46 protein-coding genes and 1 tRNA gene (2 of these 47 running past the window's edge) are annotated in these 57671 nt (G+C 42.8%); 22 read left to right on the top strand and 25 right to left on the bottom strand.

Features of this window, described 5'->3' with window-relative positions; all coding sequences use genetic code 11:
* From FSB76_RS12900 to recQ, 6 genes are all read right to left on the bottom strand, one after another.
* A protein-coding gene (locus FSB76_RS12900; RefSeq protein ID WP_147053968.1) for a hypothetical protein crosses the window boundary here: on the bottom strand, window positions 1–125 show its 5' portion. It extends 733 nt beyond the left edge of the window; the window shows 125 of its 858 coding nt (coding positions 1–125); its start codon is at window positions 123–125; its stop codon lies off the left edge, out of view.
* Between the two features lie 105 nt (window positions 126–230).
* Window positions 231–602: a VOC family protein gene (locus tag FSB76_RS12895; RefSeq protein ID WP_147053967.1), complete on the bottom strand. Its 372-nt coding sequence runs from the start codon at window positions 600–602 to the stop codon at window positions 231–233.
* A gap of 63 nt (window positions 603–665) precedes the next feature.
* Window positions 666–1052, bottom strand: coding sequence for a VOC family protein (locus FSB76_RS12890; RefSeq protein ID WP_147053966.1), 387 nt, complete (start codon window positions 1050–1052; stop codon window positions 666–668).
* Between the two features lie 15 nt (window positions 1053–1067).
* The gene (locus tag FSB76_RS12885) at window positions 1068–1268 is read right to left on the bottom strand and encodes a helix-turn-helix transcriptional regulator (RefSeq protein WP_147053965.1); all 201 of its coding nucleotides are present in this window, start codon (window positions 1266–1268) and stop codon (window positions 1068–1070) included.
* Between the two features lie 2 nt (window positions 1269–1270).
* The gene (locus tag FSB76_RS12880) at window positions 1271–1690 is read right to left on the bottom strand and encodes a hypothetical protein (protein WP_147053964.1); all 420 of its coding nucleotides are present in this window, start codon (window positions 1688–1690) and stop codon (window positions 1271–1273) included.
* A 525-nt stretch (window positions 1691–2215) separates the two neighbouring features.
* The gene (recQ, locus tag FSB76_RS12875; RefSeq protein ID WP_147053963.1) at window positions 2216–4387 is read right to left on the bottom strand and encodes a DNA helicase RecQ; all 2172 of its coding nucleotides are present in this window, start codon (window positions 4385–4387) and stop codon (window positions 2216–2218) included.
* A 293-nt stretch (window positions 4388–4680) separates the two neighbouring features.
* Here recQ and FSB76_RS12870 point away from each other — a divergent pair, with 293 nt between their 5' ends.
* A complete protein-coding gene (locus FSB76_RS12870) occupies window positions 4681–7176 on the top strand; it encodes a M14 metallopeptidase family protein (RefSeq protein WP_147053962.1) in 2496 nt (831 codons plus the stop codon).
* Between the two features lie 163 nt (window positions 7177–7339).
* Here the strand turns inward: FSB76_RS12870 and FSB76_RS12865 are convergent, their stop codons facing one another.
* From FSB76_RS12865 to FSB76_RS12850, 4 genes are all read right to left on the bottom strand, one after another.
* Window positions 7340–9793 carry an outer membrane beta-barrel family protein gene (locus tag FSB76_RS12865; RefSeq protein ID WP_147053961.1) on the bottom strand — a complete coding sequence of 818 codons (2454 nt, stop codon included), beginning with the start codon at window positions 9791–9793 and terminating at the stop codon, window positions 7340–7342.
* Window positions 9794–10036: 243 nt separating this feature from the next.
* On the bottom strand, window positions 10037–10258 hold the full coding sequence (locus FSB76_RS12860; RefSeq protein ID WP_147053960.1) for a hypothetical protein: 222 nt from the start codon (window positions 10256–10258) through the stop codon (window positions 10037–10039).
* A 24-nt stretch (window positions 10259–10282) separates the two neighbouring features.
* Window positions 10283–11953, bottom strand: coding sequence for a PspC domain-containing protein (locus FSB76_RS12855; RefSeq protein WP_147053959.1), 1671 nt, complete (start codon window positions 11951–11953; stop codon window positions 10283–10285).
* A 24-nt stretch (window positions 11954–11977) separates the two neighbouring features.
* On the bottom strand, window positions 11978–12310 hold the full coding sequence (locus tag FSB76_RS12850; RefSeq protein ID WP_090639171.1) for a PadR family transcriptional regulator: 333 nt from the start codon (window positions 12308–12310) through the stop codon (window positions 11978–11980).
* A gap of 183 nt (window positions 12311–12493) precedes the next feature.
* Here FSB76_RS12850 and FSB76_RS12845 point away from each other — a divergent pair, with 183 nt between their 5' ends.
* The 5 genes from FSB76_RS12845 (at window position 12494) to FSB76_RS12825 (ending at window position 20372) form a co-directional block, all read left to right on the top strand.
* On the top strand, window positions 12494–15709 hold the full coding sequence (locus FSB76_RS12845; protein WP_147053958.1) for a SusC/RagA family TonB-linked outer membrane protein: 3216 nt from the start codon (window positions 12494–12496) through the stop codon (window positions 15707–15709).
* Between the two features lie 20 nt (window positions 15710–15729).
* Window positions 15730–17301, top strand: coding sequence for a SusD/RagB family nutrient-binding outer membrane lipoprotein (locus tag FSB76_RS12840; RefSeq protein ID WP_147053957.1), 1572 nt, complete (start codon window positions 15730–15732; stop codon window positions 17299–17301).
* Window positions 17302–17343: 42 nt separating this feature from the next.
* Entirely contained in the window at window positions 17344–18264 is a 921-nt protein-coding gene (locus FSB76_RS12835; RefSeq protein WP_147053956.1) for a DUF1735 domain-containing protein, read from the top strand.
* 323 nt (window positions 18265–18587) lie between these two features.
* On the top strand, window positions 18588–19571 hold the full coding sequence (locus tag FSB76_RS12830) for a carboxypeptidase-like regulatory domain-containing protein (RefSeq protein WP_147053955.1): 984 nt from the start codon (window positions 18588–18590) through the stop codon (window positions 19569–19571).
* A 96-nt stretch (window positions 19572–19667) separates the two neighbouring features.
* On the top strand, window positions 19668–20372 hold the full coding sequence (locus tag FSB76_RS12825) for a hypothetical protein (RefSeq protein ID WP_147053954.1): 705 nt from the start codon (window positions 19668–19670) through the stop codon (window positions 20370–20372).
* A gap of 65 nt (window positions 20373–20437) precedes the next feature.
* Here FSB76_RS12825 and FSB76_RS12820 read toward each other — a convergent pair whose 3' ends face one another.
* From FSB76_RS12820 to FSB76_RS12810, 3 genes are all read right to left on the bottom strand, one after another.
* Window positions 20438–21325, bottom strand: coding sequence for a hypothetical protein (locus FSB76_RS12820; RefSeq protein ID WP_147053953.1), 888 nt, complete (start codon window positions 21323–21325; stop codon window positions 20438–20440).
* A gap of 78 nt (window positions 21326–21403) precedes the next feature.
* Window positions 21404–21811, bottom strand: coding sequence for a DoxX family protein (locus tag FSB76_RS12815; RefSeq protein ID WP_147053952.1), 408 nt, complete (start codon window positions 21809–21811; stop codon window positions 21404–21406).
* 66 nt (window positions 21812–21877) lie between these two features.
* On the bottom strand, window positions 21878–22840 hold the full coding sequence (locus FSB76_RS12810) for a S66 peptidase family protein (protein WP_147053951.1): 963 nt from the start codon (window positions 22838–22840) through the stop codon (window positions 21878–21880).
* Window positions 22841–22958: 118 nt separating this feature from the next.
* Here FSB76_RS12810 and metG point away from each other — a divergent pair, with 118 nt between their 5' ends.
* The 6 genes from metG to FSB76_RS12780 all read left to right on the top strand — a co-directional run bounded on the left by metG (window position 22959) and on the right by FSB76_RS12780 (window position 28553).
* Window positions 22959–25031, top strand: a complete 2073-nt coding sequence (gene metG / locus FSB76_RS12805; RefSeq protein ID WP_147053950.1) for a methionine--tRNA ligase — start codon at window positions 22959–22961, stop codon at window positions 25029–25031.
* A gap of 164 nt (window positions 25032–25195) precedes the next feature.
* Window positions 25196–25267: transfer RNA gene (locus FSB76_RS12800), tRNA-Arg, on the top strand.
* Between the two features lie 169 nt (window positions 25268–25436).
* On the top strand, window positions 25437–26045 hold the full coding sequence (locus FSB76_RS12795) for a hypothetical protein (protein WP_147053949.1): 609 nt from the start codon (window positions 25437–25439) through the stop codon (window positions 26043–26045).
* Between the two features lie 98 nt (window positions 26046–26143).
* Window positions 26144–27070 (top strand): Dyp-type peroxidase, encoded by a 927-nt coding sequence (locus FSB76_RS12790; RefSeq protein ID WP_147053948.1) that lies wholly within the window; start codon window positions 26144–26146, stop codon window positions 27068–27070.
* A 141-nt stretch (window positions 27071–27211) separates the two neighbouring features.
* The gene (locus tag FSB76_RS12785; RefSeq protein WP_147053947.1) at window positions 27212–28042 is read left to right on the top strand and encodes a helix-turn-helix domain-containing protein; all 831 of its coding nucleotides are present in this window, start codon (window positions 27212–27214) and stop codon (window positions 28040–28042) included.
* A 61-nt stretch (window positions 28043–28103) separates the two neighbouring features.
* Entirely contained in the window at window positions 28104–28553 is a 450-nt protein-coding gene (locus tag FSB76_RS12780; RefSeq protein ID WP_147053946.1) for an SRPBCC family protein, read from the top strand.
* A 129-nt stretch (window positions 28554–28682) separates the two neighbouring features.
* Here the strand turns inward: FSB76_RS12780 and FSB76_RS12775 are convergent, their stop codons facing one another.
* From FSB76_RS12775 to FSB76_RS12740, 8 genes are all read right to left on the bottom strand, one after another.
* Window positions 28683–29933 (bottom strand): DUF4998 domain-containing protein, encoded by a 1251-nt coding sequence (locus FSB76_RS12775; RefSeq protein WP_147053945.1) that lies wholly within the window; start codon window positions 29931–29933, stop codon window positions 28683–28685.
* Window positions 29934–29971: 38 nt separating this feature from the next.
* Complete coding sequence (locus tag FSB76_RS12770; protein WP_147053944.1) at window positions 29972–31177, bottom strand: DUF5000 domain-containing lipoprotein; 1206 nt, start codon at window positions 31175–31177, stop codon at window positions 29972–29974.
* Window positions 31178–31216: 39 nt separating this feature from the next.
* Window positions 31217–33193, bottom strand: coding sequence for a RagB/SusD family nutrient uptake outer membrane protein (locus FSB76_RS12765; protein WP_147053943.1), 1977 nt, complete (start codon window positions 33191–33193; stop codon window positions 31217–31219).
* A 19-nt stretch (window positions 33194–33212) separates the two neighbouring features.
* Window positions 33213–36716, bottom strand: a complete 3504-nt coding sequence (locus FSB76_RS12760) for a TonB-dependent receptor (RefSeq protein WP_147053942.1) — start codon at window positions 36714–36716, stop codon at window positions 33213–33215.
* 227 nt (window positions 36717–36943) lie between these two features.
* On the bottom strand, window positions 36944–38086 hold the full coding sequence (locus FSB76_RS32130) for a FecR family protein (RefSeq protein ID WP_158642895.1): 1143 nt from the start codon (window positions 38084–38086) through the stop codon (window positions 36944–36946).
* Window positions 38087–38121: 35 nt separating this feature from the next.
* On the bottom strand, window positions 38122–38655 hold the full coding sequence (locus FSB76_RS12750; protein ID WP_147053941.1) for a sigma-70 family RNA polymerase sigma factor: 534 nt from the start codon (window positions 38653–38655) through the stop codon (window positions 38122–38124).
* A 566-nt stretch (window positions 38656–39221) separates the two neighbouring features.
* Entirely contained in the window at window positions 39222–39932 is a 711-nt protein-coding gene (locus FSB76_RS12745) for a DUF4397 domain-containing protein (RefSeq protein WP_225976498.1), read from the bottom strand.
* A 41-nt stretch (window positions 39933–39973) separates the two neighbouring features.
* Window positions 39974–40417 carry a DUF2141 domain-containing protein gene (locus tag FSB76_RS12740; RefSeq protein ID WP_158642894.1) on the bottom strand — a complete coding sequence of 148 codons (444 nt, stop codon included), beginning with the start codon at window positions 40415–40417 and terminating at the stop codon, window positions 39974–39976.
* 352 nt (window positions 40418–40769) lie between these two features.
* On the opposite strand from FSB76_RS12740, the gene FSB76_RS12735 reads away from it, so the two are divergent.
* From FSB76_RS12735 to FSB76_RS12715, 5 genes are all read left to right on the top strand, one after another.
* Window positions 40770–41807 carry a sensor histidine kinase gene (locus FSB76_RS12735; RefSeq protein WP_147053939.1) on the top strand — a complete coding sequence of 346 codons (1038 nt, stop codon included), beginning with the start codon at window positions 40770–40772 and terminating at the stop codon, window positions 41805–41807.
* A complete protein-coding gene (locus FSB76_RS12730) occupies window positions 41788–42552 on the top strand; it encodes a LytR/AlgR family response regulator transcription factor (protein ID WP_147053938.1) in 765 nt (254 codons plus the stop codon). Before FSB76_RS12735 ends, FSB76_RS12730 begins: the two co-directional genes overlap by 20 nt.
* A 240-nt stretch (window positions 42553–42792) precedes the next feature.
* Window positions 42793–43002 (top strand): hypothetical protein, encoded by a 210-nt coding sequence (locus FSB76_RS12725; protein WP_147053937.1) that lies wholly within the window; start codon window positions 42793–42795, stop codon window positions 43000–43002.
* A gap of 280 nt (window positions 43003–43282) precedes the next feature.
* The gene (locus FSB76_RS12720) at window positions 43283–44068 is read left to right on the top strand and encodes a helix-turn-helix domain-containing protein (protein ID WP_225976497.1); all 786 of its coding nucleotides are present in this window, start codon (window positions 43283–43285) and stop codon (window positions 44066–44068) included.
* Between the two features lie 10 nt (window positions 44069–44078).
* On the top strand, window positions 44079–45344 hold the full coding sequence (locus FSB76_RS12715) for an FAD-dependent oxidoreductase (RefSeq protein ID WP_147053936.1): 1266 nt from the start codon (window positions 44079–44081) through the stop codon (window positions 45342–45344).
* A 162-nt stretch (window positions 45345–45506) separates the two neighbouring features.
* Here FSB76_RS12715 and FSB76_RS12710 read toward each other — a convergent pair whose 3' ends face one another.
* From FSB76_RS12710 to FSB76_RS12695, 4 genes are all read right to left on the bottom strand, one after another.
* Window positions 45507–46409: an NmrA family NAD(P)-binding protein gene (locus FSB76_RS12710; protein WP_147053935.1), complete on the bottom strand. Its 903-nt coding sequence runs from the start codon at window positions 46407–46409 to the stop codon at window positions 45507–45509.
* A gap of 244 nt (window positions 46410–46653) precedes the next feature.
* Window positions 46654–47574, bottom strand: coding sequence for a helix-turn-helix domain-containing protein (locus FSB76_RS12705; protein WP_147053934.1), 921 nt, complete (start codon window positions 47572–47574; stop codon window positions 46654–46656).
* Window positions 47575–47586: 12 nt separating this feature from the next.
* Window positions 47587–48516 carry an NAD(P)H-binding protein gene (locus FSB76_RS12700; RefSeq protein ID WP_147053933.1) on the bottom strand — a complete coding sequence of 310 codons (930 nt, stop codon included), beginning with the start codon at window positions 48514–48516 and terminating at the stop codon, window positions 47587–47589.
* 12 nt (window positions 48517–48528) lie between these two features.
* Complete coding sequence (locus FSB76_RS12695; RefSeq protein WP_147053932.1) at window positions 48529–49422, bottom strand: SDR family oxidoreductase; 894 nt, start codon at window positions 49420–49422, stop codon at window positions 48529–48531.
* Window positions 49423–50463: 1041 nt separating this feature from the next.
* Here FSB76_RS12695 and FSB76_RS12690 point away from each other — a divergent pair.
* The 5 genes in view from FSB76_RS12690 to FSB76_RS12670 are tightly spaced (at most 42 nt apart) and all read left to right on the top strand, a layout consistent with a single transcriptional unit that may run on beyond the window.
* Complete coding sequence (locus tag FSB76_RS12690) at window positions 50464–53349, top strand: SusC/RagA family TonB-linked outer membrane protein (protein ID WP_225976496.1); 2886 nt, start codon at window positions 50464–50466, stop codon at window positions 53347–53349.
* Window positions 53350–53371: 22 nt separating this feature from the next.
* Window positions 53372–54874: a RagB/SusD family nutrient uptake outer membrane protein gene (locus FSB76_RS12685; RefSeq protein ID WP_225976495.1), complete on the top strand. Its 1503-nt coding sequence runs from the start codon at window positions 53372–53374 to the stop codon at window positions 54872–54874.
* A gap of 11 nt (window positions 54875–54885) precedes the next feature.
* The gene (locus FSB76_RS12680) at window positions 54886–55995 is read left to right on the top strand and encodes a fasciclin domain-containing protein (RefSeq protein ID WP_147053930.1); all 1110 of its coding nucleotides are present in this window, start codon (window positions 54886–54888) and stop codon (window positions 55993–55995) included.
* A gap of 42 nt (window positions 55996–56037) precedes the next feature.
* Window positions 56038–57126 (top strand): DUF5007 domain-containing protein, encoded by a 1089-nt coding sequence (locus FSB76_RS12675; RefSeq protein ID WP_147053929.1) that lies wholly within the window; start codon window positions 56038–56040, stop codon window positions 57124–57126.
* A gap of 20 nt (window positions 57127–57146) precedes the next feature.
* Window positions 57147–57671, top strand: partial view of a SusC/RagA family TonB-linked outer membrane protein gene (locus tag FSB76_RS12670; protein ID WP_147053928.1) — the 5' portion only. Its footprint extends 2622 nt past the window's final position; the window shows 525 of its 3147 coding nt (coding positions 1–525); it begins with the start codon at window positions 57147–57149; its stop codon lies off the right edge, out of view.

Here is a 57671-nt window from a genome sequence, read left to right as displayed (position 1 = left end):
CCATAGCTTAGAAAAGGGATAACATAATGGCCAAACTGAAATAAAGTACCCAAAATGAAGCCAGGGATAGCCATTACAACCCCTATTATTTTAAAATAGTGTGGAAGCAATAAGGTTGGTTTCATGATGATTAGGTTTAATCTAATATACAAATAACGATGTAAACTTAAAAATCTTATTAACCAACCATGCTCTGTCTTGATTCCTGACTCTAATTTCTTGACTCTCCTCTACCCCCTGTGCTGATAAATGCTCCATAAATTACCGGCCGGGTCTGTAAATAGTGCCGTTATCTCCGGAAAATCTTTACCTATTGGTTGTACTATCGTGCCGCCATTGGTGGCAATTGCTTCTACGGTGGCTTCGGCATCATCAACCATAATAGATATGATAAGGCCCGGTTCTGCCTGGGGCTTGCGCCCGGTTACCCACATGCCGCTTACCTGGCCCACGCCGTCATCAAAAGAGGCGTTCCCCTGGTTATCCTGCCGGATATGCCAGTCAAATGTTTTTTGAAAAAAAGCCGCGGATACCGCGATATCATCTGCAGGGATCTCGATGTAACAGATTTTGCCATTACCAAAAGTGGGTTGGTTTGCCATGGTTATTTAATTTTAAGATCGTGAATGAGTTCTGTCTTGAATCTTGATTCTAATGTCTTGACGCTATATCGACTTCTGTATCTGCCACCGGTGTCCAAATGGATCTTCAATGCTGCCCTGGCGGTAGCCATAATCATAATCCTGCACGGGCGAGGTGATTTTTGCGCCGGCAGCAACAGCCTGCTCAATAACGGCATGCACATCGGCCACAAATAGCCCAATAACGACAGAATGCGTGCCGCCCGCAAGGCTATGAAGGCCCGAGTGTAACGTTTGTTCGTGCAGATGAAACATGGCTCCGTTGATGGATAATTCGGACACATGTATAGTTCCGTCATCGTTGCTGAAACGCCGGAGTTCTTCTGCGCCAAAAGCATCAATATAAAAGCTAATGTCTTTTAAGCCATTGGGTATGGCCAGTTCGGGGGCAAAAACAGGTTTGTCTTTCATCGTTATCAGGTTTAATTAATCTTCATCATCTAATATAAATATTGCCTCAACAGGCTTGCCAAATACCCGGGCTATTTTTAGGGCCAGCACAGTAGATGGTACGTAGCGGTTGCTTTCGATTGTATTAATAGTTTGCCGCGATACCCCGATTACCTGGGCCAAGTCGGCCTGGGTTATGTTTTTGATAGCGCGCTCAACTCGTATGTTGTTTTTCATAGCTATTCTTTAATTAAACGGTTATTCTGGAAAATCTTCCACCTGAAACGGATAATAAAGAATACAAGGGGCACCAGTAAATTTAAAAATAAAATATGTTCGGTATCTGTAGAAAAAATGAGGCTGACGATCAAAAACAAAAAGTTAACATAAACCGACCATTGTAGCGAATCGAGCCGGAGCCGCACTATCTGCTCGTCCTCAATTTTTTCTTTCGAGAAAGCGGCGATAAATAAGCCAATGGCCATCAATAAGGTTGTCGACATAAAAAACAGGTGCCTGCCATTAAAAATGCCATCGGCCGTGCCATCTCCATGCATTCCCATCAATTGTTTTTTATATAACACAATAGGAATATGCACAACTACTAGGAAATAGCCCAAATAACGCCCCCAGTAAGGAAATAAGAATAAAGGTTTCATTGCTGTAAAGTTTGATTTACCAAATGTAAAACAAACTTTACAAATGTCAAATTTATTTGACATTTTATTCCGGGCAAACACAGCTAAACAGTTAACCGCAATAAGCTTATTGTATGAGAAGATATAAACATCAACCGACACCCTGTTTTATTGCTGATCCTGGATAAATGATCCAGATACCCAAGGGGCTTGTATTGGCTAACACCAGGCACAAATATTTGAATGCCTGATTTGGGCGATCAATTTAGTGTTAACCATGATAAAATATAAAATGTTTATTATCAAATGTTTATAAATTTTTTATCGGAAATGTGTTAAGTTATGTTAACCATGTTTTTATGCGTTTGCCCTTACATTTTATTTAACAGGACGAAGACTCGCCCCGGCAAGAAAATAAATTGAGGCGCTTTCCTCCTGTTCCGCCTCGCCGCAAGAGTGGCAATACGCCGGTTGGCGGCTTGGCGAGTGCGTTTTAGCAGGGAGATAGGTCGACGCTATATTAATTATACAACAGGGAGAAGCCCGTTACACATTCCCCCTGTTCATCCAGCTTATCACCGCTTTAATTTCGCCGTAACTGTAGTCATCGCCGAGGACTTGTTTGAGGGGTGATAGCATTTGGGAGCCGTAGCTTTCAACAGCATCTTTAATGGCGGGGATTTTTTGGGCGGGTACCAGCGCTTCTACCTCCAGCTCGCCCGATTGTACAAAAAAGCTGAGGTGGCTTTCTATCGTCATGGGCGACAGGCTGCGCTCGGTGGCAATTTCGGCCACGGTTTTGCCGGTTTGGTAAAGCCGGAGCGACTCGGTACGGGTATCGTTTGTTTTGCGGGCCTTAATAGGTTGTACCGGACGGACGGACGCTGCCTTGCGTTCCTTCTTGGGCGATTTATAGGCAATTTTTGATTCGAGGCCTTTTTCTTTGGCGTAATCTTTCACGGGCTGCAACAGCTCGCGCCCGTAGCGGGCCAGTTTTACATCGCCAAAGCCCGAGATAAGGCGCAGCTCGTCGAGGCTTTGGGGCAGGTAGGTAGCCATCTCCACCAGGGTAGCATCAGATACAATGATGTAGGCCGGCACGTTTTCATGTTGGGCAATATCGTTACGTACGCGTTTAATGCGGCTTAGCAGTTCGGCTTCGTGCGGTGGTGCCTGTACGTGGGTGTGGGTTTCTTCAACGGTTTCGCTTTCGATAAACTCAACCTTTTGCAGGCCTTTGAGCACGGCGGCGCTTTGGTCTGTAAGTTTAACAATAGGGTATTCGTCGCCACCCATTTGCAGGTAGCCCATGGTAAGCAGTTCGCGAATGTAGCGCTGCCAGTCGGGCTTGCTGATATCGGCGCCTATGCCATAGGTTTTAAGCTGTTTATGTTCGTCGCGGATTTTTTCGGATTTCGACCCGCGTAAAAAATCAATCACATAGTTAATGCCGAAACGCTCGTTAAGCCGGGCCACGGCCGAGAGCGCCTTTTGGGCTATCAGCGTACCGTCAAAGCGTTTAAACTCGGTAAGGCAAACATCGCAGGAGCCGCAATTGGGCGGGAAAGCCTCATCAAAATAGTTCATCAAGTACTGGCGGCGGCAGCTTTGCAGCTGGCAGTAGCGCACCATATCGTTCAGCTTATTCAGCATAATGCGGCTTTGAGCCTCGTTGCCCTCGATCCTTGCAAAATGCTGTAGCTTACCGGCATCGCCCGGCGAATACAGTAGCAATGCCTCGGATGCCAGGCCGTCGCGCCCTGCACGGCCGGTTTCCTGGTAATAGCCCTCGATGTTTTTAGGCAGATCGATATGCACCACGTAGCGCACATTTGATTTATTGATGCCCATGCCAAAGGCAATGGTAGCCACGATGATCTTGACCTCGTCGCGCAAAAAAGCCTCCTGGTTGCGCACTTTGATTTCGCTGCTGAGGCCTGCGTTGTAGGCTTCGGCAGCAAAGCCGGCGGCTTTCAGGTCGTCGGCCAAATCTTCGGTAGATTTACGGGAAAGGCAGTAGATAATACCCGACTCGTCCTTCCGCTCATTTAAAAAGTTAACCAGTTGCTGAAAGCTGTTCCTTTTGGGGATAACCCGGTAGGTAATATTGGCCCTGTTGAAGGAGGATACAAATACTTTGGGCTTGTTAAGATTGAGTTTCTCGAGGATATCTTTTTGCGTCAGCTTATCAGCAGTAGCGGTAAGCGCGATGACCGGCACATTCGGGAACTCGGTTTTTAACTGGGCCAGCATCAAATACTCAGGACGAAAATCGTGCCCCCAGGACGAGATGCAGTGGGCTTCGTCTATGGCTATCTGTACTACATTCAGCGTTTTTAAAAACGGAACCAGCTTGTTTTCGGCACCAAACAAACGCTCGGGCGCAAGGTATAGCAGGCGGATTTGGTTGTTCCTTAGTTTTTCTACCAGTTGGCGCTGCTCATCCGGGTTTTGTGCCGAGTTTAGGAAGGCTGCCGGTATACCGCTTACATTCAAGCTATCAACCTGGTCTTTCATCAGGGCAATAAGCGGCGAGATAACAATGGTTAGCCCGTTTAACAATACCGCGGGTAGCTGGTAGCATAATGATTTGCCGCCGCCGGTAGGCATCAGCGCCATTACATCCTGCCCGTTTAATATATGTTGGATAATGGCCTCCTGCTGGTGCCTGAAAGCGCTATAACCAAAATATTTTTGCAGGGCCTGTAGAGAATTCATAGATATGCAGATGTGCAAATTTCAGATGTGCAGATAATTTTGCTTTTTCAGGGGCAAATTACAAATTATCAGCGAGATTGCTAATATTTTTAGATTTTTTGTCTGAACCTGAATTTATCGAATTTAAGAATTACCAGAATTTATAGAAGGGTGGCATTTTCAAATCTTCAAATTACCAAATTTTCAAATTGACTTTACCTAATGTAACAATCTACACATCTGCACATCTGAAATTTGCACATCTGCACATATTTTCTGCATATTTAGCTTTTACTACCATCTATATCAGTTTTATGATAAAAAAGCTACTTGTTGTTTTATTAGCTGTTGCTTCGGCAACGGTATCCTTCGCCCAAAAAATACAATCGCCCGATGAATTCCTGGGTTACAAGCTGGGTACTCAGTTTACCCCGCACTATCGCATTGTGGAGTATTTTAAATATGTTGCCCTGGCCTCAAAAAATGTAAAGCTGCAGCAGTTTGGCAGTACCAACGAAGGTAGGCCCCTGTTGGCGATGTTTATTGCATCGGATGAAAATATTGGCAGGTTGGAAGAGATTCGTCACAATAACCTGCGGGTAGCAGGGCTTGAAAGCGGGCCTGTTATTACCAATGTACCCGTAATTACGTGGTTAAGCTACAACGTACACGGCAACGAGCCCGCATCGAGCGAAGCTGCCATGTGGACTTTGTACGATTTGGTCGACCCATCAAACGCCCAAACTCAGGCCTGGCTTAAAAATACCCTGGTGGTTATTGACCCTTGCCTAAACCCGGACGGACGCGACAGGTATGTTAATTTTTATAACTCAGTACACGGCATTAGCCCCGAGGCCTACCCAACATCGCGCGAGCATGCCGAACCATGGCCGGGCGGCAGGGTAAATCATTATTACTTTGACCTTAACCGCGATTGGGCATGGCAACAGCAAAAAGAAACCCAGGCCCGTGTTGGCTTGTTTAACCAATGGCTGCCACAAATACATGTAGATTACCACGAGCAAGGCTACAACGCCCCATACTACTTTGCACCAGCTGCCGAACCTTATCATAAAGACCTTACCCAATGGCAGCGCGATGCACAGGTGATGATTGGTAAAAACAATGCCAAGTACTTTGACCAAAGTGGCTGGATGTACTTTACCAAGTACGAGTTTGATTTGCTTTATCCATCTTATGGCGATACCTATCCGTTATACAACGGATCGATAGGGATGACTTATGAGCAGGGCGGGATAAGCGGGGGCCTGGCGGTTACCACCCGCAGCGGCGATACGCTTACGTTGGTACAACGGGTGGCGCACCATCACTCTACCAGTTTAAGCACGGTTGAAACGGCATCGGCCAATGCGCAAAAATTTAAGGATGAATTTAAAAAGTTTTATGATAACAGCCGTACCAACCCGCCGGGCGAGTACAAAACCTATGTTATTAAAAACGATAACAACAATAAAATAAACGCTATGGCCAAACTGCTTGCCCGCAACGGTATTCAGTATGGTTTTGGTTTGGCCAATAAATCGGTTACGGGGTATGATTATATCAATGGCAAAACCGAAGCTTACGCTGTAGGGCCTAATGATCTGGTGGTAAACGCCTATCAGCCTAAAGCGGTATTGCTGCATGTACTGCTGGAGCCAAAAACTATTATCCCCGATTCAAATACGTATGATATTACGGCGTGGTCGCTCCCGTATGCATTTGGGTTGAAGGCTTATGGGGTAAAAGAGTCGTTAAAACCGGCAAGTGCAGAGTGGAGTATTACCGCGCCCAAGCCGCTGGTGAATACCCATGCTTATGCCTATGTATCATCATGGCAGTCTGTAGCGGATGTAAAATTCCTGGCAGCTTTGTTTAAAAAGAAAATAAAAGTGCGCTACGCCGAAAAATCATTCGATGCTGCCGGTAAAACTTTTGCGCCGGGCTCATTATTAATAACCCGCGCGGGTAATGATCGTGCCGATTTTGACCAGGTGGTTACCCAAACCGCTGCCGAACTTAACCAGGAGGTTACGCCGCTTTCGTCGGGCTTTGTGGATAAAGGATCGGATTTGGGATCAGATGCAGTTAAATACATCCGCCAGCCTAAAGTAATGCTGGTTGCCGGCGATGGCGTAAACTCCGAAGCCATGGGCGAAGTTTGGCATTTGTTTGAAGCACAGCTGGGCTACCCTATCACGCTGATCAGGTACCAGGATGTTCCACGCACCCGCCTGGCCGATTTTGATGTGGCTATTTTTCCGGACGGACGCTACGATGATTTTCCATCCGAAAGGTTGCAAAGCTGGGTGCGCGATGGCGGGCGTTTAATTGCTATTGATAATGCCGTGGCAACACTGGTTGATAAAAAAGGCATCCTGCTGAAAAAGAAAGAAGCTAAAAAGGATGATAAGGACAAAGATAAAACCGTTAAAATTTATGGTGAGCGCGATCGTGATGCCATCCGCGAGCAAATTCCGGGTGCTATCTTCAAGCTGAACCTGGACAATACCCATCCGCTTGGTTTCGGTTTACCAGACTATTACTACTCACTTAAACTGAACGACGATATCTACGAGCTGTTTGGCGATGGTGATGTCTGGAATGTGGGCACTATTAAAAAAGACAGTTATGTATCGGGCTTTGCCGGTGCTAAAGCCAAACAGAAAATCAATAACGGCCTGTTGCTTGGTGTACAATCCCTGGGCCGCGGCTCGGTTATATATATGGCAGACGATCCACTGTTCCGCAGTTTCTGGGAAAATGGTAAACTGCTGTTTAGCAACGCCGTGTTTATGGTGGGGCAGTAGGCCACAGATGTGCAAATGTGCAGATATCAGATGTGCAGATGAAAAAGAGGCCGATCGTACGTTTGTATGATCGGCCTCTTTTAATTAATGACTGATGTTTTTTGCAAATCGATTCATTTAAAAATCATTTGCATATCTGCACATCTGAAATCTGCATATCTGATTAATTGTTCCCTTTCACCCTGCCCTTTTCGTCGTCGGCGCCACTGCGGTGCTGGCGTACTTTGATGGAGTTGTTGCCAAAGTTATAGGTGAGGGTCAGCCTGCCTACCCGTGAGTCGTTTCGTTGTCTTATATCGAAGTTGTTGCCAAGTTCGTTGCTGCTTAAGTTATTACGACGAATGTTAAACACATCATCGCAGGCCACTTTAACATTCAGTTTTTTATCGAAGAAGGATTTGCTGATACCCAAATCAACAGAGTAACGTGGCCTTATTTTATAAATACCGTAGGTTAACTTCGATTGATAATCTCCCATAACCTCTAAACGGGCACCGGCAAACTTAAATGTTTGGGTTGTACGTGCCTGGTATGCCCATTGGCCATCGTTAAAGTTGAAGCCTGCAAGCGAATCGGATTTAAAGCCGAGGTAAAATGCGGTTACGTTGACATTTCCTTCCCACCATTTGGTAATGGTGAAGGGGGTGTTAATGTTGGCATTATAGCCTGTTTGTGTTTGCAGGTTTTTATTGGTTTGAAATGTTTTTTCGCCTTCGGTTAAAATCAGCTCGGTAATAGCATCGGTGGTGCGGCTGTAGCCCAGGCTAACATTAATGGTTTTATTATAGGTATAGTTAAATTCGAAATTTTGTGTGTACTGTGGATTAAGGAAGGCATTGCCTTTTTGAAAGGTATATGGGTCAAGATAAAATATGAAAGGATTAAGCGCGTCATAACCCGGGCGATCGATACGGCGGCTGTATGACAGGCTTACCTCGTTTTTATCATTGATGGTATGGTTAATAAACGCGCTTGGGAAAAAGTTAAGGTAGCTGCGATTTACCGGCGTGCTGCCAATCAGGTTGCCGTTTGATTGGGTGCACTCGGCACGCAGGCCCACCTGTATCGATGTTTTTTTGAACTGTTTGTTCAGGTTAAGGTAGCCGGCCTCAATTTTTTCGTCGTAAATAAAGTGGTTGCTGCGGCCTTTATCGTTAATATATACGCCGCTGCTGTCAATCTGGGCCCTTAAGTCATTATCAGTTTTAACGTTGCTGTATTTGGCGCCGGCTTCCAATTTTATGGTTTTGGTAAGCGGCTTGGTATAATCAACCTTGGCGGTATATATAGTAATAGTTGACGGACTTTGATTGCGCAATAACTGCGATGGGCGTTGCGTGCTGCCATCGGCTAAAAAATAATCGGTTGTGTATTGCGCGTTGTTGCCGTTGTTAAATTTAGAGTAGTCGAGGTCGAAGCTTAGCTCCTGGCCGTTGGTGTCTATTTTAAGCCTGTCGTTAAGGTTTACGGCTATGTTTTTGTAGGCTTGCTCAAAAACCGAATTGGTGCGCAGCGACGAATCGGCAACGCCATATTTGGTACCTATTATAGTAGATGTGCTGTTGTGGTTGTTTTCGGTATTTGAATAGCCGCTTACCACAAAGCCAATGGTATGCTTAGGCGTAAGGTCATAGTCGGCGCCAATGCGGTAATTATTATAATGATTGGCATCGGGCATATATGATTGCTGGTTAAAATAGTTGGTAACACCCTGGCCGTTACTCACCACCCTGTCAAGCAATAAATCATGCGCACGTTTGCTATCGCCCCGGCTAAATGTGCCAAACACATTTAGGTTACCATCTTTGTGGTTAAGGTTAAGGCTGCTATTATCCCTCCAATACCTGCCTTTTGCCACGCCGGCTGTAATACTGCCGTTGGTGCCCGACTGGGCATTCTTTTTTAATTTAATGTTGATGATGCCCGAATTACCCGCGGCATCATATTTAGCGGATGGGTTAGTAATAATTTCGATAGATTTAATGGTATTACCATCCGTTGAGCGTAACAACGTAGCCAGTTGCGCAGGGGTAAGATAAGTAAGCTTATCATTTATCATTACGGTTACGCCTTGTTTGCCCTTAAGGCTTATGTTATCGTCTTTATCCACGGTTACGCCGGGGGCCCTAGCCAAAATTTCCATGGCAGTATTACCGGCGGCAAGTACACTGCCTTCTACATTCATTACGGTGCGGTCAATTTTGCGTTCAACAAGCGGTTTGCTGGCAGTTACGGTAACCGTTTTTAAAGTGGTATTACCTGCCTGCATATTTATAACAGGCACTTCAATAGTACCCGAGCCTTCGGTAACGGTAAAAGGCTTGCTGATGGCTTTTGCGTAACCTACAACAGTGGCTTTTACCAGGTATTTACCGGCTGGTATTTTATCAAAAGAGTAAATGCCATTATCATTACTCAATGCCCCTTTAACTACGGTGGAGTCGGTTGCTTTTATAATACTTACGCTGGCGTAGTCAAGTGGTTTACCCTGGTCGTTTACCAACGATCCGGATACTTTGGCTGCGGCCGCCTTGCCAGTTTGAGCAAAGGACGCACTCCAACTGATAGCTACAAGCAGGAGTGTGTATATTATATGGTTGATTTTAGTTTTCATCATTGTGTTATTAAAGTGTTTGGGCAATACAATGCCATCAAGGAAAATGGTTCCTTTTAAAATTTAGTAAATAAGTTTTTAGCTGTTTTGGCGGTAGCCTTAAGTGTGTTTAGTAGTTATTTGATATAAGCTTTTTTATTCATAGTGTATGTCAGTTTAAGGCTGATGGGCGATAAGCGTCTTCGCCGGTGCCTGATCTGTAATTATTGTGTCTTTTGGTATAAGATGCACAATAGGGTGCATTGGTTACAGAGAAATTAAACTTTTTAACACAGGGAATAAATTTTGGGCAATATCCAGCATAATGGCCTGGCCTATGGGTTTGCCTGCGTTGGGTTGGGTTTGTGCTGAAATTAAGGGAGTTAGTTTAACAGCAATGGGTGGGCTCTGGGTAAACGTAACGTAATAAAAAGGAACAATAAGCCCGCTAAATAATAGCAGGCTTATGTATTTTATAACTGATCGCATTATATATTATATAACGATGTGGGTTTATTGCTGATTTGCATTTTTTAGGCTATCGGCTACCTCCTGCCTCCTCAGGCTGTCGATAGTTGCCTGTGGTACTGGTGGGATATCGCACTCAATGCCGTTTTCTTTCATGATAAATTTTGCGCCAAGCGGGTTAGCTGGTTTATTGCTTTGCTGACAATCATAGGGGTTAAAGCCTATGTTAACATCCAGCCTGGTATCTATAATTAATTTTGAATTTAATGGCACTTTTAAAGTAAGGTGTAAATTTTGACCGCGCCATAATGTACCGGCGGTCCTTTCCAGGTGTCGGTCAAATTTCAGTACCGAATCTTTTTGTATAAAACGGTAGGTTATGTTTTTTGTATTGGTAAGTGCATCCTCATAATCGCGGCCGCGTGCGGTAAATGATTCTACTAATACCGGTTGTTGTACATCGCTTTTTTCGATATCGATGCTTACGCGGTTCGGGCCGTCCATCTCATCGTTGCCGTTAAAGTCGTCGTCTAAAATAACCATGCCGTTAAAGCGCTCTTTTATGCGTAAACGGGTGCTATCCTCGTTGCTCAGGTATTTGGCATCGTTAAGCTGCAGGTAATAGGTATTGTTTGCCGGGGCTTTAAGATTGATGGTGGTGTTTAGCCTTGCGCCTTCCCTAAAATCAACAGATGCTCTTACGCCATAATATACTACCGCACCAAGCGCGGCCAGCCATACACACAATAAGGTGGTGCCAACCGACCTGTTGAATGAAGCATTGCGGAATAAGAAGCCAATAATGAGTAGAATGATGGCGGTTAAAGGGATAGCCAGTAATAAAAAGCCACCTGCTATAAATACAAGGTTGGTATTATGGTTAACTATGTTAAATGGAAATATATGGTAGATATCGGTTTTACCGAACGCTAAAAACATAATAACCACCACAATAAGCGCAATAGCAAGCCCAAAGCAGCCTAATAATATACCGCCTGCTATTATTTTACCAAGCAAACCGCCGGCACCCCGTAAAAATACACCAAGGTGATCAAAAAAATCGCCTATAAAATCGCGGGTCTTGTAAACAAAAGGCCTGGCCTCGTGCTGAAAGTTGTGCAGGTTTTCTTTAACCGAGCTCAGCTCTTCCTCGAAGCTCTTTTTAAAACCTTTCAGGTCTTGCTTCTCCCCTTTCATCGCCATCCTGTCGGCACGGCTAACGGCTTTCGGGATCACCATCCACAATATAACGTATAAAAAGAAACCGCTGCCTGCCACACATAGGAAAATTACAAAGGCCAGCCTGATCCAAACAGCCGGAATATCAAAGTAATTGGCAATGCCCGCTGCAACACCACTCACAAGGTGATCGTCCGGATCGCGAAAAAGCCGGCGACGCTCGGTATTATAAGCGTAAGAATTATTTCCGGGCGCTTTTGCATCGCTTTCGGCCGATTCAAAATCCTCAACCGAGCCCATTTGCTCAATTACAAGCTTTACGTCCTGCTCCACAATAACCTGTTTGCTTTGGCTTGCTAAAATTTCGTTAAACATCTCGGCAATGCGGTTTTCAATGTCGGTTGTTATCTCCAGGCTGTCGGCCGAGGTAGAAAAATGACGTTTTACATCTGTCATGTAAAGTTTAAGTACGTCATAAGCATCCTCTTCGATGTGAAAAACGATGCCATTTATATTGATGATGATAGTTTTGTTCATGATGGGTAATAATTTCAGGTTTTTTTATTTTCTGTCTCCAATAGCCGTTTGCACAGCATAAACTAATTCCTGCCAGGTTTTATCCAGCTGTTCCAGCACGTTCCGGCCCTCGTCTGATAGAACGTAATACTTTCGCGGCGGCCCTGAAATCGACTCGACCCAGTTGTAGGTGAGTAGTCCATTGTTCTTTAAACGGGTTAATAATGGGTACAGAGTACCCTCAACTACAAGCAGTTGGGCTTTCTTTAGCTCAGCAATTATATCTGAAGCATATGTTTCGCCCTTGGCTATGATGGATAGGATGCAGTACTCCAGTATGCCCTTCCTCATTTGGGTTTGTGTGTTTTCGACGATCATAATACAAAGATATATGTTTAAGATTGTATTATGCAATACATAGTACTAAAATTATTAATATTTGTTATAAAAGATGCTTTTTTTAAAAAAAAGTCATCTTTTTAAAGATTTTACTTGACTTTTTGACAACGTAACATTACTTTTAACATTAATTAACTATTAACTGATCTTATTATTAACAAAATGAAAAAACTTCTACTAGCAAGTTTGTGCTTTCTGTTGTTATGCCTAACACAGGTTTATGCGCAAAACCGTACAGTAACGGGTACGGTTACGGACAAAGGCGATGGCCTTCCGATTCCGGGGGTATCAGTAAAGGTAAAGGGAACCTCGAGCGGAACCCAAACCAATGCTTCCGGTAAATTCTCTCTTAGCGTGTCTCCGGGCGCTGTACTTACCTTCTCATTTATTGGTTACAATGCCCAGGATGTGGCAGTTGGCACAAAAAACACAATTGATGTTGTGCTTGCAAGTGCAAACAGCCAGTTGAATGAGGTTGTAGTTACTGCACTGGGTATCCAAAGGCAAGCCATTTCGGTAGGTTACTCTACTGCTAAAGTTTCTGGTAAAGAAATTACCCAGGCAAAACCAATCAGTGTTGTTAACGGTTTAACAGGTAAAGTATCTGGTTTGCAGGTTACCACTACCAACAATGGTTTGTTTGCCCCTACACGTGTTACACTACGTGGTAACAGATCGTTACTCGGTAATAACCAGCCTTTGTATGTTGTTGACGGAGCTATCTTCTATAGCGATATCAGCACACTTAACCCTGAGGACATTTTGGACATTAACACCCTGAAAGGCTCAAGCGCATCAGCTGTTTACGGTTCAGATGCATCAAATGGTGTTATCGTAATTACAACCAAACACGGTACAAAAGGTACTTCTGCATTAACTGTATCGTCAACCTACCAGATTGAGAAAGTTTCTTACATCCCTGAATACCAATCCCGTTTTGGTGCAAACGGTGGTGAGGGTGAAGTGTTTGACTTTACCAAATTTGGCGATGGTAATGGTAATTACTACTACTTTCCATATGAAAACCAAAGCTACGGTCCTGAGTTTAATGGTCAGTTGGTTCCTATTGGTCGCCCATTGGCAGACGGTTCATCAGAATTGGTTCCTTATGCTGCTGTTAAAAACCAGAAAAAAGATTTCTTCGATACAGGTATCACCACCCAGCATAACTTTAGCTTTAATTCAGGCGACGAAAACGGCAGCTTCTTCATGTCGGGCCAGGATCTGAAAAGTAAATCTATCATGCCTAAAGATGAAGGCCGTCGTGATATATTCCGTGTAGGTGGCGACAGGAAATACGGAGCTTTTTCAACTTCGTACTCTATGGCTTACACTTACAAAACTACCAATCAAACCAGCACAGGTGCTGTTTACAACGATTTGATCGAGTCGCCGGTTAATATTCCGATTGTTGATTTGAAAGATCCTAACAGCAAATACGGAGGTATTGATCAGTATTACAATGACTATTACATCAGCCCAGGTCAAATCATCAACGAAGTGAGGTACCTGAACGTTGAAAACCACATCCAAGCTAACTTACAGGCAAATTTAAAAGTAGCTAAGTTTTTAAGCTTATCATATCGTACAGCCCTGGATAACACCACCAGCAGATATGAGAACAAAGATTCGGGCCGCACTTACAGCGCCTTCACAAAAAGCGCAAATACTATGGTTTACCCTGACACTAATGGCGACGGGAAACTTGATGTGGTTCCTGGTGATGGAGCTGGCACAAAAGCTTCGGCCAACAATTTGCTTCCTTCATATGGCACCGGTAACTTTACCAACTTGTTGTTCAGCTCAGATTTCTTGGCCAACTTTAACTTTAAGCTTCCAAGTGATTTCAAAATCGACGGTACTTTAGGTGTTGCTTATCAGGACAACAAAATTACCTATACCAATATCGGCCAAACATCTTTGAACTTTTTGCCTTACAACGTATCTAACTTCACAGGTGCACCAGGCATAGGCCAGGCGCAATTCCAGGCCCGTAAATTAGGTTACTTTGGTACAGCAACCATCGGCTACAAAAGCTATGCATTTATCCATGGTTCATACCGTACAGATTTAGATTCAAGGTTATCTGAAAAAAATAAATATATCCCTTACTATGGTATCGACGGTACTGTTGTGTTAAGCGAGATTTTCAAAAGCATAGCGGAGAATGATTACGTTAACTTTGTAAAACTACGTTTTGCCCATTCATTAACAGGTAACGCTTCTCCGTTAGCCGGCGGGTCTCAATACATTGCCTACGGTGCTTATCAAACTATACCTACTGTAGGTGCTGCTGCTAACTTCCCTTACAGCGCCTCAGGTATATCTGGGTACGCATTAAATGGTACTATTGCCAATCCTGACATTAAACCAGAAAAAGTTACTGAAAATGAGATCGGTTTAGATTTAGGCTTCTTTAAGGATAGGTTAACATTAACTGCATCGGCTTACAAAGCGGTAACTAAAGATGGTATTGTGCCTGCGCAAATTTCTCGTGCATCCGGCTTTACTTCGGCTATATTGAATGCCGCTAATACTCAAAACAAAGGTTTGGAGTTAGATTTACACGGTACCGTTATCAAATCACAAGCGGTAACCTGGAATTTGGGCGTTAACTACACTAAACAACAAAGTAAAGTTAACAGTATTGCAGCGAGCCTGAAAGAATTAGCTATTGGTGGTAATACCTTTGCTATCCTGGACCTGCCCTATGCGCAATTAAAAGGATATGACTGGTCAAGGGATCCCGCATCCGGTAAAGTAATTGTTGATGCCAACACCGGTTTGCCGGTAAGAGCATCTGCCACAACAGCTTTAGGTAATGTAAACCCAACCGACATATTAGGTTTTACATCTTCGGTAAGCTACAAAGGCTTCACGTTGAATTTAACAGTTGATTATAGAGGCGGCTACAAAATCTTCAACCAAATTTCAAATACGCTTGACCACGCTGGTAACAGTATCACTTCTACCCTTGCCGGCCGTCAGCGTTTTGTATTCCCGAACTCGGTTTACAAAAATGCGCAAGGAAATTATGTTGATAATACAAACATACTTACGCAAGATGGTAACTACAACTTTTGGCCAACTACCTACTTAGGTGTTGATGCCAACTATGTAACCAGCGCGGCTGCCTGGAAATTACGCGAAGCTACTATCAACTATAACTTCCCTAAAGCCTGGTTACGCGATGTTAAGTTTATTAAAAACGTTAACGTTGCAGTTTCTGGCCGTAACCTGATCATGCTACGTCCGAAGACCAATAAATACACCGATCCTGAGTTTAACGATGATACCAGCAACGCTGTTGGTAGAACAACCCTAAACCAGGCTCCGCCAACCAGAATATTCAGCGGTACATTAGCTGTAACTTTTTAACAAAGAAATTGATAGAAAAAATGAAAACGAAAACAATATTTAAGCGAAAAGTTAACCTGAGTTTGCTTTTCTCTGCGCTGCTGTTAACGGGTATTGTAGGATGTCAGAAGGGAACATTTGATGTTAACAAAGTGAACCCTAACTCACCAACTTCTGCTCCGTCACAATACTTATTAAGCGCAGCATTGGCTTCTACCGCAAGTTTAATGCATGGCGGTAACTCTGATGTGTTGGATAACTGGATGGGTTACTGGACACAAAGCGGTGGTTTTACACCAAGTACTACTTACGTAATTTACCAGATAACCAGCAGTAACTATACAGGTAACTTTGATAGTGCCTACATTATTTTATCAAATTACAATCTGTTGTTAAAAAATGCCGGTAACGATCCAACACAGTCATACTACAAAGCGATGGCTACAATTATGGAAGCCTTTATGTATCAGCGACTTGTTGATTTATACAACAGCGTGCCATATTCTCAGGCGCTTAGTACAAATGCAACATTTTCATACAAGTATGATGATCCGGCTACTATTTACAAAAGCCTGGTTGCCAAGTGCGATTCGGCGGTTACAATTATTAACGCTGCCCCAAGCAATGCTTTAAATCCGGGCAACTATGATGTGGTATTTGGTGGAAATATGCCAAACTGGGTAAAGTTTGCCAAAACATTAAAACTTAAGCTTTTAATGCGTCAAACAGAAAATGGTTTAGGTAGTGCGGGTGTTAAATCCGCTTTATCAGGCATGACAACCGGCGACTTCTTAACTGTAGATGCATCTGTTAACCCAGGTTACTCTAACGCAACAAGCGGCCAGTTAAACCCGCTTTATTATGATTTGGTTGCCAATGCAACTGGCCAAAATGGATTAAATACTACCTACTACCGTGCCAACAGCTATGCAGTTAAATTTTACCAGGATCATAACGATCCACGTATAAATGCAATCTACGCACCATCGGGTCAGGAGGCCATCGCTTATACCACCCAATTAGATGGTACAATTGCTACAAACAGGGCTAAAGTAAAAGGCAGGGATTACGGCAGTACCAATGGTAATGGCGAGTCAAATTCTGTAATCTCGGCTATTCTTGGTACAGGTTTTACATCTGCCGGTAAACAAAAGGGCCCAACGCAATCGGCACCACTTATTACTGCATTTGAAAGCCTGTTTTTACAGGCGGAAGCTGTTCAGCGTGGGTATCTTGCGGGCGATGCCGGAGCCATTTACAATGCGGCAGTAGCGGCTGATTTTACATTCCTTGGCGCACCTGGTGCTGCCGACTATACAAACCAGCCAGATGCTTTAACCAACTATTCAGTTTCGTTAGATAAAATAACCACCATTATTACACAAAAATGGGCCGCCATGAACTCGGTTGACCCATTAGAGTCATATAGCGACTGGAGAAGATTAAATATCCCAAGCAACCTTCCTGTTTCTCATTATCCAGGTGTTACGGTAACACACATTCCTTATCGTTTCCCTTATACTATTAATGAAACTACCTTAAATGGGGCTAATGTGCCGTCGGGCGGTACAGGTACAGATTTATTCACATCTAAAATATTCTGGATGAAATAAGCATCTGTGCTTATATTTAAGAACAATTAAAAAACGAAAGAAATGAAAAAATTAATCATACTATTAGGAGTCCTTACCGTCTCGCTTACATCTTGTTTAAAGGATAAGCCAAACGTGGATTTTTCAAATATCGGCGCTTTCACGGAGCTGGTACACAGCGGTGCACCTTACTTTAACGAGGCTGCAATTACCGATGCTGCAGATACCATTGTAAAAACGCTGCAGGTAAACATTACCGGCCAATACCCGCCAACAAAAGATGTAACAGTAACAATAGGGGTAGATAATGCTTTGCTTACAGCCTACAACGCTGCAAACACGGCAATTGTTTATGAAGCACCTCCAGCAGGTTCGTTCAAAATTGGGGCAACATCTGTAACCATAAAAGCTGGTTCACGGTTAGCTAACATTCCTGTAACTTTTTACAAAAAGCAGCTTGATCCATCAAAAAGCTATATGTTACCTATCAAGATAGTTAGCTCAACTATAGCATTAAGTGGTAACTTCACAGTTAAATATTACCACTTTATTGGTAACGACTTTGCAGGAACATACAACCACTTTTACACCAGGTGGGAGCAGGCAGATACAACTGCAAGTGCCCCTTCAAGCAAACGTGTGAATAAAGGTACCTCGGTTTTTAACCCGATAAGTCCTACCGAGTTTACGGTAACAACCTCTTATTACACCGCGCCACGCTATGATGTAACCTTTGTTAAAACCGGTAACGGAGCTACAGCAACCTATTCGAAATTTGTAATTAAATTTTACGGAACGGATATAGCTGACTTATTTACACCTGGTGGTGTAGTATTAGCTACCGGTCCGTTCTTTTTACCGGCAGATTACCATACTAACCCATTTGATCCAAATGGCGTATATACTTACGCACAATCATTGAAGTTGTTCAGATTTTTCTTCACTACGGCTTCAAGAGGAATTATTGACGAGTACACTAAGTAATCTTAAAAGAAAATATAGCGTATTTAATGGCCGGTTCATTCATTTGAACCGGCCATTTTTCTTATTTTTTTTTTAACTTGATAAGCAATCGTTTTAACAGGCCGGCGCTATTATCATCATAAAATTTAATTAAAAGCAGGTGTATCAAACAAAAGGATAATTGCGTTATCTAATTAGCAATCAACGCATTGTTGTATTTATCAAGCGATTTAACAAACGGGTGTAAATTTTTTGATATACAGATATTACTTAAAAATAAATAAATGTTTGATTTTGAATCTGTTTATATTTATAGTTAACTTTAATACTTATTATAATTGAAAATGAAAAAACAAATCCTACCTACCTTATTGTGTGTTGCAGCTACTCATTTTGCAATGGCACAAACAACCGCTTCGGGTACAGTTAAAAATGAGAATGGGCAAGCAGTTGTTTCGGCCCTTGTGCAGGAGGCCAATACAAAAACAGCAACTTATACCGATTCGGCGGGCTTTTTTACCCTGCCGCTAACTGGTAATACCGCATTGCTGGTAAGCGCCAAAGGTTATAAAGACGAAAAAGTGAGTGCTAAAGATAATCTGGTGGTAGTGCTTAAGCACGGCAAATCGTCGGCTAAAGAATTAACACCGGAAGATCCTAACAAAGCGGCAGCTAGTCCTGTCCTTGAAAATAAAAACCAGGGATCGACATTTTTTAACGTTTCTGCTGCAAGCGGAAGCTTATTTAATATAAGCCATAAAGAAGATACCAAAGGTAGCCGTTATTTAATCGGCGATGGCTGGGCTAAAGGTTATGTAGTTGACAAAACTGGTGCCACAGTTAAAAATGATAATTTTGCCTATAACTACGACAAGATTAATGGCTCCCTGTTGTTAACCCAAGATAAACGTGCAGCCGTTGACGTAGACCGCGACCAGATAAAAAGCTTTACGATTTATAATAAACTCGATCAGCCTGAAACATACCAATTGGTTGCTGCGATAAATCCAACACATTACAGCCAGGTATTATCAGATGGCAGCAAATACAAGGTTTATAAGTTTACCAAAACAACATTTGTAAAGTCGGATTTTAAAACCGATGGTATGACATCAACCGGAAACCACTATGACGAATATGTTGACGAGCCAACTTATTATGTACTTAATGTTAAAACCGCGGCTTTGCAAAAGATCTCGTTAAAGGCAAAGGCCATCAAACAGGTGTTTGCTGCCGATGCTGATAAAGTGAAAACTTATTTTAACGACCATGCTGATGATGATATCAACGATACCTTTCTGAGTAACCTTGCCGATTCGTTGAATTAAGAAGACAGATAAGACTATATCGTAAAAAAGACCGTTAGCATAAAACCTGACGGTCTTTTTTATTGTAATTTAAGAGAAAAATTTATTGGTTTAAAAATGGGAAAAAGATATATAGTAACGCTTGCTGTTTTTATGATAACAGGTGGCGTTTTAAAAGCGCAAACAGGTACAAACAGCATTTCATCAACCGGGATAACCTCCGGTACGGGGATGGCTTATAACCTGGTTAATAACGAAGATACCAAAGGTAGCCGGTATTTATTTGACGCCTGGGTTAAAGGTTACGTTACCGACGCCAAAGGCAATGCCGTAAACAGCGAGAATTATACATTTAATTATGATAAAATAGGTGGCGCATTGCTATTGAGCCAGGATAAACAAACCGCCATTGCTGTTGATAAAGAACATGTAAAAAACTTTGTTGTTTACAACAAGGCGGATAAGGCAATGGCTTTTGAATATGTGCCTGCAATTGATGCCACACATTATTGTGAAGTATTGGCAGCCGGGAGTAAGTATAAAATATATAAGCTTACAAAAACCAGGTTTATCAAGGCCGATTATAAGAACGACGGGATATCATCAAGCGGTAATAAATATGATGAGTATGTTGATGATCCGGCTTATTACGTAGTTGATGCCAAAACACCGGAACCACAAAAAATTGGCTTAAAAAATAAAGTGATTAAGCAAGCTTTTGCCGCAGATGCAGAAAAGGTAAAAACATTCTTCACCGATCACAAAGACGACGATATTAACGAAGTGTTTTTAGCTGGCCTCGGCAATTACTTGAATCAATAAGTTAAAGTTTGTATTTTGTAAAAAAAAGACCGTTTGTGATTTTAATTTAAAACGGTCTTTTTTAATTAATTTGTATTGTCTGTTTGGTCAAACGCTAAGGTTGAATAATCTGTTCTAATTACCGTGCCTATTGAGTGATAATTGCTACTTCCCGCTGTAACGGGGAAGTAACGTCCTGATACGCTTATTGCGGGGCCATTTGTGTAACTTCCATTTGAAAGATATTCAATGTTGCCGCTTGTAATTAAGCCTTTGTCTCCTTGTAAAAAATAATGGATTGACGCATTATTGGGATCGGGTACGTTAATGAACGTGGATGGAATTGTGTAGGGCGTTTGTCCTGGTAATGGATAGTTAATTTCTGCAAGCGCCCAATGCGACCCAGTGGTTACCCTAATTAGTTTACCCACAGAAATTATAACGCTGCCATTGGTAGATGTGTAGTTGTTTTTTACATAGTCAAAAATATTTGGTCCGGTACCGGTGGCGCCGGATTTTCGGAATGCGTCTGCTGCTTTGAAGTACTTGTCCATGTCTGAATGGATAGAACTGTAGTCTGTATACGAAAATAGCGTTTGTGTAACCTGGAAAACATTTCCGTCGATACCCGTATTTTGATAATCAATCGATGCCCCATTATCTGCATACATTGATTGGCCGAAACATGGAACTCCGTTCACAAGTCCAGGGTATTTTGCGGCGTCATAAGAAAAAGGCGCAATTACGTATACTCCTGACCCGTGGAAAGACGCGTAATAAGTGTCAAAATTCTCACCTGGTTTACGTGCAATAAGCGCCAAGTCTACGTAGGTTGGAGCAGGCAGCGTGTTTACTTTTAGCTTTGTTTCCTTTTCGGAAACTTTAGAATTGGTTGCGGGGCTCCCTTCTTTTTTACAGGATGTTAAGTTAACAAAGAGCGCAAGTGCACCAAATAGCAGGAGGTGTTTTTTCATATTAGTGAATATTTAATTTTCATAAATATTCGCTAATATTCTTATACCCACAATAGGTGAAAACACCTATTGTAAATCTTACTTTTTATCCACGCTATATTTACCCGGCCCTATAAATATTAAGCCGGCAAACACGATGGCGTCTTCAATAGCATGAGCCGCTTCGCCCAGGCCACCGCCTGTGCGTAAGTGCATTAACGCTGCGATAACCAGGTTGATAAATAGTAAAATACATACCGGGCGGAACGCAAGGCCTATAATTAGCAGGAACCCACCCAGTAGTTCCGTAACGGCAGCAAGCAGGCCCCACACCATGGGTAAAAAGTGAATGCCAACATATTTCATCGACCCGCCAAGCTCGGTCCATTCCTTAGCGCCTCCCATCAGCTTAGGGTAGCCGTGATAAATAAACATAATGCCCAAACCCACGCGGATAATTAAAAGGCCAAAGTTTTTGTAGTTGCCTAAATTGCTAAATAATGCCATGTAATAATGAGTAAATTGATGTTTTAGTTTTGTTTGCCCGAAGCCTGTATTTTTAATGCCCGGGCGTTATATAAATTTCAAAAGGCTGTGCTGTTCCCCTACACTAAGGGTTACGTTGCGGCCCAATATGAGGCTACAGTTATCGGGTATATGCCCTGCCGGAAAATTAAAGCATACCGGATAATTATATTGCTGTACAATATCCATAATAATTTCGGGCACGGTTTGGCCAAAGGGAATGTCGTTATCCTTCACATCGGTAAAACCACCAACTACCAGGCCCGCCAGGTTTTTGAGCTTACCTGCCCTGTCAAGGCATCGCAGCATACGGTCGATACTGTAAAGATATTCGCCTACATCCTCAATGAATAACACTTTGCCTGTATAGTTAATATCAGATACCGAGCCCGAGACTGCTACAAGCAACGACAAATTGCCACCGATGAGCAGGCCGTTGCTATCGCCGGTGCGATTAGCCGTATGCGATGTAAATTCGTAAGTCAACTCTTCGCCGAATAGGGCCTTTCGGAGCGTATTTAATGACCGTGCGGAGGCATCGGGAATGTTAACCGGCATTTGCCCGTGAATGGTTTGCATGCCATAATTAGCAAACAAATGTGTATGTAATACCGTAATATCGCTAAAGCCAACAAGCCATTTTGGGTTTTTAGCAAAATAGGTAAAATCTACTTTGTCAATCATCCTAACTGTACCATAACCGCCGCGAGCGGCTATAATGGCTTTTACACTGTCGTCATCAATAAAACGTTGCATATCTTTCGCCCGCAATTCATCATCGCCTGCAAATTGATGGTAGGATGCTGCTACGGTTTCACCTAATATAACTTCCAATCCCCATGATTGTAACAGCGCAACCGCATCTGTCATTGGGTTGGACAGTTTTTTTGCCGGGCATACAATGGCAATTTTATCGCCTTTTTTTAAGTACTGAGGAAGTCCGGAAGTTGGAAAGTCGGGAAGTCCGGAAGTTGGGATGGGCGAAAGCCCGGGATTGGCAGGTGATTCCATATATATACTAAAAATGTTCTGTCTTCCCGCCTTTCGGACTTTCGGACTTTCCGACTCCTCCCCCGACTTTCCGACTAAAAACCTATCTTTGCAAATTATTTATAACGTCGCTTTATTCATGTCACAACTCAACAAATATAAAAGATATACGGTTACTTCTGCATTGCCTTACGCCAATGGTCCTTTACACATTGGCCACCTGGCGGGTGCTTACCTGCCAGCCGATATTTTTGTAAGGCACCTGAGGCTCAAAAAAAAGGATGTGCTATACGTTTGCGGATCTGACGAGCATGGTGCCGCCATTACCATTAAGGCAAAAAAAGAAGGCACTACCCCCCAGGCTATTATTGATAAGTACCACACCCAGATAAAAGAAAGCTTTGAGGAATTTGGGATTGCATTTGACATTTATCACCGTACATCGTCGCCTATACATCATGATTTATCGCAGGAGTTTTTCCTGAACCTTTACGAAAAGGACGAGTTTATCGAAAAATTCAGCGAACAATATTATGACGAGGATTACCAGCAATTTTTGGCAGATAGGTATATCACCGGCACCTGTCCCAACTGCCATAATGAAAATGCCTACGGCGATCAGTGCGAGCGTTGCGGCACATCATTAAACCCAACCGACCTGATAAACCCGGTATCAACCCTGAGTGGCAAAGCGCCGGTTTTAAAACCAACTAAACATTGGTACCTGCCTTTGGATAAATACCAGCCCTGGCTGGAGCAATGGATAGATACCAAAGAAGGCGATTGGAAAACCAACGTATTCGGCCAGTGTAAATCGTGGCTAAAATCGGGCCTGCAACCCCGTTCCATGACCCGCGATTTGGATTGGGGTATTGATGTGCCTTTGGAAGAAGCTAAAGGCAAAAAACTATATGTTTGGATGGATGCGCCGATAGGCTATATCTCGGCCACCAAACAATGGGCTATTGATAACAATAAAGACTGGAAATTATACTGGAAAAAACAAGCCGATGAGCAGGACGATGCCTGTTTGCTGCATTTTATAGGTAAGGATAATATTGTTTTCCACTGTATTATTTTCCCATCCATACTGCACGCGCATGGCGAATACATTTTACCACAAAACGTACCCGCCAACGAGTTTTTAAACCTGGAAGGCGATAAGCTATCCACCTCGCGTAACCACGCAGTTTGGCTACATGAATACCTGGAAGAGTTTCCGGGTAGGCAGGATGAGTTGCGCTATGTATTAACCTCGATTTTACCCGAAACCAGCGATAGTGAATTTACCTGGAAAGATTACCAATCCCGTGTTAATAACGAACTGGTAGCCATACTGGGTAACTTTGTAAACCGGGTAATGACATTGATGCACAAATTTTACGATGGTAAAGTTGAAAGCGCCGCAGGTAAAATTGAGTTAAATGACGAATATCTAAATGAAAAAATTGGTGTTTGCTATGACGAGATAGAGAAAAACCTGGAGGCATACCGCTATCGGCAGGCATTACAGTCGGTTATGGATATTGCCCGCTTAGGTAATGGCTATCTTACCGAGAAAGAACCATGGAAGGCTATTAAAACCGATCCTGAAGGCACAAGGGAGGCGTTACACAACTGTTTGCTCATCATGGGGCACCTGGCTACTGCTGCGCAACCATTTTTGCCTACAACCGCCAAAAAAATCATTGCTATGTTAAACCTGCCAAACCAGGTTATTAATTACGATCAGGAAATCTCTTTTGATAATGGCCATCAGTTGAACGCAGCCCCTTTATTATTTAATAAAATTGAGGATGATGCGATTGAATACCAATTGAAAAAGCTAAACGACAAAAAAGAGGCGGCCACGCCGGTAAAAACAGTAACTGTGGCACCCGCCAAGGAGAATATTAATTTTGAAGGGTTTGCCGCAATGGATATCCGAACCGGAACTATCCTGGCTGCCGAAAAAGTGGCCAAAACCAAAAAGCTGCTTAAGCTGACCATTGATACCGGCATTGACGAGCGCACAGTGGTATCAGGTATTGCCGAATATTACGAGCCGGAAAACATCATCGGGCAAAAAGTGAGTATCCTGGTAAATTTAGAGCCGCGTGAAATAAAAGGCATCGTATCGCAGGGGATGATCCTGATGGCCGAAAACAGCGAAGGCAAATTAAGTTTTGTTGCACCGGTGGAAGATTTTCATACTGGGGCGGTGATTAGGTAGCAGACTATAGATTAACTTCGTTGAGGGCTTCGCCGTTTCAGATGTGCAGATGGAGCAGCATTTCTGTGCCGATAAAAATTTGCCAATAAGGCATGTGATTTTTCAGGTATAATTTGCACCTTTGCAAGCTGATTAAAAGTTCTGGCCTTTTATCCGCCATAACAGGTCCCGTAGTTCAACGGATAGAATAGGAGTTTCCTAAACTCTAGATATGAGTTCGATTCTCGTCGGGACCACAAAATGCCCCACCGTATGCGGAGCATGGGAGTAAAATTGAAAAGCCTTTAGATGAAAATCTGAAGGCTTTTTTCTTAAAGAACAGTTCGATAATTTGTCCGTTGTAAATCTTAATGCGATATTGAAATACTTTTGCACAAGAGTTTAATATTTCTAAATCAATATTGTATGCTAAAAAAACATTCAATTCTATTGGGAATAATTATTTCGTTATTGTTGCTATTTATAGCAACATGGAACTATCCCGGTGGGTCGCAAGTGGACAAAAACTCCGTTGGATATGACTGGAAAAATAATTATATAAGTAATCTTTTCGGTAAAAATGCTGTTAATGGATCAGACAATTCAGCCCGTTTTTGGGCTATAGGAGGAATGATTTTCTTTTCGGCCAGCTTTGCTATATTCTTTGTTGAATTTTCAAAGAAAATACCGGTAAAGGGCGCCTCCAAAGTAATAAAATATGTGGGGGCCGGTGGTATGTTTTTTACTTTTTTAATAGCAACCCCATTGCACGATATTATGATTATTGTAGCCAGTACAATGTTTCTTATAGGTATGTTTTATATCACTGTTTTTGTTTTAAAGTCAAGGCTGCATTTATTTAAATGGCTATGTATTGTTTGTCTCCTTGTGTTTTATTATACACTATACCTTTATGGCTCTGGTAGTCTTAAGTATTTACCAATAATGCAGAAAATTAATTTTGCCACTACAATAGCCCTAATTTTAGGGCTGGCATATTTTACGAAAAAAGAAGATTTTCAACAGATCAATTAAAGGTTTTCTCGTCCTATAAAAAATGTAATCTCCACCTGTATTAATACAACCTGTATTTTTTATTTTCGTGATTCACAATTGCAATATATTAAAAGCCGATGAAGCCAGATTCGCAGAATGTAACAGACTACACCAATGAAAATACCATATTTATGGTTTGGGAGTTTAAGGATAACCCGGTGGTTGGCGATGCTTTTAAAAAGCTTTGCAAGTTGCTTATTAATCTCAACAATTCTGCCAATGTGCGTTTCCCGGTTTCCAGGGCAAGCTGTGTAATGGGTATTGGGTATGAAGCCTGGCTCCGGCTTCAGCTGCCGGTTCCCTTACCTAAAGAACTGGCTGCTTTTGCTCCCATTGTTGGCGCAAAACACACAGCGGTTTCTACCAAAGGAGATTTGCATTTTCATATCAGGGCCGATACTACAAGCATATGTTATGATATGGCATCGGCAATAACAGATGTTTTAAGCCCCGTAGCCGTCAGTACGGACGAAATTCATGGTTTCAGGTATTGGGACAGCCGTTCCATTTTGGGTTTTGTTGACGGTACCGAAAACCCCCAGGGGCCGGATAGGGAGCTTTTTAGTATGATAGGGGATGAAGACCCTGCTTATAAAGCAGGGAGCTACCTTTTTGTACAAAAATACATTCACGATTTAGCAGCCTGGAAAGGGCTGTCGACCGAGCAGCAGGAAAAGGTAATTGGCCGGTCCAAAGCAAATGATATTGAGATGGATGACGATGTAAAACCTTCAAATTCGCATATAGCTTTGGCCAATGTTGGCGATGAACTGAAAATTGTTCGTGATAATATGCCTTTTGGCAATATGTCGGCCAATGAAATGGGCACTTATTTTATAGCCTATGCAAGCACATTCAGCACCGTTCAAAAAATGCTGAATAACATGTTTATTGGCTTGCCTGTTGGAAACTACGACAGGATATTAGATTTCAGTACCCCTAAAACAGGTAGTTTGTATTTTGTGCCGACATTTAACATGATAGATGATTTTTCGTCGGAATAAAATTGCTGTGGCCTTTGCCTGCGGTGCGTGAATTGTAGTTGGGTATTGCAATAGTTTATAGCCTGGTTTAAAACGCTGTACCTAATAATGTGATTTTTAGCATTATCTTTAATTAATGTAATACTTTTAACGGGTACACAAATGGCACACTTTCAGTTTGTTCCGGTAACGCCACATCCTTTACTAAGCCCATACGTTGCAAAAATGTGGGTGTTTGAAAGCAGCGGCCGGCTTCCGGATATGGATAGAAAACTGATTGTCCCGAATGCAAATTTTAAATTGGCGCTTAGCTACCGTAACGGGCTGGTGGCTAATATTGCCGGCAAAGCATTTGTTCAAAGCGAAAATCAGTTAACATTAACAGGCCTGGTTGATACTCCGGTCAACCTTAATCCGCAGGACGATGCACAAACAGGTACAATAGTTATCGAATTTAATCCGCTTGGCGCCTATCGGTTATTTCATTTATCGTACACCGAGGTTAAAAATCAAATTGCTGACCTGGCCGACCTGGTGGGTAACAGCGTAGCAGAGCTTAAATCGCAGCTTACCGATTCAAGCGCTTTAAACCAAAAATTGCAGCTTTTGCAGAGTTTCCTGATCAAACAGCTGGAAAAATCAGCACCAGACCCAATATATGATTATTGCATCAAACGCATATCGGGCTCCAAAGGCCTGGTAAGTGTGGCGCAGCTTGAAAAGGAAACCGGTTACAGTTCGCGATGGCTTCATAATAAATTTTCGGACCACCTGGGCACCGGGCCTAAAAACCTTTCCGAAATAGTGCGGTTTAAACAATTTTACCAGGCGTTTTCTGCCGGCACCAGCCATCAAAGCCTGAAAGAGCAGATTTACCATTATTACCACGACCAATCCCATTTTATCAGGGCTTTTAAAAGGTTTACCGGAACCACGCCGACCGACCTTCAGAACAGCATGAACGAACTTGCTACCAAACATTATACCAGCTGACTTCCGATTTGTACAATACTTAAAGCGCCCGGCGTCTCATCTTTGTTTAAAAATAAATGAAATGGAAACGAAGGATTTCAACAGCAGTATTTCGGCAAAAATCAGCGCAGGCGAGGCGATCAAAAAAATAAGCAATGTGGTGGAGTGGTGGGGAGTAACCTTTACCGGAAGCGCCGAAAAGCAAAACGACCAGTTTATAATAAAGATGGGGGGCGATTCTTTCTTCAACTTTACCGTAAGTGAATTAATTCCGGGTAAAAGAGTTGTTTGGTTAATTACAGATTGCTATATGCCCTGGTATGCCGACAAAAAGGAGTGGGCCAACACCCGGTTGATTTTTGATGTAACGGAGAATAATGGCCTAACAGAGCTGAATTTTACGCATGAAGGCCTTACGCCAGAAATGGAGTGCTACAAGGATTGCGCACCCGGCTGGACCCACTGGATCAACACAAGTTTGTTTTCCTATTTTACTACGGGAAAGGGCGTTTTCCGCAAGCCGTCAATTTAATGGATATCCGAAAGATGCTCATAACAACCATGTCATCACTGTTTTTCCAGCTGAGACGGCGTTTTGAAAAAAAGAAGCCGCCCCATAATTACTTATGAGACGGCTTTTTATTAGGAGGAACAAGGGAGCTTAGTTTTTGTATAGTTTGATGTAAAACACCTGGAAATAGCTGCCTGGGTTGCCATTGCCAACAATGTTTCCTAAAAACCCGATAGATACCACCTGCGGGGTAGTAAGGGTAAACGTAAAGCTTCTTACTTCCCTTGAATTTGGGCTCGTTCCGCCTACGTTGGCGCTATTGTACATGCCAACATACCCTAAGGCCGTAGAAAGGTTGGCAAGTACCGGGAGTCCATTTCCGCCTGCAGCGGCTATACAATAAACAGAAGAATTGGATTGGACTTCTGAATAGGCATCAAATGTAACAATGTAATCGCCAGCGGGCAACGCCGAAGATGTAGGCTGATAAATGATGCCGTTTACAACAGGCGTATTATTCCAGGTTTCCCAGTTAATAACACCGCCTGCATCTGAGCTATAGCCGCCGTTAACGCCATTGTCTTTATTTTTGGCGGCTGCATTGGTAATCCATGGTGCCGCAAGTGTTCCCCATCTTCCATCAAAGGTGGCTCTTTGAAAAGAGCTTGATGTATTTGATAAATATATGCTGGTTACCTCGGCTTTTACGCTGTGGGTTTGGTAATCTACATAAAAGGTATCAATGGCCGTTTTATTAGGTTTAAAAGCTGTACGATAACTGATAGAGCTACCTGCTTTAAATTTAGGCAGGGATGTGCTTAAGCCTGTTGGTACCGATGTTATTAAGGTATCATGCTGCTTGTTGGCTGCGTCGGTATACTTAATCTCCATGGAAATTAAACCGTCATCGGCATTAACATCGGCCCAGTTAATTAAAGCCGATCCATCTGTTTGTAATTCGGCTTTGGCTATACCACGGTTAATAAGCGAGCTTTGGTACAGGCTGCCATATACATTGCCGGCTAAGGTAACCGGGATAGATATATGCCCGGCGTTATCATACGTACGGACCTCGAAGGTCATAACACCTTCGGGTAAACCGGGGATATATAGCCTTGCCGTATCAACGCCCGATGTACGGGTTACCGGTGTAACTATCGAATCCTGTTTGCTGTTCCAATATACGGTGTACTTAACAATTTTTGGATCGGATGTAAAAAGCCCGGTTAATAATACCCGGTTTTTACCCGAGAAAACCTGTACCGAGTCGAGCTTGCCCGGGTATATGATCGGGCCGTTGGGCTCGTATTTGTTTTTGTAATCATCCATTTTAGTGCAGGCGCCCATAACAAATGCCGCTAACACTAAAAGGAAGTATGATGCTATTTTATAATGTTTCATAATCAAAATTTAATTGAAAAAATGTTTGCAAACATTTACTACTTTCCAAATAGGGTAAATTCGCTGATACTCATAAAGTATGATCCTGTCCAGTTGTGCAAGCTCCTGATCCTGATATACCGGTAAGCGCTTATCCCTGCCGGGAAATCAAAACCCCAGCCATCATGCGCGTATTTGTAATCGGCAGCTGTTTCTGTACCCGATGGCGATCCGGATGGTTTTATAATATTACAGGTTAGCAGTTTGGTCCATGAACCATCTAAGGCACCGTTTACATTAGGCGCGTTTGATCCCCATATTTCAAAATCTTTTAAGTTACCCCTTACGTAGTATACATTACCAATCTCCAAGAACGGGTTCATGATAAAGCGGCTCAATATCCGTTGCTTACCTAAATCAAACGTTACCATTTGCGGGCTGCCTGCGCTTTCAACAGTAAATAAGCAATTTGGCCAGCCGCCTGTAAAGTTGCCATCCCAAATTTTGGTAAGGTCGGTATATGAATACAGGTTGGTGGCATCACCGGGCAACACATAAGGCGACCAATCGGATTTTGAAAATTGCTCTTCGTAAAACGGAGTAAGTTTTAGAAATAGGGTATCGGAACGATTTAAAAATCTATCTCTTACAAAAAAAGCGTACTTCCGTTCAACAGCGGGCTGGCCTCTTACAGCCGCCTTAATTAAAACACTGTTACTGTAAATATTATCCATTCCGGTAGGCTGCACAAATTGGTTGTTATTGGCCGTATCAACCATAGGTACAATAGCAAGGTTGTCTTTATTAGGGTTATCGCACGTTACGTTAAAACCACCAAAAGTGGCCGTAACCTTAAGCGACCGGAACGCAAGTATGAATGGCGGGGTTAATGGGTTTACGGTAACAGTAACTGGTGCCGAGGCCTTTTCGCTTGAGTTTACGGCATATAGTTTTACTACGTGTGCCAGGGTATCGCCAAAGCCATCCACAGTTAACGTGTTTGTATAGTGCGATGCAATTACTTCGCGTGTTTTACCCGGCGAGGTTTCATAAACTGCCTTTACGTAAAAAAGATCGGCATCGGTGGGCAGCGTATAGGTTAAACTGGCTTCGCCGTTTTGGTTTTGTACCTGTACGTTGCTAACTACGCCGGGGGCGTTGTTGTTGGTTACTGTGGGTTTATTGAGGGTTTCCTGCTTACAGCCGGTTACTATTATTGCTAATAGGCCCACGTAAAAGGCAACCCGTAATTTCATTGTTTCCATTTTAATGTTTTTATTGTTAAACATATTATTGCTATACATTTACCAGTTAGGGTTTTGCACCAGGTTTTGATTAACCAGCAGGTCGCTTTCCTGTATTGGCCATAAATAATCACGCGGGATCACAAAATGCCTTGAATAGATAGATCTTTCGCGGTAATACAATTCGGGCGAATTTTCGCTTATCGACCATCCTGTTACGTTGCCATTAAGCTCGACACCCGCGGTTTTCCAGCGCAGAAGGTCCCAAAAGCGGTGCCCTTCAAAACAAAGTTCAACGGCGCGTTCGCGCTGAATGATTGACCGCATACCATCTTTGGTAGTGTACTTGGTTGGATTAATGCTATAGTTTGACCATGAATCCTGAACGGTAGGCAAACCGGCCCTCGCCCTTATTCGGTTAATGTAAGTGTATACATCGGCAACAGGCCCCTGCGCTTCGTTCAGCGCTTCGGCATACAGCAAATACAAATCAGAAAGGCGCATTTCGGGCCATGGGTAATTGATGTAGGTAACTGTGGCCCACTCATAGTGCCAGTTAAGCGCCTTTTTCATGTAAAACCCTGCAATGGGTATTGGCGACGACTGGCCTACTTCGGCACCGCGTGCTTTCATCCACCAGGTATTTTCGTCGGTTTTGGTAGGGCTGTTGGCCATATACCATACACCACGGTCAAATCCAAGGTCGGCATAATAACGTGGCTCGCGGTCAAAATTCAACCGGGCCGTGGTTTCGCCTTCTTTGATGTTAAACCGCTCATCATGAGTGCCCACACGCAGTTGCGCTATATTGGTAAAATCAAGCGTTTTATCTTCATTAATAGGCACCCCGTTTTTAGTATAAAACATTTTGGCCATTTTTATAGTAGGCCCCATTAACGGGCGGTTTGCCGATTTTGCAGCATCAGCATTATTAAAATCATACTGACCAGCACACATCGACTGGAAGAATGAATTATAGCCGATGTTGTTATTTGCTGTTAAGCCCCATATCAGCTCATCATTCCATTTTTCGCTCATGGCATTCCTGATGCTCATTTGCGTCATGGTTGTTTGGCTAAGCGGGGTAGTTGGCGCCGGGAAAGTATATAACTGTATGTTTTGAGCTTCGCAAAAATCAATTGCCGCTTTACTCGCATCAGCTGCCAGCTGCCATTTTTGGGCACTGTAGGTAGGGTTAAATAGCTGCTCGCCATCTTTATTCTTGAACGAATTGTAATCGGGATTACCATTAAACAGCGGGCTTGCAGCAGTAACCAGCAACTTTGCTTTCATGCTCAGCGCTGCTCCTTTGGTAACACGGCCCAGTTCGCTGCCTTCGTTCCTGATGCTTAGGGGCAATTTGGCTGCGGCCAGGTCATATAAACCGGCTATATAATTTACAACTTCGTCAACCGGGCGGCGTTTTACCCTTACATCATCTATCGATGCATCAATAGGCAGGTTTTTGTCGATAATAGGGATAGGACCATAAGCCCTGAACAACTGGAAATGATAAAACGCTTTCAGAAACTGGGCTTCGGCAATCCAGCGTTCGCGGGTGTCAATATCCAGGTCGCGCACTTTTGTTACATCACTTACGTTTTCAATAAAAACGTTGCAATCGCGTATGGCCTTGTAGTTTGCGGCTGCGTCGCGGGTGCCGTTCATATAATTGGCAATAGGATCTGATGAGTTTTGGAAGCCTCGCGGCAACTGCAGTACGTTTGTCGGGCGGATGTGTCCGGCCGGGTCTTCTACCCAAACCTCATCGCCGGCAGTAAGGCCTACGTTATAGGTAGGGTCGGTTTCTGTAGGCAGGTATGAGTAACAGGTAAACAGGTATTTTTCCGCCTCGGTTTTTGAAACAAAAGCGTTGGCTATTGTTGATACGTTATCAGGAACAACATCCAGGAATGATTTTTTGCAGGATGATACAGGCAAAATTATCATTAAAGCCACCGATAGCAGGGCGATGTACCCTTTAGGTGCGGGGCTTAATACTGTATGCTTAATTTTTTGTATAAAATTACTTTTCATATAATTGATTTGAAAGCTTTTAAAATTCTACCCTTAAGCCTAAATTAAACACCTTTTGAATTGGGTATCCCAGGCCAGATGTCCCCATTTCCGGGTCCCACAGCTTAAAGCCGCTCACGGTTAACAAATTCAGGCCGTTCAGATAAAGGCGGGCGCTGTTTAAGTGGATACTTTTAAGCTGCTTTTTGGTGAAGTTATAACCGATCTCGGCCGATTTTAAACGTAGAAACGAACCATCCCGTAACCACCATGTTGATGTAGGCGATGTTATCGTTTGACTATTGTTGGGCTGAATGGTGTTGCTTAAGCGGGGCCAAAACGCGTAAGGGTTACGGCTATCTTCTGACCAGTGATCATTTGCTATTGAACTAAGCAGGCCACTTTGATTGCCGGTGTTAAGACCGTTTGACTGCTGCCCGTTTACCAGGTAAAAAGGTGAGATATCTGCCGAATTGATAACAAACGACGACCTGGCCGATCCCTGGAAGAACGCACTGATATCAAAGTTTTTGTAGCCAACAGAAAAGCCAAAACCGTAAATTATTTCAGGCACCTGGGGATAACCAATTGGTACTATATCCGAGCTTGATATTTTGCCATCGCCATTCATATCGCGGTATTTAATATCACCGGCTTTGTAACTGCCAAAACTTTGTACAGGCGAGTTGGCTACATCTACATCGTCAATAAATAAGCGTTCGGCTACAAGGCCGTATATCTGGCTTAATGAATTGCCTACCTTGCTCAGATATTGCAGGTTGGCAGGGTAAACAGGTTCTTCGTTTTTTAACAATTTACTTTTTGCATAAGTAAGCGTACCGCGCGATTGAACCCAAAAAGAGTTGCTGAAGTTTTTCTTATAATCCATAGCGATATCAACGCCCTTGCTTGATGATTTACCGGCATTTGATGAGATATCAGCCTGCAAACCCATAGAGGTGGGGATAGTACTCCTTACCATTAAAATATTATCGCGTTTGTTTTGATAGGCGTCTACAACTAAAGTAAAGGTTTTTGCAATGGTTAAATCCATACCTAAATTGGTTTGCCTTGATTGCTCCCAGGTAATATTTTGGTTTTCATACCGGTTGGTAACCACACCAGGCCTGCTGTAAGTATAATTGGTACCAAACTGGCCGAGGCTGCCATTGTTTAAATTAACATCCGACAGGTAAAAAAACCTGTCATTTGCCGATCCAATCTGATCGTTACCCACTAAACCATACGTAGCCCTGAATTTTAGGTTGTCGATGATTGATAGCATCGGTTCAAAAAACTTTTCGTTTGATATTACCCAGCCCGCACCCACAGACGGGAAGAACCCGAACCGGTGATTACTTGCAAAACGCTCCGACCCGTTGTACCCAAAGTTAAATTCAAGCAGGTAGCGATTGTCATATCCGTAAGTAAACCTGCCCGATACACCCTGGTTGCGCGAGGGCAACGATAATTGTAACGTTGGCGCGTTGGCAGTAAGATAATTACGCATAGTACCGATTAACAAACCACTGATGGCATGCTTTTCGGCAAATGTGCGGTTATAGTTTACAGCAGTTTCGATATAGGTAATGGCGTTGTTTGTGCTTCCACCCGGGCTGTATGTTAAATACTCGGTTGGAATGTTACCTATACTGCCGGCCTGCCCGTTATTAATTAATGTTAAACCATTAAATTGCCCGTTGAGCACGTTTGATTGATAGTAATAAGGGCTATATTGCCGCGAAACTGCAAAGGATGAATAACGCGTTGTATATGCCATTACCCTTGCCGATAAGCCCTTGGTAAGAAAATCAAACTTCTGGTTTAAATTTAACTGCGCTGTCAGGGTACTGGTGGTTGTGTTTTGAAAGCCCGACAGTGATTGCGCGTATGGGTTCATGTACAAGCCGCCGCCCGGTATAATAGCATTACCAAAAAGCGGGTGGTTGGCATACGGCAATAAATTACTGGGGTAAATGGCCGGAAATGCCACCGGGTTACTCCATAACGCATTTAAAAAAGTGTAGCCTCCCCCGCCTATCGGTCCGTGATAGCTATCAAACTGACCTTTTAAACTTACTACGGCTTCGGTAGTTTTGGTGAGGTTTATGGTGGTATTTGATAAAATGGAATACGATTGCAGCTTAATGTTATTGCTAAAACTGTTCAGGCTATTTTCGGCCAGGTTACCGTTGTCAATATTATAGGTCATGGCCAGGTAGTACTTGGCTTTTTCTGACCCGCCATTGGCATTCATGTTGAACCTTTGGTTACTGGTTTTGGTTTTTATCAACTGCTTTATCCAGTTATTGCTGGGATATAGTAATGGGTCATCGCCGTTGGCCGTGTGGTCAATTTTATTTTGCGAGTAAGGCAGGGCACCCAGCGGGTTACGGGTAAGCACGGCTTCGTTGGCAAGCGTCATGTAACTTATGTTATCGGCCAGGTCGATGTTTTTGTTATTGGACGATGTTGAATTCTCGGCACGTACGTTAAACCTCAACGGACCAATGTCGCCCCGTTTGGTGGTTACCAGGATTACACCATTTGCACCACGGGCACCATATAATGATGAGGCGGTGGCATCCTTTAACACCGAAAAACCCGCAATATCATCCGGCTGCAAACGAGCCAGGTCTGTTGGTGTCGATTCGATACCGTCAATCAAAATCAATGGGTCAACTTTACCGGCGCCAAATGTGCCTACGCCCCTGATAAAAAACTGGGCATTATCGGCACCCGGTTCGCCGCTTCGCTGGTACGATATCATCCCCGGTACCACACCGGCAAGCATAGTAGTAAGGTTACTTGAAGGGCCTTTAAGTTGTTTTGGGCTTATGGTGGTGATAGAACTCACTAAGCTCGACTTTTTCTGGGTACCATATGCAACAACGGCAACCTCTTCCAATGCGGTTTTATCGGTACCAATAGTTACATCCAATACATAAGCACCATTTGATGGCTGGTAGTTTTTTAAATCAAATTCCTGTGTTTTAGATCCTACAAATGAAAACGTGATGATGGTTTTATCGGTGCCCTTTAAATTAAGCGTATACTTACCATTAATATCTGATTGGGTACCAAAGCCGGTGCCCTTTATTTTGACACTTACGCCAGGTAGGGTAAGGCCCTTCTCGTCGGTAATGGTACCCCTCAAAACATCGGGCAACGGGGCCTGTGCCTGCTCTTTTTTGGGCGGCGCGGGGGCCGGTTTTTCCACCGGGGCTTTTTCAATCACAATAAGCTGGTCGCGCAGTACATAGCGCAGGCTTTTGCCTTTTAAAAGAAAAGTGAAAACATCCTGCACGCTGGCGTTCTGGAAATCAACGGTAACAAGTTCCCGGTCGTTTAATAAATTGTTACTGTAAAAAACGGTTAGCCCGGTTTGCTTTTTAACAGATTGAAATACATCGGCTAAGCTGATATTAGCCTTTTTGAGTGTTATAGAGCCCGTATTTTGCGTTTGCGCATGGCAAAGCTGGGCGCCCCATAAAAAAATAAAAACAGGCAGTAGCAGCCGCCGGTAAAATAAAATTTTCTCCATAGTTTATCGGTTTATAAATTGGGTTTGTACTAAAGACCGGTTCCGGGAAAAACGGGTGAACGAAAAATTAAAAAATATTTTTGCTAAATGCTTTCAGGTGAAAAATGGAATTTATTAGCCTGAATTAACCAACAAAACCGGGCTTAACAGAAGGCCGGGCTGGTACTGATTAATAAGCGGGTAGATTATCTACCGGGCTAAAAACACTTTGATTACCTTGTGCGCTATTATTTTATGTGTAAAACCCCGTCTTTAATAACAGCATCTACACCGGCAGATGATTTCAGGTTCTGGATAAAAACCTGCACCGGTTTATTTTTTTCGATAGCACCGCTAAGCGAGTTGTCGGCCCGGGCGGCATCGTCAAAAACAACCGGCAAATTAAACCAACGCTGTAGTACTTCGCTTATATCGCGCAGCTTTTGGTTATGAAAATAATACTGGCCGTGCATCCAGGCCAGTTCTGTGGCTGCATCAAAGGGCTGCCTTAAAAAGCCGGTTATGGGTGTGTAAATAGCCTGGTATCCTGGCTTAAGTAAAAGTTTCTCATTATGCTGGCCACTTGTAGCTACACTGCCTTCAACCAGCGAGGTGGTGGTGATATTTGACGGGTAACTATTTACGTTAAATTCGGTGCCAAGCACCTGTACGTTTGTTTGGGCCGTATGAACAATAAAAGGGTGTGCGGCGTTTTTTGCAACTTTAAAAAATGCTTCGCCGGTTAAGTAAACTTCGCGGTTGGTACCAGTAAATGAAAATGGGAAACGCAGGCTTGAGGCCGAATTAAGCCAAACCAGTGTGCCATCTGATAAAGTTATCTGGTAGTCTAATTCCGCCGGGATGGTAAGGGTATTCCAATTTTGGGTTTTGTCGTCACCAGTTGTATAACTTAAACCATTGGCGCCTTTTTTTAAATTGGCAAAGGGGGTATTGATTACGTTTTTAGCTGTATCTGATAAGTTAATTTGCTGCCCGTTGGCCATACGTAGTTCAATCGCTGGCTTTTTTCTTTGTTTTACAGCTACTGGGTTGGTAACCGGTTTAGCCTGCCAAAAATAAATGGCCGAAAGCGTTATGCACAACAAAGCAGCTATAGAGATCCAGCTGATAAACCCTTTTTGTTTGGGTTGAATTGATTTTATCTGCTCAATTTGTGGCTCAATTTTATCCCAGGCTGCATTTTCGTTAATATTATCAAAAAAGGATTGGGCTTTATCAGTAGCCAATTCCTCTTGCATTTCGTTCCAGAGTTTTGCAACCCCGGGGTCTGTAAGTATTGCCTGCTGAAGTATATGGTTGTCCTCTTCACTTATCGCCCCTGCAATTTTGTCAATTATTAGCTCCTGAATATATGTTTTATTATATGTCATTATATATAAGACCAGATTATGAATAAAAGGGTGAACTACCTGATGGTTTTTATACCATCGCGCATTGTTTTAATGGCAAGCTTCAGGTGTGTTTTCAACGAATTAATGCTGATTCCCATTTCATAGGCAGCTTCTTTATACTTCTTATTTTGATAATGTACCAAAGTTACGGCCTGGAATCGTTGTACCGACAGATCGGCCATTATCTCGTCTACATTAATTTCGCACACTGTAACTTCCTGTTCCTCTTCTATTTCCGAAACGGTATATTGATAATCGGCTAATTTTTTTTGTCGCTGCGTTTCCTTCTCAATTGCCTTCAGGCAACGGTTCCGGATGGCTGTTGTTAAATACGCTTTTAAGGATGAATTGATGTTGTTAAATAATTTCCTCTCCCAAAAGTCGACAAAAAAAGCCTGAACCATATCCTCTGCTTCCATTTCATCTTTTAAAATATAAAAGGCCGATACGATGAGGAGTTTATAATATTTTTTGAATAGCAGTTCCAGGGCCTCCTTGTTGCCCACTATTAACAACTCCATAATTTGAGTATCATTCAGGATTTTCATGAAACGGTTTTAACTGGTTAAAAATCAACAGACAGGCGTCTATTGAAAGCTAAGGTATAATATTATTGTCAAAAACACAATTAAAAATAAAATCATGAAAATAATTTATTGTTGCCTGCCAATTGGGGGAATATCTGCGTGGTAGTGTTAACAAATACCTGAATCGGGAGGACTGAATAATATCAATAATATAAACACGTGGCATTCCTGCGAATTTTAAGATAAATACTACTGAGAATGCAGCGTTTTGCAAGCACTTTTGCTAACAAAATATAATTGGCAGGCACGAAGGATTGGGGTGATATTGTTGTAAAAAAACGGCGAGTAATTATTTAAAAATTACAAATATTAAGTGTTGTTTAAACAATAATGGAGTAAGAAAACAGTCTTTTGGGGCTTTTTAACCTATTACAACCGGATGCAAAAGAATCAGCTTAACCTGCTAAATCGATATTAATTTCGGGCTTAAATGACAGGTTGGGATGAATTTATGCCAGATAACCCGTTTACAAAAAATAAGCCGGATTGTGATAACAATCCGGCTTTTACTGAGGTAATTGAATGTATTAATTGTGCAGTACCTTATTTATGTTAAGACTGCCATCGCTTGCATCGCTGAAGTACAAGGAATATATTTTACCGGCTTGAAGATCTGCTATATTAAAGTTGCCTATGTTTTTCCTGGAGGCGGTTCCGTACAATTGTACAGATAGTGTTCCCGGATCGACATATTTGTAACCACTTGCAATGTTCCTGCTGATATTGGTTACAAGGTCATCACCCGACGCATCTTTGATATTGATATCCGACGGCGCGTTATCGCTTAAATGGATAAACTTAATTTTTACCTTGCCATTGTTAGGCGTGGCCAGGTCATCTTCAAAAGATTTAACCCTGGCCGATGAACCTTTGCCCGCCATATATACCGTAAAGCTTACGCCGTTAGTAGTATAAAGTTCGCCGGATGCGTAAACATTGCTTGATCCTTCATCTTTGAATTCCATAACCAGCCTTTTTCCGGAGGCGGTGGTAATGTAGGGCGAAGCATCGGTATATTTAAGTCCGCCGTTTACCAATACCGAGTTGGCAATTGTAAAACTCTGCGGCCCCGAGGTAGATGCCGCATTAACTACTTTGATGTTGAATTGCCCCGAAGGATCGATAGTGTTTTTTTTGCAGGACGAAAAAGATACGGCGGTTGTAAGCAGGGCTATGCCCGTTAACACTTTCTTATAAATTGCTGATGTTTTCATGTTGATTTTTAATGCTTTTTTCATGTAGGATGATAGTTTCTGTGATTTCGTTTACCCGGCAGGGCTTACATATATTTTACTTTGATGTCAACTTTGGCCGTTGCTTTTAAATCAACTTTAAAGTCGTCGAAGGTTGGCTTTTTGAGCTTTTCCATAAAGAAGTTGGAGAAGCCGAAGCCCTCTTTGGGCATTCTTATCAAATTCTTGTCGATTTTCCCGTTTTCGTTTTCATCGTCGATGAGAGTTATACCATAAGTTCCCGACTCCAGCCCTACCATTACCGTGAGCGTGCCGTTATTTAGTGCCTTTTTATCGAATGTGAGTTTTTTGTAAGGCTGCTCATTGTTGTAACTTTCATTATCCTTAAAAACATTGAGAATGATTTTGCCCTTAGGGGACCTGATACCAGTGACTTTTACCGGTGTTTCCCGTACTTGTGTATAAGAAGTAAGGAAGATAAACAGCAAGCCCGCAAGCGTGTTAAGGCATAATACAGTTGTTTTTTTCATAGTTGTAAAATTTAATTTTAACATTATTTGAAGGCGAAGGTATTGGTACCGCCTATAGCTGGTTATCAAAAACACATCGAAACGGGCATAATTGCACCCGAAGGTTAAGCTCATGAATCTGAATGAAACGTCGCCTTATGTTGATAGTCGCCTCATTGACGGTATAGTTTGTCTTATTCAGGCAGCGTTGATGGAATGCTAATTTTAAAGTTGCCGGTAAGGGTACCTGAATTGCAGGCGCCGGCTATTCAATTGCCCTTTTAGCCTGTCGCCCGGGCAGTTGGGGGCTGGTTTTGCCCGCTTCGGCTCATGATAAATGCATACGTGTAATCTATTAGCTACATTTGTTTATATGCAGGAAAGTTTGCCCGTAAAACGTTTAAATCGCTTAAGCTGGTTGCTATCGGTAATTATCGGCGTTATCTTTTATCTTATCATTTCCCGCAGCGGTTCTGCCGAGCCGGTGTTTCCCTATACATTGCTAACCATGTCGGGAATTTTAGTGGTTGGTTATGCAGATGTTGGCCTTATGCTCCTTTTACTACCCTGGTTTCAGTTGCGGTCAAAAAAATTCACCATATACCGCCGCCTGTTAACCTACCCTGCAAGTGTATTTATTTACCTGGCGCTATGGCCCGTATTTGCCTATGTGGCACATAAAAAATGGTCCTTTGGGGATGTTGGTTTGTTTTTTGCCTTTGTTGGCTCCGGCATCGTAATTAACACCATGATCATGATTTTGCACGATTCTGTTTTGCTATATGAGCATAAACTATATAGCGAGCTGGAGCTTTCCAGGCTAAAGGCAGCCAATGCCGAAGCTACCAACCTGCTGCTAAAACAGCAGATACAACCTCATTTTTTGTTCAATGCGTTAAATACATTGAAAGCGTTATATCATAAAGATGTGCAAACTGCCGATACCTATATTGTGCACATGGCCAACTTTTTAAGGGCATCTATATTTCATCATACATCAAACGTAGCAAAACTGGAAGATGAAGTGAGCCTTTTGTTGGATTACCTGGAAATGCAGCGGATAAGGTTTGGTGCCGCGCTCAATTGCACCATAACGCTGCCCGAAGAAACTTTAAAAGAGTACTATCTGCCATCGTTTTCGTTGCAGCCATTATTAGAGAATGCCATTAAGCACAATAATTTTACCCGCGAAGATCCGCTTTGTGTAACCATTAGCCAGCAGGACGACTGGCTGGTTATCAGCAATAACAGGCAGGTAAAAAATATTAAAGTTGCATCAACCAATTACGGCCTGGCCAACCTGGCCGAAAGGTACCACATATGGTCGGGGGATGATATTATCATTAAAGAAGAACAGAACTCGTTTTCGGTATCTATAAAATTTTTAAAAAATGAACATCGTAATTATTGAAGATGAAGGCCTGGTTGCCGATGACCTGGAACTGAACATTAGGAAACTGATGGATGAGCCTGTTGATATTGTACAAATCAAGTCGGTAAAAGAGGGCCTCGCGTATTTTAAAACAGCCGATGCGCCGGACCTGATTTTTAGCGATATCCAATTAGGTGATGGGCTTAGCTTTGAAATTTTTGTTGCCGGATTGGTAGCCGTTCCCGTAGTTTTTTGCACCGCTTATGACGAATATGCCTTAGACGCTTTTAAGGCCAATGGGATAGATTATATTCTGAAGCCATTTACCAGTAAAACGCTGAACGATGCCCTTCAAAAATACAGGCGGTTAAAAGAGCTGTTCTCCACAGACCAAACACCACAGTATGAAGCTCTGATACAGATGCTGGCGGGAAAAGAGAAGCAAAAGGCCGCCTCGGTGCTGGTTTATCACCAGGATAAGATCATCCCGGTTAGCCTGGACGATATTGCTATGTTTTACCTGGCCAACGAAATTACCCACCTGCTTACATTTTCGGGGAAAACGTTTTATCCCAATAAAAATCTTGATGAGTTGGAGCGCATCTCCGGAAATTACTTCTTCAGGGCAAACAGGCAATACCTGATTTGCCGGAAGGCTATAAAAGATGTATCTAATTTTTTTTCGCGAAAACTTTCCATAAACCTCAACGTGCCATTTGCCGAAAAGGTTATTGTTAGCAAAGGCAAGGCCCCGCAATTTTTGAGCTGGCTTGCAAAAGGCTGATACGCATTGTTAGCCGGCTACAGTTTCCCAATTAAACTTTCGATACTTTTTCAACTTTTTTGTGCCCGGCATCTCCCGCTTCCGGCTTTAATTTGTCCGTTTCGGCCTCCTTTTGTTATTAAACTGTGCATGTATAGTGCAACTTTGGTGCCTGTGAATGCGTGGTTAGCAGCCGCTTTAACATCACCGGGCAATTCATAAAAAATTAATTTTAATCGCTTCGTCGCAAGAAAAACGGCCATGTTTGAAATTTTTAAAACTAATGTCAAAAACCCGGCGCACGCAAATGCACTGGTTGTAGTGCTGCAACATTATTTGCCTTTTGCCGAAATAAACTTCGACTTGGATGATTGCGATAGCATACTGAGGGTGAAGGGTGACAAATTTTGCCCCATAAATATCATTCAGCTACTGGCCGACCTTGGCTTTGAATGCCATATATTAGAATAATAGCCTGTTGAGATGCCAACTTACTTTAAGTGCTCCGGCCGTATCACAAACCTTTTATGCCAGTTTGATCAATGCAATTGAACAGAAGGATCTTAATCGCTGAAAATATTTTCGATTTCCCTTTAATTAGCCTTAGCTTGGTATAATTGAATAGCATGTTAACCATGATAAAATATAAAATATTGATTATCAAATATTTATAAACTTTTTTTCTGAAATGTGTTAAGTTATGTTAACCCAATTAGATGCATTTGCCCCGAGTTGAATAATGCTTAACTTGATGCCGCTTAACAATGCCGATAAATTAATGGTAAAAGAGGGTTTCGAATTAAAAACCACCCAGCCTGCCGCCGGGCTTGCCGACTTTGTGGAAAGCTTCTGGATGATCCGGAATGATTCGGCTAACGCCAGGGAGATTGTTGTACTGCCCGACGGGCGGTTTGATATTATATTTTCTGTTGCTGCCAACCAGCCTTTTCATGCCACACTGCGGGGGCTTGACACCCAGCCCGATCAGGCCTCAATTCCCGCCCATATGGTGATGTTTGCCGTTAGTTTTAAATTATTGGCTATTGAGTACCTGTTGGATATCAAAATGGCCTCTATATTAAATGAAGGGCGGCTTTTACCGCCTGGGTTTTGGAACGTCACCGCTGATGACCTGGGAGATTTTGAAACCTTCTGTCAAAAGACAACTGCAACGATGCTTGGCCTTGTTAAAACAGGTATTGACAACCGTAAGCAAAAATTGTTTCGCCTGATTTATGCTTCCAATGGGTCGCTAACTGTTCAGCAATTGTCCGATAGCGTGGGTTGGAGCAGCAGGCAAATCAATCGTTATTTTAATGAGCAGTTTGGCATTTCTTTAAAAGCGTATTGCAATATTTTCCGGTTCAGGGCATCCCTGCAGCAGATCAGGGACGGCAAGCTTTTCCCGGAGCAGAATTTTGCCGATCAAACACATTTTATTAAAGAGATTAAAAAGTTTTCGGGCGTGGTGCCGAAAGAATTAGCCAAAAATCAAAACGACCGATTTATACTATTATCGGCTTTGCCTAAGGGGTAGTTTTGCCCACATGAACATTCAACACAAAAACATCGCCATCATTGGCGGCGGCCCGGGCGGCTTAACACTTGCACGGCTGCTGCAGCTAAAAGGAGCAAACGTGAAAGTTTATGAACGAGACGTGAATGCAGCGGTAAGAGTGCAGGGCGGCGCACTTGATCTGCACGCCGAGTCGGGCCTGGCTGCTTTAACTAAAGCAGGCTTGATGGATGAATTTAAAACCCACTACCGCCCTGGAGCCGAACTTGTACGTGTAACGGACAGCCAGCTGGCCGTTTATGCCGATCAGCACGCCGAAATAACTAACGAAAAATTTGGCGACAAAAACTATCGTCCCGAAATTGACAGGGGGCCACTTAGGGAGATTTTATTGAATTCGTTATTGCCCGGCACAGTTGTTTGGGACAGCCATATTGTATCCATTGAACAAATACAAGATACCTGGAGGCTGGTTTTTAAAAACGGTAACACCATCATGGCCGATTTAGTTATCGGTGCCGATGGAGCGAACAGCAAGATAAGGCCATTTGTTACCGGTATTAAACCCTACTGGACGGGTATCACCATGTTGGAAGGCTCGCTCAAAGATGGTGCAAAAACAGCCCCGGTAATTCATCAATTGTTAAAGGGTGGAAAAATATTTGCCTATGGAAACCAAAAAACGCTGATTGTTAGTTCAAAAGGCGACGGAAGTTTTGGTTTTGCCGTCAGCTTTAAATCTGATGAGTTTTGGGCGAAGGAAAGCGGCGTCAACTTTAATGACAACCAGCAGGTACTGGCCTGGTTTAAAAAGGAGTTTGCAGAATGGAACCCGGCTTGGTGGGAACTGTTTGAAAGTGCCGATACGCTGTTTATCCCCCGCCCCCAGTACTGTATGCCACTTGACCAAAAATGGGACGCCAAACCCAACATTACGCTACTGGGCGATGCGGCCCATTGGATGCCGCCCTTTGCAGGCGAAGGCGTTAATATGGCCATGCTGGATGCACTGCAACTGAGCGAAGCCCTTACCGATGCCAAATTCAGCGATACCCGGCAAGCTATCGCCCATTATGAAAAGCAAATGTTCGCCCGGTTCGGCAGGATTGGGCAGGCTACCTTATTCAACACCGAATGGATGCATCAACCCGATGCTTTAAAACAAATGCTGGCGATGTTTGGTAAAAACAAACTCAAGCAAGGGTTATTTATCGGTAATTACCTTGTTAAAGTGATGGTTATGCCTGCAATCCGTAAAGCGATAGGCCTGCCCCCTGTCCAAAAAATACTCCGATGAAGTGCTCCCAGGCTTTAAGCTCTAAATGAAGTAATAAAGCTGAAAACAGCCTTATTACTTCATTTAGCAAGTTTAATTTAAGGTGCGTTATCACCGGGTTATCCAACCTTATTGCCAACCTATCACAATAAACAGGCTGGTACGTTGATGCCGGAACAAATACTATTGTTGGTGGTAAATTGCTGCAAATTCTTTGGCATAATCGTTCAGCTTATGCGGCCCCAACTCCGGGCGGTGTTTATAATAATCTTCATAAAGTATACCATTCAACCGCGCGGCATTCATCTCCGTAAACCCCCTGGCTGTTTGCGGGTTCATGCCGAAACTCACAAGTCTATTTAAAAACGCCTCATCCGGGATGGCTGTCCACTGCAGATCGGGCTTACCCACCGCCTGGCCTAAAACCGCTGCAACCTCATTCGGAGCCACCTCATCGCTGGCAATATAACGAACGGTGCGGCCCTCAAACGGCTTCTCAAACTCCTGGGCTATAACACTTGCAATATCCAGTGGCGAAACCCAGGGCTCTTTGTTATCGCCTCCGTAATTACTTACAATGGTGCCCTGGGCCTTTATGGTGGGTATAAATGCCAGCATGTTATAATAAAAACCAACGGGGCGCATAAACTTAATGCTCACATCATCGTCCAGTTCATTAAAAATCTGCTCTGCTTGATAATGAAACGCCAAAAGACCAACGCCCTTATCGGTATGAGCCCCGATGCTGCTTAAATGAATAACCTTCTTAACGCCTGATTCCTGAATAGCCTTTTGGTAATTTTTGCATATTTGGATAATGGCGGCTGATACATCCAAATCTTTATCAAAAAAAGCGTTTGGTGCAAGAGATTCCATGCAGTATACAGCATCCGCCGTTGCGAAGGTGGCTGTTAAAAAATCAACGTCTTCCATGGATCCTATCGCTGCTTGCGCGCCGATATTTTCAATCTCCGCCTGTCTTTCCGGCCTCGTACTGATGACGGTAACCTGGTGCCCGTTATGTACCAATTTTTCTGTCAATGGTTTGCTAATGTTCCCTAAAGAACCTGTAATGATAATTTTCATAATGTTGTGTATTTAACATTACAAAGTTTGCCATCGCCCCCCGGATAGATTTAACCATATCTGCGTTTGTTGTATCCAAAACTATGCTAACCCATTTTAATATTCGATTTCATTTAAAGGCGCAAGGCAAGGCTATCCAGCGTAAGCGGACTATGCTTGCTGAAATAACTTATGCAATAACGATTGTATATTGAAATGAAGAAGCCCCGGGAGATATTAGTCAATCCGCTAAACACCGATTTTTTTAATTGAAAGAGTGGCGAAATTCCAGCGGCGACAAATTAGTTTTTGTTTTGAATAATTTGCTGAAAGATTGCAGGTGCTCAAAGCCCAGTTCGTAAGCAATTTCGCTGACAGACAGGTTGGTTGTTGATAGCTTCTCCTTAGCGAGTTCAATTAGCTTATCGTGAAGATGTTGCTGTGTGCTTTGGCCCGTAAGCGACTTTAGCAGCCCACTGAGATAGCCGGGCGAAATATTTAAGTTTTCGGCAATATAGGCCACACCGGGTAAACCTTGTTTAGCAAGGCTGCCGCTGTTGAAATAGGCAGAAAGCAGATCTTCCAAACGCGTTAGTATCTCGTGGCTGGCAATCTTGCGGGTAATAAACTGGCGTTGGTAAAAGCGCTCGGCATAGGTAAGTAACAGTTCCAGCTGCGCGATGATCACATTTTGGCTAAACCGGTCGATATTGGCGTGATACTCCTGCTCAATGTTTTGTACAATGCCTGTAAGCATGTTTTCTTCCTTATCAGAAAGGTACAAGGCCTCATATACAGAATAGCTAAAAAATTCGTACTGCCTGATGGTTTTTGCCAGCGTTGTGTTCCATAAAAAATCCGGGTGTATCAGTATCATCCAACCTTCGGGTCTATGCATCGTGTTATTTTCAAGCTCAATACCAAAAACCTGGCCGGGTGCCATAAAAAACAATACGCCTTCGTCAAAATCGCTCGCCTGCTGGCCATACTTGAATTTAGCGTTGTGTACCCTTTTCATCGAAATAGAGTAAAAATCGAAGATGAGGCTGAACGAACCTTTGGTTATGGGCGGAGTAACAGTATCCATCCAAACCAGGCTGATTAGCGGGTGTTCTGGCTTGGGTAGCCCCGCCGCCCGGTGATATTCGGTAATGGTTTTGAACCGTAAAGGCTGATTGCTGCTCATATGTCAATGTACTTATTTTTTGTGATACACCACGGCAAATTCTTTAGCAAAGTCGGCCAGTTTAACTTTACCCATTCTTGGCTGGCTACGGTGAAAATTCTGTAGGGTTTTGCCGCTGTGCATTGCGGCCTGCATTTCTACCAGTGTTTCGGCCAGTTTTTCTGGTAACCCGGCCATCTTCATGCCCTGTAGCATTTGCTTGTCTGTGAGCAATACCCATTTAAGCCAGGGCTTGCCTATAGCCTTGCCAATAATTTGGGCGGCTTCATTACAGGCCATTTCCTCGCTGCCTACGTAGCGGGTAGTTTTCTTTTCGGGATGCAACAGTAACTCCTCCGCCACTGCGTCGGCAATGTCAAGGGGTGATACAAAAACCGTTCGGTCATCCCCGCCGTAATTCCCCATCAGCAGGCCGGTTTTGCCGCTTAGCAAGGCCCACAAACCGGAGTAACGCAAGGTTAGGAGTTTTCCCATGAGCCCTTTGCCCCGGATAAGGTCCATCGATTGATAGAAGTTGGTATAAAAAGAGGCCGGCCGCATAACGGTGATGGAAACACCGGTGAGCACATCAAAAACATCTTCAACATTCTCTGCTTGTACCAAATCAGCCGCCCAGCCGCTCATCACTACCACCCGCTTAACTTGGGCCCGTTGCAGCGCCTGTGTGTAGTTTTGTGCCATACGGCGTAAATAGCTACCCAGGTCTGGTTCGGTAAAACTTAGTGGTATCATGCCGTAAACCGCGTTCGCCCCTGTAAAGGTGCGGGCCAGGAATTCAATATCGGCAATGGAGCCGATAGCCGCTTTTGCGCCTAAAGTTTCAATGTCCTGTTGTTTTTTGGGATTGCTGCTGACGACAGTTACGTGGTGCCCCTGGCCAACGAGTATTTGCGTTAATGGTTTACCTATATTCCCTAATGAACCGGTAACAACAATTTTCATAATTATTTCGGCTTATATATTGTTGTATACACCCTGCTCCAGGTCGGCAAGTAAAGTTGGTTGTGTGGGATGCCAGTTCAGCCATTCCTGTGTAAGTTTGCTTGAAGCCGGGCAGTCAATAGCGGCAAAACCCGCAAACCAGCCGAAGTATTCAACAGCCTCTTCAGGAGATACAGACACAGACGGAATATTGAGTTGCTTTGCGATAGCTTCGGCAATAGCCTTAAATGTAACTCCTTCTTCGGCAGCGGCATGAAACCGGCTGCCTTTGCCTCCGTTTTCTAAAGCCAGCCGGTACAAATGGACGGCATCCAGCCGGTGCACCGCGTTCCAGCGGTTAAGGCCATTACCTACATAAGCGGAAACACCTTTTTGGCGGGCAATGTTAATGAGTATAGGTACAAAACCATGAAGATCGCCATTGCCATGTACGGATGGAGACAAACGGATTATTGAAGTTTTTACACCCAGTGCGGCGGCGGCATCTGCTGCTGCCTCTGAAGCCCGGGGAAACGCGGGATTGGGTTGCTGTATGATATCCTCGGTAGCCAGCCTGCCAGGGCTAACCAGGGCGGTACCCGATGTTACGATAAATGGCTTTTCTGACCCTGCCAGCGCTTCGCCAATGGCCCCTATAGCCAGCCTGTCTACTTCGCATACTTCTTTAAACCTGCTAAAATCGTGTATAAAACCTGCGTGGATTACACCGTCGGCTGCTGTTGCACCGCTCCTCAAACTATCCAGGTCCTCCAGGTCGCCGCGATGCACCGTGGCTCCCGCCGCCAGCAATTTATCTGCAGCAGCCTCCGAACGGGCAAGGCCCAAAACCTGGTGACCGGCACCTAATAATTCCTGTACAATGGCAGAACCGACGAAGCCCGTGGCCCCTGTAACAAATACTTTCATAAGTTAATAATTATTGATACTACAAATGTCGGTTGCAGGAACGCAACGGATTTAGCCGAATCTGCTTTTGATTTAGCCAAAACGATTGGCAGGTTTTGTTGCTTAACATAGCTTGCTTTACACCGTTAAATACTACTACACTTAGGTTTTACCATAAATCTGTAGTTTTATGTAACGCCATTTTTTGACAACCTGGAATCTATTTAAAAATAACAAATAGATAAATGGGGTGACTTGAGTACATAACATGGTAATTAATACGATAGTTATTAATTATCAGAAACTAATTTGACATATTCTATTGTCAGTAATTAATAATAATCTCCAAATAGAATATTGATATAATAAAAAAGACGATAATAAGTACTTCTTTGATTAAAAACGGGGATAGTGTTCTAAATAGCAAGGAGTAAACTGATTAAACCTCGCGTAATCTTCAAAATTGCTGCTCGGATTAACCAATCTGCAACAAATCGTATCAACATTTCTTCAAATCGTATCAATTTAAACTGCGGCGAAACGTTAGTTCGTTTTTTATCATATTTTTATTTCACAATTATAATAATACAATACCGGCTTAAATTAATGAAAAATTAACTGCCTGTATTTAACTAACATTTACCAAATTATGAATGCAAAAAAAAATGCCATTATGGCCATGACGGCTATGGTCAATTATTATTGTCGGCCACCGGCAATCAGTCCCAAAACAATTTGTAGTAACCTAAAATGTTAGGATTTAGTCCTGAATATTTATTCCTGCCTGCAATTAACTCAGTAAATACTTAAACTAAAATCTATGCCCACAAACCTTACTCAACACCACTCTTCCTGGCAAATGCCTCAGATGCTTAAGCAGCATACTGTCCTGGTGAAGGTATAATCCTTTACAAAATCAATTTTTATATCCATTAATCAAATTATCCATTAATTATGCGATACTTATGGCTGTGCTTTGTAGTTTTTTTAGCAATTACTACAAAGGCACTTACTTGCTTAGCTAAAGATAATAGGGGAGAGAGAAGCAAAATCAACTATATTGTGTTTAACAACGACACCACAGTTCGTCGCGATACAACTGTTAAGGACTCGTTGCTAAAGGATAGTACCAACTTTATAAAAAAGCGTACTATTTATAACTTTTTTACCGATAGCGTTACTAAAAAACCTTATGAGTTATCCTTATTTCCTGCAGTTTCATTACAACAACTTTTAAAAGGGAAATTCGCCGGCCTATATGTTCAGGAGCCTTCGGGCGAGCCTGGTTCTGTGCAAAACATGTTTATACGGGGCGCGCCGATGCCTTTGTTATCGCAAAGGGAAGTTTACCAATCACAGCCGCTTGTGGTACTTGATGGTATCCCGATAATAACCGAACACCCGTTTGCTTTTGATATTCAGCAATATGAGTTTAACAGGCCCGGCCCTGCTACTAACATATTTGCCGGTATTGATATGAACAATATTGCTTCTATTGAAGTACTGAAGGATTTGGCGGCTACTGCGGTTTATGGGCCACGGGCTGTAAACGGAGTAATTGTTTTATCCTCAAAAACGCCCGGCGCATCAAGGAGCATCACTTTTGATTCGTATATCGGGTTAGCGCAACGGCCGCAGGTAACAACCATAAATGGTAAGTACGAAAACGCTTTCAGGCAAAGGTTTTACGATCAGTATACTACCAACGGCAGATATTCTGATGATGAAAATTATCCTATTTATTTAAGCGATTCGCTAAATAATGTTTATAGCGGAAAAGCCGACTGGAGCGATCTTTATTATCGTAATGCTTTAGTTTATGGTATCAACTTCGGCATCTCAGGTGGTACAAACCGGGCGAATTTCCGCTTTTCTTTAGGAGATATGAAAAATGAAGGGGTTGCTGATGGAACAGCGCTAAATCGGTATAGCGCCATGTTTAACATCAATATGAAACCCGTAAAGTGGCTTTTGTTTTCAACCATGGTAAATGCTAACAGGTTGGATCGCACCCGTAATAAAAATTTACGAGATAGGTTTGCACAGATCAATTACTTTCCGGATTTGAGCGCCCCCTTGCCGCCCAATAAAGATTATTACGCCAACTATCTTAAAGAGTATCAAAAAGGCTTCGACAATAACAAAACCAACATCATTGATGGGTATGCAAGGATTGGCGTTGAATTTGGAAAATTCAATTTCAGTACCACTTTTGGTGTAGATTATAATGAAGGTTATCGTGATGTGTTTTATGCCCGTACACTTTTGCAGGGTAATAGTTACGCATCAAATTACTTTGGCTTTAACCAAAGATTAATGTTGGATAATAAAGCAACATACTCTTTCAATCTAAACAAAGTACATGATTTTCAGATGGAGGTTGGACAATCAACCCAATGGAATATTTACAAATACAGCAATGCGTATGCATATAAAGGGGTAAACGATTTTATCAAAATAAACCTGCTAAACTCAGACCCCAATGATCCTAATTATTTAACTCCCGTTGCCTTTCCACGTGAATTAACATATCGCTTTTTAGATAAAACCAGGGACAACCTGGTGTCGTTTTATGGCAAAGTAGATTACACACTAAAAGAAAAATACCTGTTATCGGTTACATTACGTGCTGATGGTTCATCAAACGCTCAGCCAACAAGCCGTTGGTTTTATTCGCCTGTAGTTTCTGCAGCATGGAATATTAAAAAAGAGATACTGAAGGATAACACTACAGTCAATGACCTTTTATTGCGTGTTAGCGCAGGTAGGTTAGGGCGATTGAATGCATATGATAATTATGCACAAGGTCCGCAGTATACCGCATCGGTAGGCTATACCGGTAATTTAACTGTACCTGGTTATAATGCATTTGGTGTATTAACCAGGCCATACTCAACCGGGTGGATTGGCTACGGTATCCCATGGTCGTATTCAGATCAGCTTAATCTTGGCGTAGATGCCGGTTTACTTAACAACCGTTTACACTTATCTGTTGACTGGTACAATAAAGACGAAAAGAACCAGCTTATTGGCATACCTGCCTTTGCCGAGTACGGTTATAAGCAATCTATAGAAAGTGGGATGGCTGTAAATAACAGCGGTATAGATGTTTCTATAGCAGCCAATATAATCAATCATAAAAATTTTGGCTGGTCATCATCTTTAAACCTCAACCACAATACCAATAAATTAAAGGCACTACCAAGAGGCTTAAATGAAATTATAATTGGTGATAAGCTTTTAAAGGTTGGCCAGCCGGTTGATCAATACTGGCTTTTAGTGAACGATGGTATTTATACTTCAAATGACCAGGTACCGGTGGTTAACGGACAACCCACTAAGTATAACGGCATCCCACTGCAGGCAGGTGATCCTAAATGGCGCGATTTGAATGGCGATAACGCCATTGACAATAACGACAAAATATTAACAGGCCATTCGTTGCCCAAAATATCGGGTGGTTTTGATAATAATTTCAGATACGGTAACTGGAGCTTAAACCTCAATTTTTATTTTAACCTGGGCCGAAACCTGATTAACCAGGAGATGGCTAACCGGTTTGATTTTATTAACAGGGAAGGTAATAGTGATGTTAACTCTGTTAAAGAAATTACTTATTGGGAAAAACGTGGAGATTACAGCAAGTACCCTTTATATAATCCATGGAGCACAGTAATTCCTTACCGTGTTGATCAGAATTTATTTCTTGAAAATGCTTCATTCCTGAAATTGAGGACGGTGTTAGTTGGGTACGACCTTACCAAAACACTGCGTAGAAAAAGCATAAACGTGACGCGGTTTTATGTGTATGCATCAGTAAATAATGTATTTACCATCACTCCTTACACCGGGCAGGACCCCGAGCTGGTAAATTATAACGGGTATGATACAGGCTACGGACTGCCAATCCCAAGAACCTACACATTAGGAGTGAAAATGGAATTATAGCATGGAAAAACGAATTACAAAAATGAAAAAGATATTATATATCACGCTTCTGTTTTTTGTGGCCTTAACCGGTTGTAATAAAACATTGGATATAAATTCTGTAAGGGTGGTTGCCGAAGTGAACATGTGGAATAAGCTGGAAGATACCCGTGCCGGCCTGCTGGGAATTTACGCGCTTACCCGTGCCGCATTATCTGATAACGACAGCCATTGGCTGTATGGAGATGTTAGGACAGGCGAGTTTATCAGCCCAAACAGGCCCGACCTTAAGGCCATTGCCGGCAATAAACTAAATGCATCCTATCCAACGGTGGACGCTTTATCCGACTGGACCAGGTTTTATGCCATCGTTAACGCCGCCAATATTTTCCTGGAACGGGTTGGCGATGTAAAAGCGGCAGATAAGCGCTATACAGAAAACAATATGATTGTTGATGTTGCCCAGGCCCGCTTCCTCAGAGCCTTTGCTTACTTCTACATGGTTAGGATATGGGGCGATGTGCCGTTTATTATTACCTCGCACGATGGTAAGTTTGAAAACAAACCCCGTGAAAATCAAGGTAAGATATTAGTTTGGGCTCAGCAGGAAATGCTAACAGCCGCCACCGATTTGCCGTTTATTTATAGTGGCGGCGATGTTCAGCAACCAGGTAACTATTACAACGAGGACAGAACCAGGTGGGGAGGTGCTTTAGCAACAAAAAATACGGCTTACGCTGTTTTGGCTCATTTAGCGGCATGGCAAGGCAATTATACCGATGTTGCCACCTATACCAAATTTGTTGAGGATAACTACGGTAAAAGCGGTATAGGTTTCCAGAATACCGAGGACCTGACCAAATCAAACGGATTCTTTTTTAATAAAAACACCAGTCAGATGTTTGGCTTCAATTCCGACTGGGGACATATTGATGGGTCTGGAACCGGCCATATAGAAGAGTTGACCCTGGCCGAGCCTGTTTTAAATAAAAAGGTTCCTGATATATATATGCCTAAGGATACCATTTTAAAAATATTTAATCAGCCAAATGACGAACGCTTTAGTGTTGATACACTTGGGCTGCCACGGTCCGAAAGATATTTTACCAATATAAATGGTAAGTACCCCATTTTTAGTAAGATAAAAGTTATCCAGGGAGGTACCACCGACCCTACTTTCAGGTATTTCACCAGCGCATTAATTTTTACCAGGCTTGAAGATATTGTTTTATTACGCGCCGAGGCATTAGCTGTTTTAGGTGATCAAAACGGTGCTATAGGCGAGTTGATAAACGTAATGACAAGGCGTGGCATAACCACTATCACCATCAATAGCGGAGAGTTGATTGACCTGATTTTTGATGAGCGGCATCGCGAGTTACTGGGTGAAGGGCAGCGATGGTACGATTTGGTAAGGTACAATAAAATCAAGCAAAATAATCCTGCTTTTTTAAACCTGATAAACTCCCAGGGAATTTACTGGCCGGTATCCCGTAAGCTTATTTCACAAAACAACTTATTAACTCAAAATCCATTTTGGAAATAATCAGACCATATATGAAAAACTTTGAAAAATATATGAGTGCCTTAAAGTTATCAGTAGTTATGGCACTATTGCTGTCTGCCTGTAAAAAAGATGGGGGATACCATAGCACGGCAACTAACAGCCCCACGTTTGCCGGCAATACCTATGAATATTTAAAAAGCAAACCTGGTGTTTATGATTCGCTGATAGCTGTGATTGACAGAATGGGTTTAAAACAAACTTTAACCGATAGTAATGTAACCTTGTTTGCCGTTACAAATCCCAGTTTTCAACTGGCAATTAACAACCTGAACACCTTAAGAAGACAAGGGGATAAAGACCCGCTTTTTCTTTCGAACATTGATGGTGTACAGCTGGATACCATGGCTTCATACTACATTATGAGAGGAAGGCGCACTACCGATTCGTTAACCTTACAGGATGGGCTTGATTTGACCAGCGTTCGTTTTGGGTATCCGATGCATGGTAAAGTTACCCGGGCATCCTCATCGGGTTTGGTTGATGGTGGTCCGCAGGTGATTGAATTCAGCAATACCAAAAAAAGCAAATTTATCCGCTTTTGGTCAACAACCACAACAGGATCTAATAACATCATTACCAAAAATGGGGTAGTACATGTGGTAAGCGCCGACCATATTTTCGGGTTTGACGAGTTTGTTCCCCGTCTCACATTTATCCCGCCGCCACCAAACTTAATATCATTAATTGGAGGTAAACTATCTGTGTTAAGAGATAATGATGGCGGACCTGATAATGGCGAAGGATCTAAAAAAGTTATTGACGGAGATGATCACACCAAATTCCTGGCAGAGCTACAAGGCAGGTTATGGATCAGGTTTGAGCTGAATACGCCGGCAGTATCGGGTGTATACACACTTACTTCGGCAAACGATGCGCCCGAAAGAGACCCAAGGGCCTGGACTTACGAGGGTTCAAATGACGGGCAAACCTGGGTTGAACTGGATAGGCGCAGCAATTTCTTTTTTGAAGAACGGTACCAGACAAAAGTTTTCAGCTGCCCGAACACAGTAGCTTATAAATTTTACCGCATTGACATTACAGAACTCAGGGACGGCGGGCTTTTCCAGTTAGCTGAATGGTCAATAAATAAAGCTAAATAAGTAATGAAAATTCAAGGAATTAATACAATTAACCATAAACAGATGCGAACATATTTTAAAAAAGAGTTCATTTGCTTCTTGTTTGCTATTGCAGTATTAAGCAGTTGTAAAAAGATATTTAACCTGCCAAATGATAAGGACTATTTAAGCTCAAATGTAAATTACAGCAATAAGATATTTGAACCAATTATTGGGCGCACTACAGTGATAGGCGGCTTCAATGGCGATAATTCAACACAGCCTATAAAGTTTGAAATTGTTAACGCCCGCTTTGGCGATGGCCGGCCGGTGACAGATCTTTTTCAGAAAAAAGCCACTTATGTTTGGACAGCTCCTTACAATGGCCTGGAAAAAAGCCTGGCCGAAATTGAAGCCAAAAGAAAACTGCAGGAACATCCATTATTTGAAGTACTCCCATCCGGCGAATTCATTTTATGGGCATCGTCAACTAATGAACTTATTGCCCCGAGGCCGGCCGATAGCACAAATTTTCCGCAGGATACCCGCTTTTTTGATCTCAAGATCACCAACACCGGCGGACATACCATTATTCGCGATTTTCAGATAAGGCCTTTCCGCGAGCGCCCTTATGAACCATCTGATGATTTTAATATTTATTCAGGCGGTCCGGCCCCTCATCCAAAAACACCTTATAATCCATTAAGCAGGAATTATATAAGGCCATTTTTAAATAATGTTATTGGAGCTACTACCGATATACCACTTGAAAGCAACGACGATAAAAAAGACGTGGTAGTTTATATCCGCCCGTTTACCGGTGGTACAGGGAATTCGCTGAGGTTTAAATTTTTAAATAAAGACTCGGTAGAAATGAACCCCGCTTTGTTTAATGAAACGGTATGGGATAAGATAGTGCACGGGTTTAACTTTCAAAAAACACTTACATACGCGCAGTATGATGTGGCTTACCCAATTCCTTTAGTTGAGATACCTACAATATATGCTCCCGGGGGTACACGGGATCATGCCGAATTCAGGTATTCGAGAATTGGTTTTGGCGGTGTTAGGGTAGTGGCAAGTTTCGGGATCGATTTTGCCATATACAGAAAAGGAGACTGGGAAATAGTTTTCCATTTCCTGAAGGATAATCCAAAGTTCGAAAACGAATAATAGCATTTAAAGCCACTGAAATGAGAAAACATATACTATTTTACGTAGTACTGATAGTTTGCATAATCTGCAATGCAGATATATACGCGCAAACAAAAAATATAACGGTTTCTGGTAAAGTACTTGATAAGCCCGAAAACAAGGTGCTGGTGGGGGTAAATATCTCTATAGATAAAAAGGGAATAGGCCAAACTGATGCCAACGGAAGATTTTCCATTACCGTGCCTGTCAACTCTGTAGTTTCATTCTCATTTATTGGGTTTGTTACTCAAAAGTTAAAGGTTGAAGAAAGTCAGAAAGACGTTATCATCACATTAAGCGAAGACAAAAAAGGGCTTAATGAAATAGTTATTGTAGGTTATCAAAACCGTAATAAGGAAACCACCACAGGTGCTTCGGCAATTATTACCAATAAGGATATAGCCGATATCCCGGTATCGAGTTTTGAACAGCTACTGCAAGGCAAGGTTGCCGGTTTAAACATTCAGAACAATACGGGCGCGCCGGGCTTTAGGGGCTCGGTACAGGTGCGTGGCTTGTCAACC

Source organism: Mucilaginibacter ginsenosidivorax (assembly GCF_007971525.1).
In the GTDB taxonomy this organism is placed as follows: Bacteria; Bacteroidota; Bacteroidia; order Sphingobacteriales; family Sphingobacteriaceae; genus Mucilaginibacter; species Mucilaginibacter ginsenosidivorax.
Note: the sequence above shows the minus strand (reverse complement) of the source record. Positions and strands in the feature narration are given on the sequence as shown.

What these genes read in the sequence shown, in the direction of transcription:
- FSB76_RS12895 (WP_147053967.1), bottom strand. Translation starts at nt 602, where the DNA reads ATGGCAAACCAACCCACTTTTGGTAATGGCAAAATCTGTTACATCGAG.
- FSB76_RS12890 (WP_147053966.1), bottom strand. Translation starts at nt 1,052, where the DNA reads ATGAAAGACAAACCTGTTTTTGCCCCCGAACTGGCCATACCCAATGGC.
- FSB76_RS12885 (WP_147053965.1), bottom strand. Translation starts at nt 1,268, where the DNA reads ATGAAAAACAACATACGAGTTGAGCGCGCTATCAAAAACATAACCCAG.
- FSB76_RS12880 (WP_147053964.1), bottom strand. Translation starts at nt 1,690, where the DNA reads ATGAAACCTTTATTCTTATTTCCTTACTGGGGGCGTTATTTGGGCTAT.
- recQ (WP_147053963.1), bottom strand. Translation starts at nt 4,387, where the DNA reads ATGAATTCTCTACAGGCCCTGCAAAAATATTTTGGTTATAGCGCTTTC.
- FSB76_RS12870 (WP_147053962.1), top strand. Translation starts at nt 4,681, where the DNA reads ATGATAAAAAAGCTACTTGTTGTTTTATTAGCTGTTGCTTCGGCAACG.
- FSB76_RS12865 (WP_147053961.1), bottom strand. Translation starts at nt 9,793, where the DNA reads ATGATGAAAACTAAAATCAACCATATAATATACACACTCCTGCTTGTA.
- FSB76_RS12860 (WP_147053960.1), bottom strand. Translation starts at nt 10,258, where the DNA reads ATGCGATCAGTTATAAAATACATAAGCCTGCTATTATTTAGCGGGCTT.
- FSB76_RS12855 (WP_147053959.1), bottom strand. Translation starts at nt 11,953, where the DNA reads ATGAACAAAACTATCATCATCAATATAAATGGCATCGTTTTTCACATC.
- FSB76_RS12850 (WP_090639171.1), bottom strand. Translation starts at nt 12,310, where the DNA reads ATGATCGTCGAAAACACACAAACCCAAATGAGGAAGGGCATACTGGAG.
- FSB76_RS12845 (WP_147053958.1), top strand. Translation starts at nt 12,494, where the DNA reads ATGAAAAAACTTCTACTAGCAAGTTTGTGCTTTCTGTTGTTATGCCTA.
- FSB76_RS12840 (WP_147053957.1), top strand. Translation starts at nt 15,730, where the DNA reads ATGAAAACGAAAACAATATTTAAGCGAAAAGTTAACCTGAGTTTGCTT.
- FSB76_RS12835 (WP_147053956.1), top strand. Translation starts at nt 17,344, where the DNA reads ATGAAAAAATTAATCATACTATTAGGAGTCCTTACCGTCTCGCTTACA.
- FSB76_RS12830 (WP_147053955.1), top strand. Translation starts at nt 18,588, where the DNA reads ATGAAAAAACAAATCCTACCTACCTTATTGTGTGTTGCAGCTACTCAT.
- FSB76_RS12825 (WP_147053954.1), top strand. Translation starts at nt 19,668, where the DNA reads ATGGGAAAAAGATATATAGTAACGCTTGCTGTTTTTATGATAACAGGT.
- FSB76_RS12820 (WP_147053953.1), bottom strand. Translation starts at nt 21,325, where the DNA reads ATGAAAAAACACCTCCTGCTATTTGGTGCACTTGCGCTCTTTGTTAAC.
- FSB76_RS12815 (WP_147053952.1), bottom strand. Translation starts at nt 21,811, where the DNA reads ATGGCATTATTTAGCAATTTAGGCAACTACAAAAACTTTGGCCTTTTA.
- FSB76_RS12810 (WP_147053951.1), bottom strand. Translation starts at nt 22,840, where the DNA reads ATGGAATCACCTGCCAATCCCGGGCTTTCGCCCATCCCAACTTCCGGA.
- metG (WP_147053950.1), top strand. Translation starts at nt 22,959, where the DNA reads ATGTCACAACTCAACAAATATAAAAGATATACGGTTACTTCTGCATTG.
- FSB76_RS12795 (WP_147053949.1), top strand. Translation starts at nt 25,437, where the DNA reads ATGCTAAAAAAACATTCAATTCTATTGGGAATAATTATTTCGTTATTG.
- FSB76_RS12790 (WP_147053948.1), top strand. Translation starts at nt 26,144, where the DNA reads ATGAAGCCAGATTCGCAGAATGTAACAGACTACACCAATGAAAATACC.
- FSB76_RS12785 (WP_147053947.1), top strand. Translation starts at nt 27,212, where the DNA reads ATGGCACACTTTCAGTTTGTTCCGGTAACGCCACATCCTTTACTAAGC.
- FSB76_RS12780 (WP_147053946.1), top strand. Translation starts at nt 28,104, where the DNA reads ATGGAAACGAAGGATTTCAACAGCAGTATTTCGGCAAAAATCAGCGCA.
- FSB76_RS12775 (WP_147053945.1), bottom strand. Translation starts at nt 29,933, where the DNA reads ATGAAACATTATAAAATAGCATCATACTTCCTTTTAGTGTTAGCGGCA.
- FSB76_RS12770 (WP_147053944.1), bottom strand. Translation starts at nt 31,177, where the DNA reads ATGGAAACAATGAAATTACGGGTTGCCTTTTACGTGGGCCTATTAGCA.
- FSB76_RS12765 (WP_147053943.1), bottom strand. Translation starts at nt 33,193, where the DNA reads ATGAAAAGTAATTTTATACAAAAAATTAAGCATACAGTATTAAGCCCC.
- FSB76_RS12760 (WP_147053942.1), bottom strand. Translation starts at nt 36,716, where the DNA reads ATGGAGAAAATTTTATTTTACCGGCGGCTGCTACTGCCTGTTTTTATT.
- FSB76_RS32130 (WP_158642895.1), bottom strand. Translation starts at nt 38,086, where the DNA reads ATGACATATAATAAAACATATATTCAGGAGCTAATAATTGACAAAATT.
- FSB76_RS12750 (WP_147053941.1), bottom strand. Translation starts at nt 38,655, where the DNA reads ATGAAAATCCTGAATGATACTCAAATTATGGAGTTGTTAATAGTGGGC.
- FSB76_RS12745 (WP_225976498.1), bottom strand. Translation starts at nt 39,932, where the DNA reads ATGAAAAAAGCATTAAAAATCAACATGAAAACATCAGCAATTTATAAG.
- FSB76_RS12740 (WP_158642894.1), bottom strand. Translation starts at nt 40,417, where the DNA reads ATGAAAAAAACAACTGTATTATGCCTTAACACGCTTGCGGGCTTGCTG.
- FSB76_RS12735 (WP_147053939.1), top strand. Translation starts at nt 40,770, where the DNA reads ATGCAGGAAAGTTTGCCCGTAAAACGTTTAAATCGCTTAAGCTGGTTG.
- FSB76_RS12730 (WP_147053938.1), top strand. Translation starts at nt 41,788, where the DNA reads ATGAACATCGTAATTATTGAAGATGAAGGCCTGGTTGCCGATGACCTG.
- FSB76_RS12725 (WP_147053937.1), top strand. Translation starts at nt 42,793, where the DNA reads ATGTTTGAAATTTTTAAAACTAATGTCAAAAACCCGGCGCACGCAAAT.
- FSB76_RS12720 (WP_225976497.1), top strand. Translation starts at nt 43,283, where the DNA reads ATGCCGCTTAACAATGCCGATAAATTAATGGTAAAAGAGGGTTTCGAA.
- FSB76_RS12715 (WP_147053936.1), top strand. Translation starts at nt 44,079, where the DNA reads ATGAACATTCAACACAAAAACATCGCCATCATTGGCGGCGGCCCGGGC.
- FSB76_RS12710 (WP_147053935.1), bottom strand. Translation starts at nt 46,409, where the DNA reads ATGAAAATTATCATTACAGGTTCTTTAGGGAACATTAGCAAACCATTG.
- FSB76_RS12705 (WP_147053934.1), bottom strand. Translation starts at nt 47,574, where the DNA reads ATGAGCAGCAATCAGCCTTTACGGTTCAAAACCATTACCGAATATCAC.
- FSB76_RS12700 (WP_147053933.1), bottom strand. Translation starts at nt 48,516, where the DNA reads ATGAAAATTGTTGTTACCGGTTCATTAGGGAATATAGGTAAACCATTA.
- FSB76_RS12695 (WP_147053932.1), bottom strand. Translation starts at nt 49,422, where the DNA reads ATGAAAGTATTTGTTACAGGGGCCACGGGCTTCGTCGGTTCTGCCATT.
- FSB76_RS12685 (WP_225976495.1), top strand. Translation starts at nt 53,372, where the DNA reads ATGAAAAAGATATTATATATCACGCTTCTGTTTTTTGTGGCCTTAACC.
- FSB76_RS12680 (WP_147053930.1), top strand. Translation starts at nt 54,886, where the DNA reads ATGAAAAACTTTGAAAAATATATGAGTGCCTTAAAGTTATCAGTAGTT.
- FSB76_RS12675 (WP_147053929.1), top strand. Translation starts at nt 56,038, where the DNA reads ATGCGAACATATTTTAAAAAAGAGTTCATTTGCTTCTTGTTTGCTATT.